Raw genomic sequence first — 57060 nt, forward strand, 5'->3', positions numbered from 1 at the left:
GGCGCAGGCACTTCCATGGAGGCCTTGTCACCTTCCACGGCGATCAGGGACTGGTCGGCTTCAACCTTGTCGCCCACGGCGACCATGATCTCAGTGACTTCGACTTCGTCGCCACCGATATCCGGTACATTGACCTCTTTGGCAGCGGCGGCAACCGGGGCCGCAGCCACGGGAGCGGCAGCCTGGGCCGGTGCAGCAGCAACGGCAGGAGCGGCGCCAGCCACTTCAAAGACCATCACCAGGGAACCGGTAGAGACCTTGGCGCCAGCGGCAACCTTGATCTCGACCACACGGCCCGCGAACGGTGCCGGCACTTCCATGGAGGCCTTGTCACCTTCCACAGCGATGATGGACTGGTCGGCTTCAACCATGTCGCCCACGGCAACCATGATCTCGGTCACGTCCACTTCGTCGTCACCGATGTCCGGCACGTGCACGTCTTTGCGAGCGGCAGCAGCAGGGGCGGCGACCGGTGCGGCTGCAACCGGGGCAGCGGCCTGAACCGGCGCAGGTGCGGCAGCACCTTCGGCTTCGAAGATCATGATCTGGGAACCGGTGGCAACCTTGTCACCCACCTTGATCAGGATCTCTTTGACGATACCGGCGGACGGGGCCGGTACTTCCATGGAGGCCTTGTCGCCTTCTACCGCGATGATGGACTGATCGAGTTCGACCTTGTCACCCACGGCCACCATGATCTCGGTGACTTCAACTTCATCGGCGCCGATATCCGGCACCATAATCTGTTTGGACATTGTGCTTTATCCTCTTGCGTGCATCCGCGTGACCGACTGCTGTCACGCGTCTCTCGCGTTAACCTTTGCAAGGTCGTGCCGGGCAGCGAGTCCCGGCACGACGCTTGATCCTCTTACGCGTACAGCGGGTTGACCTTGTCGGCATCGATGCCGTACTTGGCGATGGCGTCAGCCACAACCTGCTTGTCTACCTCGCCGCGCTTGGCCAGTTCGGTCAGGGCAGCAACCACCACGTAGAATTCGTTCACTTCGAAGTGACGACGCAGGTTGGCACGGCTGTCGGAACGGCCGTAACCGTCGGTACCCAGCACGCGGTAGTTCTCGGTCGGTACGAAGGCACGCACCTGATCGGCGAAGGACTTCATGTAGTCGGTCGCGGCGATGGTGGCTTCGCTGCCCAGTACCTGAGCGATGTACGGTACGCGAGCATCGGCGTTCGGGTGCAGCATGTTCCAGCGATCCGCGTCCTGACCGTCACGAGCCAGCTCGTTGAAGGAGGTGACGCTGAACACGTCGGAGCCGATGCCGTACTCGCTGGCCAGGATCTGGGCGGCGGTGCGCACGTGACCCAGGATGGAGCCACAACCCAGCAGTTGTACCTTGGCCTTGGTGCCGGCCACGGTTTCCAGCTTGTAGATACCCTTGCGGATGCCTTCCTCGGCGCCTTCCGGCATGGCCGGCATGGCGTAGTTCTCGTTCAGGGTGGTGATGTAGTAGAAGACGTTCTCCGGCTTCTCACCGTACATGCGACGCAGACCGTCCTGTACGATCACCGCTACTTCATAGGCGTAGGACGGGTCGTAGGAGACGCAGTTCGGGATGGTGTTGGCCAGGATGTGGCTGTGACCATCTTCGTGCTGCAGACCTTCGCCGTTCAGGGTAGTACGACCGGAGGTCGCACCCAGCAGGAAGCCACGGGCTTGCTGGTCACCGGCTGCCCACGCCATGTCGCCGATCCGCTGGAAGCCGAACATGGAGTAGTAGATGTAGAACGGGATCATCGGGCAATCGTTGGTGCTGTAAGAGGTCGCAGCAGCCAGCCAGGAGGACATGGCGCCCAGCTCGTTGATGCCGTCTTGCAGAACCTGACCCTGCTTGTCTTCCTTGTAGTAGGAGACGATGTCGCGGTCTTGCGGGGTGTACTGCTGACCGTGCGGGCTGTAGATACCGATCTGGCGGAACAGGCCTTCCATACCGAAGGTACGGGCTTCGTCAGCCAGGATCGGGACGATGCGCTTGCCGATGGACTTGTCTTTCAGCATCACGTTCAGGGAACGCACGAATGCCATGGTGGTGGAGATTTCGCGCGCCTGCTCACCCAGCAGCGGGCCGAAAGCATCCAGCGCCGGGATTTCCAGCTTGGTGGTGCTCTCGCGCAGACGGGTCGGTACATAGCCCTTCAGCGCGGCACGGCGGGCGTGCAGGTATTTGTGCTCTTCGGTACCTTCTTCGATCTTCAGGTACGGCAGGGTTTCCAGCTGCTCGTCGGTGACCGGCAGGTTGAAACGATCGCGCAGGTGACGCACGGAGCCCAGATCCATCTTCTTGACCTGGTGCGCGATGTTCTTGCCTTCGGCCGCTTCACCCATGCCGTAACCCTTGATGGTCTTGGCCAGGATCACGGTCGGCTTGCCCTTGGTCGCTGCAGCCTTGGAGAAGGCGGCGAACAGTTTGCGAGGATCGTGACCACCGCGGTTCAGGGCGAAGATCTCCTCGTCGGTCATGTCTTTGACCAGCGCGGCGGTTTCCGGGTAACGGTTGAAGAAGTGCTCACGCACGTAGCCGCCATCACGGGACTTCATGGTCTGGTAGTCACCGTCCACGGTCTCGTTCATCAGCTGGATCAGCTTGCCGGACGTGTCTTTCTTCAGCAGCTCATCCCACTTGCGACCCCAGATCACCTTGGTGACATCCCAGCCGGCGCCGGAGAACAGGCCTTCCAGCTCGTTGATGACCTTGCCGTTGCCGACAACCGGACCATCCAGACGCTGCAGGTTGCAATTGACCACGAACACCAGGTTGTCGAGCTTTTCACGCACGGCAACGGTCAAGGCGCCCTTGGCTTCCGGCTCGTCCATCTCGCCGTCACCCAGGAAGGCGTAAACGGTCTGCTCGGAGCAATCCTTGATGCCACGGTCGGTCAGGTACTTCAGGAAGCGAGCCTGATAGATGGCGGCGATGGGGCCCAGACCCATGGAAACGGTCGGGAACTGCCAGAAGTCCGGCATCAGCTTCGGGTGCGGGTAGGAAGGGATACCCTTGCCATCCACTTCCTGACGGAAGTTGTCCAGCTGCTCTTCGGTCAGACGACCTTCGGCGAAGGCACGAGCATAGATGCCCGGGGAGATGTGACCCTGGAAGTAGACCAGGTCGCCACCGTCTTTCTCGCTGCGAGCGCGGAAGAAGTGGTTGTAGCAGACTTCGTAGATGGTCGCGGAAGAAGCGAAGGAAGACATGTGACCACCCAGGTCCAGGTCTTTCTTGGAAGCGCGCAGCACGATCATCATGGCGTTCCAGCGGATGATGGCGCGAATGCGGCGCTCCATCTCCAGGTCGCCCGGGTAGTCTGGCTCTTCGCTGGACGGGATGGTGTTGATGTAATCGCGGTTTGCCTTGGCAGCCACGTCCACACCGCTTGCGCGGGCTTTCTCGGCCAACTGTTCAAGGATGAACTGAGCGCGTTGGGGACCCTCTTCACGCAGCAGGGATTCCAGAGAGGCAAGCCACTCCAGCGTTTCTATCGGGTCCACATCGTTCTTCAGGATATCAGACATGGCTGGTTCCTATTTTGTTGTGATTGCACGGCATTGCACGGCGAAGGGCGCAAGCATTCGACAATAAAGCCTTGTGGGATTAGTTTTCCTGCTGACGGATCCGACGCATGGATCGCTGGATCCGGCTGTCTTCCCTCTGCATATCCAACAAGGTGTCCTCGATAAAGGCCAGGTGCTCATGACAAGCTGCCCTGGCCCGCTCCGGAGCCCCCGACAGGATAGCCTCGATCAGATGCGCGCGATGGCGACGGATCTTGGCGACCACTCCCGGACGGCGATTCAGAATTTCGTTATTGCGTAAAATGTTCTGCTCAAGCATGGGGCCCATGGCCCGTAGCAGATGCAGCAGCACCACGTTGTGGGACGCCTCGGCCACCGCCAGATAGAACTGGGTGACGGCAGCGGATTCGCTGACCAGCGAGCCTTGCTGGCCGGCCTCCTCGATGGCGGACTGCACCTGACGGATGCGCTCGAAATCGGCGTCCGTACCCCGTAACGCAGCATAGTAGGCGCAGATGCCTTCCAGTGCGTGGCGAAACTCCAGCAGGTCATACTGGGCTTCCGGGTGGGTGCTGAGCAGCTCAAACAGGGGATCGGCGATCCCTTTGCTCAAGGCGTTTTGTACGTAAGTGCCGCCGCCCTGACGACGATACAAGAGTCCTCTTGCCTCGAGGCGCTGGATGGCTTCGCGCAGCGAGGGGCGCGAAACCTGAAACTGGATGGCCAGTTCCCGCTCGGGCGGCAACTTCTGGCCCGGCTGCAAACTGCCTTCCAGAATCATCTGTTCCAGCTCGGCGACAATGGCGTCGGCCAACTTGGGTTGAGTAATCTTGAGATAGGGCATGAGGCTGCTTTGTTAAATTGGTATTACCAATTTCATGAATGGGGCGAAAATTAGCAGAGGGCATGGGAAAAGTCCACCCAAAAGATGATCTGAATCAAGAATCAACCTTGCCACTTAAGGGGTAAAGAGAGGGATTTATGATTTAGCTCATAGAAATTGGTCAGACCAATATCTTTGACATCGCTCACAGGCAACATTTGATCAACAGCCAGCAAAAATGGCCTGCCATAAAGGCAAGTCATTGTTTTAAAAACACAAACTTATTTTTAGAATAATTACTTAAAGTTGAGTGCCTGACGGTAACGCGGCCATTCGAAACTGTCACCCGGATCCGTCTTGCGCCCCGGCGCTATGTCGCAATGGCCGACGATGCGATCCGCCGTAATGGCGGGGTAATGGCTGGACAAGGTTCGACTGAGCTCAACCAATACCTCGTATTGTGCATCGGTGTAGAGGTGCTCATCGGTCCCTTCCAGCTCGATCCCGATGGAAAAGTCGTTGCACGCCTCGCGTCCCTGCCAGCTCGATATCCCCGCATGCCAGGCTCTGGCACCAAACGGCACATATTGCACCAGCTCACCGTCGCGCCGGATCAGGCAATGTGCCGAGACCCGCAGCTGATGGATACCGACAAAATAGGGGTGAGCGTCGGGATCGAGCCGCCCAAGGAAAAGATCATCGATGAAGGGACCGCCAAACTCGCCAGGCGGCAGGCTGATGCCATGCACCACCAGCAGGGAGATATCGCTCGGGGAGGCCCGCTCGTTGTGGTGCGGTGACGGCACCTTGCGGGCTTGCTCACACCAACCGTCTGAATCAATGGAAAATACTATTTTTGGCTGAGTCATTGTCTACTCGCTCCGCAATGGAATGGCGCATCTGGCAATACTGGACGGGCAACAAGGCGATCCACCTCTCAGGCTCATCGCAGTCGCCTCATGACAGCGGGCAACTGTGGTAGGCTGGGCCATCTTCCGCTCGACTCAGGAAAGGATATGCACCCGATGGCACGCCGCTTCTGGTTGCTGGCCTGGCTCTCCCTGATGGGATTGCTGACCCTCTATTTTCATGCCCGCGAACAACCGTCGGTGACCGCCAGCGGCGACCTGCTGCTCAAGGCCGATGCCAGCGGCCACTATCGTCTGGAGGGTGCCATCAACGGTCAGCCGGTGCAACTGCTGCTCGATACAGGAGCAACGCGCATTACCGTGCCACAACAGGTCGCCGAACGGCTTGGCCTGACCGCCCGCGGCAGCAGCCAGGTCAATACGGCAGCCGGCTTTATCCGGGTCGGCAACGGCACCATCGAAACGCTGGCGATGGGACCTCTGACCTTGTACGATCTGGCCATCTTCATCAATCCGGCAGCGGCTGGCGACGAGGTGCTGGTAGGCATGAACGCCCTCGGCCGGCTGGAGCTGGTTCAAAAGGAGCGGCAGTTGCTGCTCAGACCTTTGCAGGAATAAAAGGCATGCTACAACAGGACATCTGCCGCGCCGTGCGCGCCGCACTACTCGAAGACTTGGGCGATGCCCTCACCCCGTTGGATCAACCGGATGCCAGCGCCGACATCACGGCCCAGCTGATCCCGGCGGATCGCCTCGCCAGCGCCAGGGTCATCACCCGCGAGGCTGGCGTATTTTGCGGCCAACCCTGGGTCGATGAGGTGTTTGTCCAGCTTGGTGGCGAAGTCAGAGTTGAATGGCTGGTACAAGATGGCGAAGTACTCTCCCCCAATCAGGAACTGTTTCGCCTGCATGGCCCGGCCCGCGTGTTGCTGACTGGTGAGCGCAATGCCCTCAACTTCGTGCAGACCCTCTCCGGAGTGGCCTCTCTTACCGCTCGCTACGTGGCCGAGCTGGCAGATACCGATTGTCGGCTGCTCGATACCCGCAAGACCCTGCCAGGACTGCGCAGCGCCCAGAAGTACGCAGTCACCTGCGGCGGCGGCAAGAATCACAGGATCGGCCTGTTCGACGCTTACCTCATCAAGGAGAACCACATTCTCGCCTGTGGCGGCATCGCTGAAGCAATCAACGAAGCCCGCCGTCTCAACCCGGGTAAACCGGTAGAGGTAGAAGTCGAATCCCTGGTCGAGCTGGAGCAGGCCTTGGCTGCCGGCGCCGACATAGTGATGCTGGATAACTTCGACATTCCCATGATGCGCGAGGCGGTTGCTCTCAATCAGGGCCGGGCCAAGCTGGAGGTTTCAGGCAACGTCACGCTGGATACCCTGGCTGACTATGCCGCCACCGGCGTCGATTTTATCTCGGTCGGCGCCCTGACCAAGCATGTACGCGCCCTGGATCTCTCGATGCGATTCATCTAGCCGCAGAGGCTTCATCATGCCCCCATCTTGTCGCTGACATATAACAAGATGAAGGACTTGCAAAAGGCGCCACGGGCGCCTTTTCTTTAAGGCAGGATCCCTCGGCAAAGGAGTGTGAGATGGACCCATCCCCGCCAGTAAAAAAGAGTCGATAGGGACTCTTCATCCATGATTTATATCAAAATTTTCGCAAATGATAGAAAGATTGTTAACAAAGGCCCCGGCCTCTGTTGCCAAGTCAAACAGCTCGGATAAGATACTGACGTGTGGATAGTTTTCCACCGGCACTTCCCAGGAACCAAGGACAAAAAGGATATTTGAAATGAAGAAACAATCAGGCTTTACCCTTATCGAATTGATGATCGTGGTCGCGATCGTCGCCATCCTGGCCGCCATCGCGCTGCCGGCGTATCAGACCTACACGAAAAAAGCGAAATTTACTGAGGTAGTATCTGCAGTTGCTCCATACAAAACTGCAATCGAAATATGCGCCCAAACAACAGCGGCCGCAGATGGGACTCTAACTACCTGTCTTTCAGGAACTAATGGTGTGCCTCCTGATGTCACTACCCCTAATGGTAATGTGGCATCAGTTGTAGTTAATGCCGCAGATAATTCTGTCGAAGCCACCGCAGTTGGTGCTTCTGGAGCTCCTGTAAACGGCCTTGAAGGTGAAAACTATATACTCGTACCCACTGTTGCCACCGGGAAAGTTAACTGGGCTGCCAGCTCAGCATCAACTTGTACTACCGCAGGTATCTGCTGATAAATGACCTCTAGCCCCAATAGCGGCCTGGCATTAAGCCTGGCCGCTTCTTCCCTGCTCAGTGAGTCCGACTCACAGCGCTATCTGAGTCAAGCCAAGGCCCAGCGCAAGCCCTTTGTGACCTTTCTGATCGAAAACGAAATCCTCGACAGCAAGGCACTGGCCGACTTCTGCGAGCTGGAGTATGGGGTACCTCTGCTGGATCTTGCCGCCTTCGACCTGGCCGAGATCCCGCAGAAATACCTCAATCAGAAGCTGATTGAAAAACATCACGTCCTGCCCATCTACACCCAGGGGCACACCCTCTATATCGCCATGTCGGATCCGACCAATGTGTCGGCACTGGAGGATTTTGGCTTCAGCTTCGGGTTGCATACCGAGGCGCTGTTGGTCGAGGAGAACAAACTCACCACTGCCATCGGCAAGCTGATGGAGAGCGATCAGGATGCCCTCGGCATGGAGGACATCGACGAATCCGAGATCTCCGAACTGGAGGTCTCGGACGAGGGATCGCGGCTCGACGAGAGCGTCAATACGGCTGACGATGACGCCCCCATCGTCAAATACATCAACAAGATCATGATGGATGCCATCAAGCGTGGAGCCTCCGACCTTCACTTCGAGCCCTATGAGACCAAATACCGCATCCGCTTTCGGATAGACGGGATCTTGCATGAGGTAGCAACTCCGCCAGTCAATCTGGCCAACCGCTTCTCGGCACGCCTCAAGGTGATGGCACGGCTCGATATCGCCGAGCGGCGACTGCCCCAGGATGGTCGCATCAAGCTGAAGCTGTCGCGCAACAAGTCGATGGATATGCGGGTCAATACCCTGCCCACCATGTGGGGCGAAAAGATCGTTATCCGTCTGCTCGACTCCTCCGCCGCACGCCTCAATATCGAGCAACTCGGTTTCGACGAGCGCCAGAAGGCGCAATACCTGCGTGCCCTGTCGAAGCCTCAGGGCATGATTCTGGTGACCGGCCCTACCGGTTCGGGCAAGACGGTTTCACTCTATACCGGTCTCAATATTCTCAATACCACCGAGGTCAATATCTCCACCGCCGAAGATCCGGTGGAGATCAACCTGCCCGGCGTCAATCAGGTGCAAGTCAATCCCAAGGCAGGGCTGACCTTCGCCAGCGCCCTGCGTTCTTTCTTGCGCCAAGACCCCGATGTGGTCATGGTGGGTGAAATCCGGGATCTGGAGACCGCTGAAATTGCCATCAAGGCCGCCCAGACCGGCCACCTGGTGCTATCCACCCTACACACCAACTCGGCGGCAGAAACGCTGACCCGGATGATGAACATGGGGGTGCCCGCCTTCAATATCGCCTCCTCGGTCACCCTGATCATGGCTCAGCGGCTGGCGCGCAAACTGTGCGATCACTGCAAAGCCCCCGAAGTGGTACCCGAGGCTGAGCTGCTTGAGCTGGGTTTTACCCAGCAGCAGCTGGCCGCTGGCTTGCGGCTGTTCAAACCGGTTGGCTGCAAAGAGTGCTCAGGTGGGTACAAGGGCAGGGTCGGCATCTACGAAATCATGCTAATGTCTGAAAACATCGCAAAATTGATCATGCAGGGGGCCAACTCTCTGCAAATTGCCGCCATCGCCCAGAAGGAGGGCATGCGCACCTTGCGTACCTCTGGCCTTGAGAAGGCTCGCCTGGGGGTGACCAGTCTGGCGGAGATAAACCGGGTAACAACCAACTGACAGAGTCTATCGCTCAGCCGATTCATCCAGGTGCCGCCGGCCCTGGCGATTTCCATCAGGCCGAGGCTGCTTCTCCTCATGACGAGCAACCCGAGCCCCATTGCAGGACGCAGTGATGGCAACGCTAACCCAGAAACAGAATGCCCCCAAGAAAGTCTTCGCCTTTCGCTGGAGTGGGGTGAACCGCAAGGGCCAGAAAGTCTCCGGCGAATTGCAGGCCGACAGCATCAACACGGTCAAGGCAGAGCTGCGCAAACAGGGTGTCAACGTCACCAAGGTGAGCAAGAAGAGCCAGGGGTTATTCTCCAAGGGCGGCGCCAAGATCAAGCCGATGGACATCGCCGTCGTCTCTCGCCAGATCACCACCATGCTGTCAGCCGGCGTACCTCTGGTCCAGAGCCTGCAGATCATCGCTCGCAGCCACGAGAAGGCAGCCATGCGCGAGCTCATGGGGCAGATTGCCGCCGATGTGGAGACCGGCACCCCTATGTCCGAGGCGCTGCGCCGCCATCCCCGTCATTTTGACGATCTCTACTGCGATCTGGTGGAGGCTGGCGAACAGTCCGGCGCTCTGGAGACCATCTACGATCGCATCGCCACCTATCGCGAGAAATCGGAAGCCCTCAAGTCCAAGATCAAGAAAGCCATGTTCTACCCCACCATGGTCATCCTGGTGGCCATTGTTGTTACCTCCATCCTGCTGCTGTTTGTCATTCCCCAGTTCGAGGACATCTTCAAGAGCTTCGGTGCCGAGCTGCCCATCTTCACCCAATTCGTCATCGGCATCTCCCGTTTCATGCAGAACTGGTGGTATGTGATTTTTGGCGGCATAGCGCTCGCCATCTTTCTCTACGTGCGCGCCTGGCGCGCCTCCCAGAAGGTCAAGGACAACACCGACAAGTTCATACTGACCATCCCGGTGGTTGGCATGATATTGCACAAGGCCGCTATGGCCCGTTTCGCCCGCACCCTCTCCACCACCTTCTCCGCCGGTATTCCACTAGTGGATGCCTTGGTCTCTGCGGCAGGTGCCTCCGGTAACTATGTCTACCGCACTGCCGTCATGGCCATTCGCAACGAGGTGGTGGCCGGCATGCAGATCAACGTGGCCATGCGCACCGTCGATCTGTTCCCAGACATGGTGATCCAGATGGTGATGATCGGCGAGGAGTCTGGCGCCATCGATGATATGCTCTCCAAGGTCGCCACCATCTTCGAGCAGGAGGTGGACGATCTGGTCGACGGCCTCACCAGCCTGCTGGAACCTCTCATCATGGTGGTGCTGGGGGTTCTGGTCGGCGGCATGGTGGTCGCCATGTATCTGCCCATCTTCAAACTGGGATCGGTGATCCACTGATCCCCCATCAATCCGAGACTCAATGTTGCTAATCACTGACGTTTTTCACAGCCTGCCCTGGCTCTATTTCTCGCTGGTATTCCTCTTTTCTCTGATGATCGGCAGTTTTCTCAACGTGGTCATCCACCGCCTGCCCATCATGCTGGAGCGGGAGTGGCAGGCCGAATATCTCGGCTATTTCAATCCAGAGACACAGCCGCAGCAGGAAGAGCGCTACAACCTGATGGTGCCGCGTTCTGCCTGCCCTCATTGCGGCCACGCCATCACGGCCATGGAGAACATCCCCCTGCTCAGCTGGCTCTGGCTCAAGGGGCGCTGCCGTGAATGCCAGGCCCCCATCTCGGCCCGTTATCCTCTGGTGGAATTGCTGACGGCCCTGCTCTCGCTGGTCGTCGCCGCAACATTCGCACCGGGCTGGGGCTTGCTGGCCGCCCTGTTGCTCACCTGGGTACTGGTGGCGCTCACTTTCATCGATCTGGACAAGATGCTGCTGCCGGATCAGCTGACCCTGCCACTGCTGTGGGGTGGCCTGTTGTTCAATCTGACAGGGGGATTTGCGCCGCTGGCCGATGCGGTGATCGGCGCCATGGCCGGCTATCTGGTGCTCTGGAGCCTCTACTGGGCCTTCAAGTTGCTGACCGGCAAGGAAGGGATGGGCTATGGCGACTTCAAGCTGCTGGCGGCGCTGGGTGCCTGGCTCGGCTGGCAGGCACTGCCCATCGTGTTGCTGCTCTCGTCGCTGGTTGGTGCTTTCATCGGAATTGGCCTCATTCTGCTGCGCAACCATCATCAGAATAAACCCATCCCCTTCGGCCCCTATCTGGCCATCGCCGGCTGGATCGCGCTGCTGTGGGGCGATACCATCACCCGCTGGTACCTCACGACGTTTCTCTGACCAAGGCAGCACTGACCCATGTATGTAGTCGCAATCACCGGCGGAATTGGCAGCGGCAAGACCACGGTTGCCAATCAGTTTGCAGAACTGGGCATCGAAGTAGTGGATGCGGACGTCATCGCCCGCGAGGTAGTGGAGCCAGGTACCCCGGCCCTGGCCGCCATCGCGGCCCATTTTGGCTCAGAAGTCATCACCCCCGATGGCCAGCTCAATCGCCGTCAGCTGCGGGAGCGGGTCTTCAGCGACCCGGACGCCAAGGGCTGGCTCAACGCCCTGCTCCACCCTCTCATTCGCACCGAGATGCAGCGCCAGTGTGCGGCCGCTCGCTCCCCCTATTGCTTGCTGGTAGTGCCCTTGCTGGTGGAAAACCGGCTCACTGCCCTGGCCAATCGGGTACTGGTGATCGACGTGGACGAGGCGACCCAGATTGAGCGTACCTGCCGCCGGGACGGCGTGAGCCGCGAGCAGGCCCAAGCCATTCTGGCCGCCCAGGCGGGCCGGGCCGAACGGCTGGCGGCAGCCGACGATGTACTGGACAACCAGAATGGCACGCCCGAGGCGATAAAGAGCCGAATTTTAGCGCTGCACGAGACATATCTGGCATTTGCCTCTCAACAAGCCCGCCAACTGTGAGTACACTAGGCCGGTTTATGGCTGGCCAGGATTAGGCATGATTTACGATTTTCCCCTCAATGAAAAAAGCCGGACCTATCTTCGTCTGGAGTCCCTGTTTTCCCAGATCCGCGACAATCTGGAGAGCGACCAGTCCTGGGCACATATCGCCTTTTTCAAGGGGCTGTTCGACCTGCAGGAGTTGCTGGAACGCGGCGACCTGCGCGCCGATCTGATCAAGGATCTGGAGCGCCTCGGCCAGCGCCTGAGCCACTGGGCCAGCCTGCCCGATGTCGACCTGGAGCAGATCAGCCAGATGCAGCAGGAGAGCACCCAGCTCTCCCGCAACCTGCTGAGTGCCCCGCGTCCCGGTGCCCGCCTCAAAGAGGATCGGCTGCTCGGTTCCATTCGCCAGCGCTTCTCCATTCCGGGCGGGTTGTGCGCCTTCGACGTGCCGCAACTGCACCACTGGCTGGCCACCCCGGCCATCGCCCGTCATCAGCAGATGCAGTTGTGGCTGAGCGACATCAATCTGTTGATGAACGCCATCTCCCTGCTGCTGCGGCTGTGGCGTGAGTCCGGCAACTTCAGCGAGCAGGTTGCCGTCAACGGCTTCTTCCAGGACACCGCCGAGAGCGCCGAGCTGATCCGCATCCGTCTGACTGGCACCCAGCAGTGCTACCCCACCCTGAGCGGCCACAAGAACCGGTTCGCCCTGCGTTTCCTGCCCACTACGGAGCAGCAGATCGGTGATGTCCCCTTCCAGCTTGCCTGCTGCTGAGGAGTATTCATGGTGACCAAAGTAAAGTGCCCGACCTGCCAAACCGAGCTGGAATGGGGCCCGCAAAGCCCGTTTCGCCCGTTCTGCAGCAAGCGCTGCCAGCTGATCGATCTCGGCGAGTGGGCCGACGAGGAGAAGCGGATCCCGGGGGAAATAGACCCGGAGCTGCTGCCCTACCCCGAAGAAGGGGAGCAGTGGCAGTAAGCCAGCAAGCAAAAAGGGCCGATACGGCCCTTTTTGCTTTGGTATTCACTGCGGCTCACATCAGCCCTGTGCGGCCAGTGATGCCTGCAGGCGCATCACGATCGGGCCATTGGCATCGGGGAAGTGGTACTCGTGCAGCGAGGCCAGCGGTACCCAGCGACACTCCTGCCCCTCCTTGCCGAACGGCTCGCCGCTGAAGCGGGTCACCTTCCAGATATCCAGCAGCACCTGCTTGTCCGGGTAGTCGTGATGCAGTTCCATGAAAGGGGCGCAATCCTGCACCCGGATCCCGATCTCTTCCCACAGTTCGCGATCCAGCGCAGTAAGCAGATCCTCCCCGGCTTCCACCTTGCCGCCGGGAAACTCCCAGCGATCCCCCTGATGGCGATCGGCGGAGCGTTTGGCGATGAAGATATCGCCCCGTTCGTTCTCGATGACGCCGACCGCCACCCAGATCCGTTTCTTCTGTTCCATCATTGTCCTCAACGTAAACACGGCAAACGGGCAATCCAGGACGCAAGCCGACGGGCCTGCGGCTCCCTTTGTGCCGTAAAGATATCCTGCCCCACATGCTCGCTCCCGCCAGGGGCGGGTTGCGGCCAGGGTATGGCGCCTGGCGGCGTGAAGCAGCGATCGTGCACCAGACAGCTCTGCGAGAGATAACCCCAGAGCCGGTCGCGCAAAAACCATTGGTCGATGTTCGGCGTCTCCATCACGTCGGGCTGATAGCCTTCGAGCAGGGGCGCCAACGGCGGCAATATGCCGGCCACCCCGCCCCACATCCCCGCCAGCACCAGATCGGTATGGCTCCACCAGTCGCGCATGATATGAAACCAGTGCGTCGATGCAAGCCACTCCTGTACCGCCAGCAGCTCGCGCACGCCCGGCACCGAATCCACATCCCGCACCAGAAAGCGCCCCACCTGTGGATCATTGGCCACCTGGAAACGCCAGCACAGACGCTGACGCAAAGGCTGACCGGCAGGTTGCAACAAGAGCTCTGCCCCCAGTTCGCGCAGCGCAGCGAGCAACTCGGCCGGCACGCTCTCATCCACGTAGAAACGCACCCGCCAGCCCGGATAGAGATAGGCCGCCGCCAGCACGTTGTCGATGGCTCCTCGCAGATAACGGGGAGCACTGCCCCACAGGGAAAAAGCGATGACATCTGGTTTGCGACTGCCATCGGCCAACCAGACGGCCGGTTCTGCCGCAGGCAATGCCCAGGATGGTAGCGCCTTGCCCGCCGACCGGGCCTTCAGGGTCAGTGAGCGGGTTCCCGCCTGGGCAGCCTCATCGTAGCGATCCAGCTTGGCCAACGAGGCGCAGAGGGCGTCCAGCGCATGGAAATCGTCGGGGGCGTGCTGCAGCAGGGTCTGCAAGCGCGCCACTGCCAGCTCGTACTGACCGGCCCGCGACAAGCAAGCGCAGAGGTTGCGCAGCACCTCGTCATTGCCGGGTTCGGCCTTGTGGGCCATCTCCAGCACCTGCGCTGCGGAAGCCGGGTCGTCGCACAGAAAGAGGTAATAGGCAAACTGCAGCTGCAAGGCTACCGGCTTGGCCGTGCTGCCGTTAAGCCGGGCCAGCAGTTGCTGGATAGCCACCTGGCGCTGGCCGGCCAGCCAGCTGTTGTGGGCAGTGGTATCCCATCCTGTCGGCATCTTGCTCATCGCATGGCTCTCCCTCTTTGCCTGCCGGAAATGAATGCACCGCCCGGAGGCGGTGCATCATCGTCATTGCGCTATCAGATCAACTGACCGTGGCAGTGCTTGTATTTTTTGCCTGAACCGCATGGGCAGGGGTCATTGCGTCCCACCTTCTGCTCGTCCCGCACGAAGGTAACCGGTGCCGCTTCGGCCTGTGCCTCGTCGTCAGCCAGCTGGTTGTCGGCCACGGCATGGGTGTAGGTGCGGGGAGCGGCTTCGGCCTGCTGGCGCTGCTGCTCTTCCATCGCCTCTACGTCGCGCTCCTGAACCTGTACCCGGCTCAGGATGCTGACCACGTCGCGCTTGAGAGTTTCCAGCATCTGGGTGAACAGATCGAAGGACTCGCGCTTGTACTCCTGCTTGGGGTTCTTCTGGGCGTAACCGCGCAGATGGATGCCCTGACGCAGGTGATCCATGGCCGCCAGGTGCTCTTTCCACAGGCCGTCCAGGGTTTGCAGCATCACCGCCTTCTCGAAGTTGCGCAGCACCTCCTTGCCGACCAGCTCTTCCTTGTGGGCATAGAGCTTGGTGGCTTCATCCAGGATGCGCTCGCGCAGCTTCTCTTCATAGAGCTTGTCGTCTTCCGCCAGCCACTGCTGCAACGGCAGATCCAGTGCGAAGTCGGACTTCAGGCGGGCTTCCAGACCCGGCACGTCCCACATCTCTTCCAGGGACTGCGGCGGGATGTACTCGTCGATGATGGCGCCATAGACATCGTCACGGATGACGTGGATGGTCTCGGAGATGTCGCTGGTGTCCAGCAGCTCGTTGCGCTGCTCATAAACCACCTTGCGCTGATCGTTGGCCACGTCATCAAATTCCAGCAGGCTCTTGCGGATGTCGAAGTTGCGACCTTCCACCTTGCGCTGAGCGTTCTCGATCGCCTTGGTCACCCACGGGTGCTCGATGGCCTCGCCCTCTTCCATCCCCAGCTTCTTCATCATGCCGGTGACGCGATCGGAGGCGAAGATCCGCATCAGGGTATCTTCCATGGAGAGGTAGAAACGGGAGGAGCCCGGGTCGCCCTGACGACCGGAACGGCCGCGCAGCTGGTTGTCGATACGACGGGATTCGTGGCGCTCGGTACCTATGATGTGCAGACCACCGGCGGCCAATACCGCATCATGACGCACCTGCCAGGCCTCTTTCAGCTCGGCGATTTGTGCCTCGGTCGGGTTCTCCAGCTGGGCGATTTCCGCTTGCCAGTTGCCGCCGAGCACAATGTCGGTACCACGACCGGCCATGTTGGTAGCGATGGTGACGGCGCCGGTCTGACCGGCCTGGGCGACGATCTCCGCTTCCATGGCGTGGAACTTGGCGTTCAGCACCTTGTGCGGGATGTTTTCCTTGGTCAGGATGCCGGAGAGCAGCTCGGAGTTCTCGATGGAGACGGTCCCCACCAGCACCGGCTGGCCGCGCTCGACGCAGCCGCGGATGTCTTCGATGATGGCGGCATACTTCTCTTGTGCCGTGAGATAGACCAGATCGCCCATGTCTTTGCGCACCATCGGCTTGTTGGTCGGGATAACAACGGTATCCAGGCCATAAATCTGCTGGAATTCAAAGGCTTCTGTATCAGCAGTACCCGTCATGCCCGCCAGCTTGTCGTACAGACGGAAGTAGTTCTGGAAGGTGATGGAGGCCAGGGTCTGGTTCTCGTTCTGGATCTTGACCCCTTCCTTCGCTTCAACCGCCTGATGCAGACCATCGGACCAGCGACGGCCCGGCATGGTACGGCCGGTGTGCTCGTCGACGATGACGATCTCGTCTTTCTGAACGATGTAGTCGACGTTGCGCTCAAACAGGGTATGGGCGCGCAGGCCGGCGTTGACGTGGTGCAGCAGACTGATGTTGGTGGCGGAGAACAGGGAGTCGTCCTCGGCCAGCAGCCCCTCTTTCTTGAGCAGCTCTTCCACGAAGATCTGGCCGTTTTCGGTCAACAATGCTTGACGGTTCTTCTCGTCCACCGTGTAGTGGCCGTCGCCGGTGTACTCTTCAGAGTCTTCCTTGTCCTGCTTGACCAGCAGCGGGATCAGCTTGTTGACGCGAATATAGAGCTCGGAGCTGTCTTCGGCCGGGCCGGAGATGATGAGCGGGGTACGGGCTTCATCGATGAGCACCGAGTCCACCTCATCCACCAACGCATAGTTGAGCGGACGCTGCACGCGCTGCTCGGGCGAGAACGCCATGTTGTCGCGCAGGTAGTCGAAACCGAATTCGTTGTTGGTACCGTAGGTGATGTCGGCAGCGTAGGCGTCACGCTTCTGGGACGCATCCATGCCAGGCACGTTGCAGTCGACTGTCATGCCGAGGAAGGCGAACAGCGGGCGATTCGCCTCGGCGTCACGCTTGGCCAGATAGTCGTTCACCGTGACCACGTGCACACCGCGACCGGAAAGCGCGTTCAGATAGGCAGGCAGAGTTGCGGTGAGGGTCTTGCCTTCACCGGTTTTCATTTCGGCGATGCGGTTGGAGTTCAGCACCATGCCACCGATCAGCTGGACGTCGAAGTGACGCATGCCGAACACCCGGCGAGAGGCTTCACGCACGGTGGCAAAGGCCTCCGGCAGCAACTGCTCCAGTGTCTCACCCTGCTCCAGACGCTGACGATACTCGGCCGTCTTGGCCTGCAGCTGTGCATCGGACAGAGCTTCGAACTGAGGCTCCATCGCATTGATCTGTTTTACAATTTTGCGCAGAGCCTTGAGCGTTCTGTCGTTCCGGCTGCCGATAATCTTGGTAAGCAGTGTGCTAATCATGGGTACCAACTATTTCTGGTTATATAAGTGTTCCGTCACTGGAACCTGGAGAAAAAAACCTAACCCCGTCTGGCATTGAGAAAACGCGCGGGGTCCACCTGACGACCATCTTTCAACACTTCGTAATGCAAATGGACCCCGGTCGCGCGACCGGTGCGTCCCATCAAGGCAATTTTCTGGCCCTCATCGACCAGGGTGCCCACTTCGACCAGCAACTTGGAGTTGTGGGCATAGCGGGTCACCAAACCATTGCCGTGGTTGATCTCCACCATGTTGCCAAATTCCGGATGACGGCCCGCCCAGCTCACTACGCCCGGGCCCGTCGCCAGAATGGGGGTGCCGGGCTTGCCACGGAAATCCACCCCTTTGTGCATCTTGGCGCGACCGTTGAACGGATCGACCCGGCCACCGAAGCCAGAGGAGACCCAAACCCGCTCCTGCTTGACCGGTGTTCCGGAAATAAAGCCGGCATCGGTTATATGGTGATTCATGATGAAAGATTCAAGTACCGACAGCTGCTCTTCACGACTGCTGAGCTGCTGGCTGAGATGCTTCATGGAGTCCTGCAGCTCGTTGAGGCTGACTTCCAGATCCGCATCATAGGAGGGGCCACCCATGGGGGGCAGCTCCTTGAAATTGAACTCTTCGGGATCGAGGTCGGCCTTTTCGGTCAGCCGCTCACCGAGCGCGTTGAGACGACCCAGCTGCCCCTGCATGGTGCCCACCTGGGCGGCCAGCATGGCAAGCTGTTCGCGGGCTTCGTCAGCCCCTTGCGTGGATTTTTGCTGTTCGGCCATGGCCAGCGCGACTTCCAGCGCCTCCATTTTTTGATGCCAGCTCTGCCAGAGCCAGCCACCACTCAGGGCCAATACAGTGAAGAAGATACCGCCGACCCAGGCCAGACGTTGTTTCGGTAAGTGCAACTTGCGTCGCTGCTTGCCATTGAGGATCAGGGTAATGCTCATAGAAATCAGTCTGCTCGGTCAGGTGTGGCCATTGGCCCGCACGGGAAATAAAACCGGGAGATAATCGGTATTACAGAATGGAGTAAACAAATGACGGAACGTCGGTGCGGAGAGAGGACCGACGTTCCGTTGCACAGCTATCAGGCCAGAACCAGACCGTTATCGTAGTAAGCGATGGGCGCTTTGTCGCCCTCACCCTCGAAGGTCACCAGTTCCCAGGCCTCCTGCTTGGCCAGCAAGGCACGCAGCAGCTTGTTGTTCAGGGCATGGCCGGTCTTGTAGGCACGGAATTCGCCGATGATGCTGCGGTTACACATGTAAAGGTCACCGATCGCATCCAACATCTTGTGTTTGACGAATTCATCTTCATAGCGCAGACCATCTTCGTTCAGTACCCGGTAGTCATCCAGCACCACAGCGTTTTCCAGGCTTCCGCCCAGCGCCAGGTTCTGGGAACGCAGGTACTCGATGTCACGCATGAAACCGAACGTACGAGCACGGCTGATCTCTTTCACGAAAGAGGCACCGGAGAAGTCCAGCACGCAACGCTGATTGCGTCCTTCAAATACCGGATGCTGGAAGTCGATCTCGAGATCCATCTTGAAGCCGTTGCGATAGGGGTGGAATTCCGCCCACTTGTCGCCGTCTTCAACCCGGATGCTCTGTTTGATCCGCACAAACTGCTTGGGTGCATTCTGTTCACGGATACCGACTTCTTGCAGCAGGTAGATAAAGGGGTGCGCACTGCCGTCCATCACCGGGATCTCGGGCGCATCAACCTCGACATAGAGGTTGTCAATGCCCATCCCGGCCAGCGCGGCAGAGAGGTGCTCAATGGTAGAGACTCGGACACCGGCTTCATTGACCAGAGCGGTACAAAGCACGGTATCACGCACCTGATCGGCATTGGCTGGCAGCTCAACCACAGGATTCAGATCGGTACGCAAGTAAACGATCCCTGTGTTAACAGGCGCCGGACGGAACGTCATTGTGACTTTCCGGCCCGAATGCAGGCCGACACCGGTGGCCTGGACACTCGTTTTCAAGGTTCTTTGTCTAATCATGGGCGTATCCGCTTAACAGCTCAAATTCCTGACCAGATGGTCGTTGCCGGGCCATCTTAGCACATTCCTTAAGCAACAAACAAACCAGCGTCATTGGAGGCTTAGTCAGCTTGCTTGCGCAGGAACGCAGGAATATCGAGATAATCCGGTTCGCGACGAGCTTGCGGCTCGGCGTTGACCACCTTGGCCGGGGCCTCTTCCATCACGCGAGACTGCAGGGCTTCGCTGATCAGGGGCTGACGGGCCGGACGCTCTTGTACCATGTTGTTCTTCACCAGCGTGATGTCCGGCTTGCGCTCGGCACCGATACCGGTGGCAACCACGGTCACACGCAGTTCATCGTGCATTTCCGGGTCGATTACGGTACCCACCACCACGGTGGCGTTCTCGGAGGCGAAGGCCTTGACCGCGTTACCCACGGTTTCGAACTCTTCGATGGTCATGTCCATGCCGGCGGTGATGTTGACCAGGATGCCACGGGCACCGGCCAGATCCACGTCTTCCAGCAGCGGGCTGGAGATGGCTTTCTCGGCCGCTTCTTCGGCACGGTCATCACCGGAGGCGGAACCGGTACCCATCATGGCGGTACCCATTTCACGCATCACGGTACGCACGTCCGCGAAGTCGACGTTGATCAAGCCCGGACGGGTGATCAGCTCGGCAATGCCCTGTACCGCGCCAAGCAGTACATCGTTGGCAGCCTTGAAGGCGTCCAGCAGGGAGATGCCGCGACCCAGCACCTTCAGCAACTTGTCGTTGGGGATGGTGATCAGGGAGTCGACGTTCTTGGACAGCTCTTCGATACCGTGAGCGGCGAAGCCCATCCGCTTCTTCCCTTCGAAGGAGAACGGCTTGGTTACGACAGCAACTGTCAGGATACCCATCTCGCGGGCCACTTCGGCCACGATCGGTGCAGCACCGGTACCAGTACCACCGCCCATGCCGGCGGCGATGAACACCATGTCGGAGCCAGTCAGCAGCTCGCGCAGCGCTTCCCGATCTTCCATGGCCGCATCACGACCCACTTCCGGATTGGCTCCGGCACCCAGACCCTTGGTGATGCCACCGCCGATCTGCAGGGTTGTGTTGGCGCTGGAGTTACGCAGAGCCTGGGCGTCGGTGTTGACGGTAATGAATTCAACGCCTTCGATGTTTTGACGAACCATGTGCTCGACCGCGTTGCCGCCGCCGCCACCCACACCAATCACTTTAATGACGGCTTCGTCAGTGTGGCTATCCATAAATTCAAACATGTTGTCTCTCCGCTTTATTTGCCTGACTCAGCAAAATCTTTTAGAACTCGCCACGCAACCAGTTGCTGACCCGTTTGACCAGCCCACCTACGCTTGCCTTGGCGGCATATTCCTTGCTACTGCCGGTGGATTGATGGGTGCGGCCATACTGCAGCAACCCGACCGCGGTCGAGTACACAGGCGCCTGCACATAATCACTCAATCCCCGGATATTCATGGGCTCCCCTACCCGGACCTGGCTCTGGAAGATCTGCTCTGCGCACTCCACAATGCCTTCGATCTGGGCAGCGCCGCCGGTCAAGACCACACCGGCTGCAAGCTGATGCTTGACCCCCTGCGCTTTCAATTCGCTTTGTACCCGCACCAGCTCATCATTCACCATGGAGAGCAACTCGGTGTAACGGGGCTCAATCACTTCAGCCAGTGTCTGCCGTTGCAGGCTGCGCGCCGGACGACCGCCGACACTGGGTACTTCAATATTGTCTTCCTTGCTGACCAGCCGGCCGAGGGCGCAGCCATAGCGCACCTTGATCGCCTCCGCATCCAGTGGCGGGGTGCCGAAGGCATAGGCGATGTCGCTGGTCACCGTGCTGCCGGCGTACGGGATCACCTTGGTGTGACGCAGGGCACCGCCGGTAAACAGCGACATGTCCATGGTGCCGCCACCGATGTCCACCACGCAGACACCCAGCTCCTTCTCGTCCTCGGTCAGCACGGCGTAGCTGGACGCCAGTGCGGAGAAGATCAGCTGATCCACCCGCAGCCCCACCTTCTCCACGCATTTCTCGATGTTGCGAGCCATGTCGTTGTGGCAGGTGATCAGGTGCACTTTGGCCGCCATCCGCACGCCGGAGAGGCCGACCGGGTTCTTGATCCCTTCCTGGTAGTCGATGGCGAACTCCTGGGGCAGCACGTGCAGCACCCGGAGCTCATCGGACAACCGTACCGACTTGGCGGTGTGGATGACGTTGTCCACGTCTTCCTGGGTCACCTCTTCATCGGAGATGGGCACCATGCCGGTTTCGTTGCGACAGTCGATATGCTTGCCGGACAACCCCAGATAGACGGAGCTGATCTGGCAGTCGGCCATCATTTCAGCCTCTTCCACCGCACGACGCAGGGACTTGACCACGGAATCAAGATCGTTGACCCCGCCCTTGTCCATGCCGCGAGAGGCGTGACTGCCCATGCCGATGACATTGAGCTCACCGTCTGGCAGCACTTCGCCAACCAGAACCGCCACCTTGGTTGTGCCGATATCCAGCCCGACAATCAGATTTCTATCTGCGGTTTTGGTCATTCACTTTCTCTTCGTTCTTCTTCCAGCCAACTGCCATTCCGGTGTCGTATCGAAGATCCACGTAAGCAACCCGCTCACGAGGTTCGATGACCGGAAAGGCATCGATAAACCGCTGCAGTCGAAGCGCGATATCCGAGCGCCCCAAAAACAGCTGAATGTTGCCATCCAGGGTCAGTTCCCAGGCATGGCGGGGGGTCAGATTCACCCCCAGCAGCTTGTACCCTCTGGCCGCCAGCTGCGCCTCGTATTGGCGGCTGGCCTCCAGCACCTTGACGGCCTGATCTTCTGGCCCGGACAGCTGCATCAGAGGGGTCTTCACCCTGTCCGGCGCACTGAACACCTCACCCTTGGTGTTGACGAAGCGGTTGCCATTCCAGCGGGCCGCGACCGCCTGTTCGGTGAGGTAGACCTTGATCTTGTTGGGCCACTTCTTGCGTACCGAGACCTGGGCCACCCAAGGCAAGGCGTTCAACCGCGCCTGCAATTCGTTCACATCCAACTCGAAGAAGTTGCGCAACTCGGCGCCATCCAGCACGGCGCTGCGCAGTTCATCGGTTTGCAAATACTGGTGTTGCCCCTGCAGCAACAGCTCGCTCATGGGCAACCGATTGGCATCCGTCAGCCAATCTTTAACATCCAGCGCGGTCTGGTAGAGGCCCCACATGACCAGGATGAAAAATCCCACCCCGGCGATGAAGCCCCCCTTGGTGCGCCCTTGTGCCCTTGCCTCCACCCGATCGATCCCCGTTTAACGCGCCATGCCGGCCCTTTGCAGACCGGTTCGCCATTATATAGGCCCCGGCTTGGCGGTCAAAATACTCATTGGGCCCTCAGGCGCCGGATTTCATGCTCTCGATGCTCAATTTCATCTCGCCGAGACGGCGAGCCAGTGCGCCGACGTTCCCTGCCCCCTGGGTCAGCACCAGATCGCCTTCGCCGACCAGCCCGGCCAGCACCGCCGGCACATCGTCCGGCGTCGCGACAAAGATGGGCTCCAAGCTGCCGCGGGAGCGGATGGAGCGGCACAGGGCACGGCCATCGGCGCCCGGAATCGGCTCTTCACCGGCGGCATAAACCTCCAGCATCACCAGCACGTCCACCTTCGAGAGCACGTCCGCGAAGTCTTCGTAGAGATCGCGGGTACGGGTGTAGCGGTGCGGCTGGAACACCATCACCAACCGCTTCTCGGGCCAGCCGGCGCGAGCGGCGTTGATGGTGACCTTGACCTCGCTCGGGTGGTGACCGTAGTCGTCCACCAGCATGGCCTTGCCGCGACCGGTCTCGAACTCGCCATATTGCTGGAAGCGGCGACCCACCCCTTCAAACTTGGCCAGCGCCCGGATGATGGCATCATCGCCGATCCCGTCCTCGGTGGCGACCGCAATCGCCGCGGCGGCATTGAGCGCGTTGTGGATGCCGGGCAGGTTGAGGGTCACCTCCAGCTCGCCGGCATCTTTGCGGCGCACCCGGAAGCGACTGCGGTTGCTGGTCTGCACGAAGTCCAGCACCTGCACGTCGGCATCATCACTCAGGCCGTAGGTGATGGTGGGACGGGCGATCTCCGGCAGCATGCCGCGGATCACCGGATCATCCACGCACACCACGGCCAGCCCGTAGAACGGCAGGTTGTGCAGGAAATCGATGAAGGTGGCCTTCAGCCTGGAGAAGTCGCCACCATAGGTGTCCATGTGATCCGCTTCGATGTTGGTCACGATGGAGACCATCGGCTGCAGATGCAGGAAGGAGGCGTCGCTCTCGTCCGCCTCGGCAATCAGATAGCGGCTGCTGCCCAGGCGGGCATTGGTGCCGGCGCTGTTGAGCAGGCCGCCGATGACGAAGGTCGGATCCCGGTCCGCTTCGGCATAGATGCTCGCCACCAGGCTGGTAGTGGTGGTCTTGCCGTGAGTACCGGCGATGGCGATGCCGTGACGGAAGCGCATCAGCTCGGCCAGCATCTCGGCGCGGCGCACCACGGGGATGCGCAGCTCGCGGGCGGCCAGCAGCTCGGGGTTGTCCTGCTTGATGGCGGTGGAAACCACCACCACGCTCGCCTCGTTCACGTGCTCGGCACTGTGGCCGACGAAGATGTGGGCGCCAAGGGACTCGAGTCGCTCGGTCACCGCATTGCGGGCCAGATCCGAGCCGGTTACCTGATACCCTTCGTTGGCAAGCACTTCGGCGATACCGCCCATCCCGGCACCACCGATGCCGATGAAGTGGATGCGACGCACGCGGCGCATTTCAGGGATAACGGTACGCAGTTTTGCCAGTTCAACCTTGGTCATAGTTCTCTCTCAATCTGCCCGGACGCCAGGCGTTTGCACTCGTCGGCAACCCGCTCGGCGGCATCGGTAATGGCGACGCGACGGGCGGCCTGGGCCATGTTCAATAGGGTTTCCCTGCGCCCGGCAAGCCAGGAGAGACGGGCTGCCAAGGAGGCCGTCGTCAGCTCGGATTGGGGCAGGAATTCAGCCGCACCGCCGTCGACCAGGGTCAGGGCGTTGCGGGTCTGGTGATCATCCACCGCGTGGGGCAGCGGTACAAAAATGGCGGCGACCCCGGCGGCAGCCACTTCGGAGACGGTCAGCGCCCCCGCCCGGCACACCACCAGATCGGCCCAGGCGTAGGCATCGGCCATGTCCTTGATAAATTCACTCACTTCGGCCGCAACGCCCTCTTTGGCGTAGGCTTCGGCCACGGCATCCCGATTGCCCTTGCCGCACTGGTGACGCACCTCGATGGGCACGCCGGCCGCCGCCACCGCTGGCGGCACCTGCTCGTTGAGCACCCGGGCCCCCAGGCTGCCACCGACGATCAGCAGCCGCAGTGGCTCGGCGCCGCTGCGCAGCTGAGGATCCGGCAGCGCCACCACTTCGGGGCGTACCGGGTTGCCCACCACGGCGGTACGACGGCTCGGCGCGAAGGCGCCCGGAAATGCCATCAGCACCCGCTTGGCGAGGCGAGCCAGCAACTTGTTGGTCAGGCCTGCAGCAGCATTCTGCTCGTGCAGCAACAGCGGGATGCCGGACAGCCAGGCCGCCACGCCACCCGGGCCGGAGGCAAAGCCGCCCATGCCGAGCACCACGTCGGGACGAATGGTCTTGAGCACCCGGCGCGCCTGCAGCACGGATTTGACGATGCGATAGGGCGCCACCAGCAGACGCTTGATGCCGTTGCCACGCACCCCCTGGATATCGATGAAGGAGATGGGGTAACCATGGGCGGGCACCAGCTCGGCCTCCATCCGGTCGGCGGTACCGAGCCAGTGAATGGTCCAGCCCTGGGCCTTGAGGCGATCAGCCACGGCCAAGCCGGGGAACACATGGCCCCCGGTACCGCCTGCCATCACCAACAGCGTCTTGCTCACTAAACCTCCCGCACGCGCGCCTGGGCACTGGCCTGGCGCAACTCGAAATCGATACGAATCAACATGCTCACCGCCACCATCATGATGATGAGGCTCGAACCACCATAACTGACCAGCGGCAGGGTCAGCCCCTTGGTCGGCATCATACCGCTGGCTGCCCCCACGTTGACGAAGGTCTGGAAGCTGAACCAGATGCCGATGCCGATGGCCAGATAGCCTTCATACAGTCGCTCGGCCACCAGCGCTTGGTGCCCCAGCTTGAGCGCCTTGATTGCCAGCGCAAAGATGAGAAACAGCGCCCCCAGCACGCCCACATAGCCCAGCTCTTCACCCAGGATGGCAAACACGAAGTCGGTGTGTGCCTCCGGCAGGTACTCCATCTTCTGGATGGAGTTGCCAAGCCCCTCGCCAAACCAGCTGCCGCGGCCGAAGGCCATCAGCGACTGGGTCAGCTGGTAGCCGCTGCCGAACGGATCGGCCCAGGGATCGAGGAAGGAGGTCACCCGCCGCATCCGGTACGGCTCGGCAATGATCAGGGTCACCACCGCGCTCACCCCCACCAGGATGAGACCGATGAACTGCACCAGCCGGGCTCCGGCCAGGAACAGCATGCCGAGCGAGGTGACGAACATCACCACCACCGAGCCCAGATCGGGCTGGGCCAGCAGCAGGATGGCCACCACGAACAGCACCGCCATCGGCTTCATGAAACCGATGAAACGCTCGCGTACCTCGCTCTGACGGCGCACCAGATAGCCCGCCAGATAGACGAACAGCGCCAGCTTGCCGAACTCGGCCGGCTGCAGGTTGAAGGGGCCAAGCGGCAACCAGCGAACCGAGCCGTTGACGCTGCGGCCCACCAGCAACACCAGCACCAGCATGACGATGGCCAGCAGCAGCATGGGGCCGTTGTAGTGCTGCCAGCGCGCCATCGGCACCTGCAGCACGAACCAGGAGATGCCGAGCGCCATCAGCAGAAACAGGCCGTGACGCTTCACGAACATGAAGGGATCGTTGTTGATGGCGATCCCCTCCGGGATCGAGGCGGAGGCCACGATCACCAGACCCACCGCCATCAGCGCCAGCGCCAGCACGACCAGCTGCCGGTCATAAAGACCGGCAGGGCGCGCCGGCAACAGCCAGCGCTGCAAGAAGCCTGCGACTGCGCGAAGGGCGTTCATAACTTCTGTACCAGCTCGGTGAAACGATCACCGCGCGCTTCAAAGGACTTGAACTGGTCCAGGCTGGCGCAGGCCGGCGCCAGCAACACCCAGTCGCCGGGTCTGGCATCGGCAGCCGCCTTGGCGACCGCGGCATCCAGATCCGCGACCCGTTCGGTCTGCTCACCCAGCGCCAGCAGCACCTCGGCATCCTGGCCGAAACAGTACATGTGATCGATCTGGCTGCCGAGCAGCGCCTGCACCGGGCCGAAATCCTGGCCCTTGCCCTGGCCACCGGCCAGCAACAGCAGACGGCCCTTCACCGACTCGCGCACCCCGGCCACGGCAGCCAGGGTCGCCCCCACGTTGGTGGCCTTGGAGTCGTTGATCCAGCGCACCCCGTTCACCTCTCGCACGAAGCGGGCACGGTGAGGCAGCCCCTCGAAACGGCGCAGTACTCGCAACTGCGGCTCGCGCGGGATACCGACCGCATCGCACAGGGCCATGGCGGCCAGCGCGTTGGCCTGGTTGTGGGCGCCGACGATCTTCATCTCGTCCACCGCCAGCAACGGCTCGCCGTGCAGGGTCAGCCAGTGACGGCCATCCAGCTCGCAGCGGCCATAGCCGTTGCAGTCGAGGCCAAAGCTCTGCCACACCTGGCCCACGTCGGGCAGGGTCTGAGCATCGTCGCGATTGATCAGGATGTGCTGGGAGTGCTGATGGATCTCCATCTTGGCGGCGCGGTAGTCGGCCATGCCCTGATAGCGATCCATATGATCTTCGGAGAGGTTCAGTACCACGGAGGCGGCGGCGCGCAGGCTGTGGGTGGTCTCCAGCTGGAAGCTGGAGAGCTCCAGCACGCACAGATCCATCGGCTGCTTGAGCAGCTCCAGCGCCGGCGTGCCGATGTTGCCACCCACCCCGACCTTGAGGCCGGCTTCGGCGATCATCTCACCCACCAGGGTGGTGACAGTGCTCTTGCCGTTGGAGCCGGTGATGGCAATCACCGGTACCTGGGTCTCGCGCACGAACAGCTCGATGTCGCCGACGATGCGCACCCCGAACTCGGCAGCCGCTTGCAGTTCGGGCGTTGCCAAGGCAATGCCCGGGCTCGCCACTATCATGTGCGCCTGCTTGAGCAGCTCGCCATCCAGCCCGTGGATGAGTTCCACCTCGGCAGGCAGTTGATCCCTGCCGGGCGGGTTGGCGCGGGTGTCCATCACCAGCGGCGTCACGCCACGGCCGAGGAAATAGTCGACGCAGGAGAGTCCGGTTTTGCCGAGTCCGATGATGATGACCATGGCTTACCTCACCTTCAGGGTGGCGAGGCCGAGCAGCACCAGCATGAGCGTGATGATCCAGAAGCGCACGATGACGCGCGGTTCCGGCCAGCCCTTCTTCTCATAGTGGTGATGGATCGGTGCCATGCGGAAGATGCGCACGCCGCGCAGCTTGTAGGACCCCACCTGCAGGATCACCGAGACGGTCTCCATCACAAAGACACCGCCCATGATCACCAGCAGAAACTCCTGACGCACCAGCACGGCGATGGTGCCGAGTGCGCCGCCCAGCGCCAGGGAGCCCACGTCCCCCATGAACACCTGGGCCGGATAGGTGTTGAACCAGAGGAAACCCAGACCCGCCCCGACGATGGCGGTACAGACGATCACCAGCTCGGAGGTATAGGGCACATAGGGAATATGCAGGTAGTTGGCGAAATTGACGTTGCCGGTGGCCCAGGCGATGAAGGCGAAGCCCCCCGCCACCATCACGGTCGGCATGATGGCTAGACCATCCAGGCCATCCGTGAGATTGACCGCGTTGGAGGTGCCGACGATGACGAAGTAGGTCAGTACGATGAACATCAGACCGAGTTGCGGCATCACGTCCTTGAGGAAGGGTACCACCAGCTGGGTCTGACCGTCGTGAGTGGCGGTGGCATAAAGGAACACGGCCACCCCCAGCGCAACGGCGGATTGCCAGAAGTACTTCCAGCGGGCGATCAGGCCGTCGGTGTTCTTGCGCACCACCTTGAGGTAGTCATCGGCGAAGCCGATGGCGCCATAGGCACCCAGCACAAACAGCACCAGCCAGACATAAGGGTTGTCGAGGCGACACCAGAGCAGCACCGAGATGAAGATGGCGGCGATGATCATCAGGCCGCCCATGGTCGGGGTGCCTTTCTTGCTCAGGTGCGACTCCGGACCGTCATTGCGGATCACCTGGCCGAATTTGAGGATCTGCAGGCGGCGGATGAGGCGCGGACCCATCCAGAGCGCCACCACCAGGCCGGTGATGATCGACAGGATGGCGCGAAACGTCAGGTAGGAGAAGACGTTGAAGAAGGTGAAGTGCGGGGTGAGCAGTTCCGCCAGCCAGACTAGCATGTGGCTGACTCCTGACGGTCTTTGACCATCTCGACGATATCTTCCATGCGGGAGCCGCGGGCACCCTTGACCAGGATGGCGATTTCTTGATGTGTATTTATCATTTGCGCAAGCACTTCAAACAACGACGCCTTGTTATCGAAATGTCGGCCAGCCGCGGCATCTGCGGTGTGGCGACTCTGTTCCCCTACGGTCAGCACGGCATCGAGGCCGCGCTCGCTGGCGTGGCGTCCGACCCGGGCGTGCTGCTCGGCGGACTCCTCACCCAACTCCTTCATGTCACCGAACACCAGCACCTTGTAGCCGCTCATGGCGGTCAGGGCATCGATGCCCGCCAGCACGGATTCCACGCTGGCGTTGTAGGTGTCGTCCACCAGAGTGAGACCACCCCAGCGCTGGACGCAGAAACGGCCCTTGACCGGTGCCATCTGCTCGAGCCCGGCCTTGACCGAGGCGAGCGAGGCGCCGAGCGCCAGCGTGCCGGCGGCGGCGGCCAGGGCGTTCGCCACGTTATGGCGGCCCGGAATGGCCAGGGTCAGGCTTATTTCACCCTGCGGGGTCACCATGACAAACTCGGCACAGCCCTGCTGGTTGATCACCACGTTTCTGGCGTGGAACGGCTGACGCTGATCCTCGATGGAGAAGGCGCAGTGGATCCCGCGGGCCTGCCACTTTGGCCAGAATTCGTTGTCGGCGTTGACGATGGCACAGCCACCTTCACCCAGCCCCTCGAAGATTTCGCTCTTGGCGTGAAACACCCCTTCCAGCGAGCCGAAGCCCTCCAGGTGGGCGGCCGCCACGTTGTTGATGATGGCGGCATCGGGTTTGGCCAGCGAGGTCGTCCAGGCGATCTCGCCCGGGTGGTTGGCCCCCAGCTCCATCACCGCAAACCGGTGTTGCGGCTCCAGGCGCAGCAGGGTCAGCGGCACCCCTACTTCGTTGTTGAAGTTGCCGGCGGTGGCCAGCACGTCCCCTTCCTGACGCAGGATGGCGGTCGCCATCTCCTTCACCGTGGTCTTGCCGCAGCTGCCGGTGATGGCCAGCACTTTCGGGCTGATCCGCTCGCGCACCAGCCGGCCGAGGCGACCCAGTCCCTTGAGACTGTCGGTTACCACCAGCTGGGGGACCGCCAACGGCAGTTCACGCTCGACCAGCAGGGCCGATGCCCCGGCGGCCACGGCCTGCTCGCAGAAATCGTGGGCATCGAAACGCTCGCCGCGCAGCGCAACAAACAGCGCGCCTGCGCCCAGGGTACGGGTGTCGGTGCTGACAGTCGTGATCGCTCCGTCTTCACCAATCAGACGGGCATCGAGTACCTGCGCCAGCTCGGCAAGCCTGAGGGTCATCATGCGAATGACTCCAATAATGTATGCAAGGCGACTGCGACGGTTTCCCGGTCGCTATAGTGCCGCTTGTCGGTTCCAATGATCTGATAATCCTCGTGACCCTTACCGGCCACCAGGATGATGTCCTGTTTGCTCGCCTGGCTCAGTGCCAGCTGGATTGCCTTGGTCCTATCGTGCTCGATCTGCACGGCGCCGGGATCGCGAAGACCCGCCACCATGTCGGCCATGATCCGGGCCGGCTCCTCGGTACGGGGATTGTCATCGGTCAGGATCACGCGATCCGCATGCAGCTCGGCCATGGCGGCCATCATGGGACGCTTGCCGCGATCCCTGTCGCCACCACAACCCACCAAGCACCAGAGCCGCCCTTCACAGTGCACCCGCAAGGCCTGCAAGGCCTTCTCCAGCGCATCCGGCGTGTGGGCATAATCGACCACGGCGAGCGGTGCCTTGCCGCCACCGAAGCACTCCATGCGGCCGGTTACCGGCTGCAGTTGCGGCGCGCTGGCCAGCAACTCGTCGAAGTCATAACCGAGCACCAGCATGGCGCCCATCGCGGCCAGCACGTTGCTGACGTTGAAGCGCCCGAGCAAGGGGGCGGATAATACACCATTCCCCCAGCTGGAGTTAATCTGCGTGCGAAAACCTTGCTGGTGGAAATGGGGATCCTGCGCCGTCAGCTGTCGCCCCGGGTGACCGGCCACCGGGCCGTGCACGCTGAACGCCACGGCAGCCGGATAGGCAGCCAGCCATTGGCGGCCCAACTGGTCGTCGGCATTGAGCACGGCGCAGGGTTCGTCCACCAGTTTCAGCAGCTCTTCCTTGGCGGCGCCGTAGGCCTCCATGGTGCCGTGATAGTCCAGATGATCCCGGCTCAGGTTGGTGAATACGGCGGCGGCAAACGGCAGGGCCGCGACGCGATGCTGTACCAGGCCGTGGCTGGACACCTCCATCGCCACCAGATCCGCCCCCTGCGCTTGCAGAGCGGCCAGATTGGCCTGCACCTGCACCGCGCTGCCGGTGGTGTTTTCCGCTTCCACCAGATCGCCGAACAGACCGTTGCCGATGGTGCCCATCACCCCGGCCTTGCCCCCCAGCAGGGTGCGCCAGTTGGCCACCAGCAGCGCCGTGGTACTCTTGCCGTTGGTGCCGGTGATGCCCACCAGATCCAGCTTGCTGGCCGGCTGGTCGTAGCAATAGCCAGCCAGCTCGGAGAGCCTGGCTGGCAGATCCGGGATCCCGAGACAAGGCACGCTCAGCGCCGGTGCCACGAATTCACCGTCCTCTTCAAACAGTACGGCGGTCGCTCCCTGAGCCACCGCCTGTTCGATAAACCGTCTGCCATCCACCTGATGCCCGCGAATCGCCACGAAGAGACAACCGGGCCCGACCCGCCGACTGTCCAGCTGGATGTCGGTAAGCGCGAGCGCCGGGGCAGTAATGCCAAAGGGGCGCATCAGTTGATCAAGTGCGCGGGACAACATTGGAAGCCTCCGTACGGGCAAGTTTGGTAGGCACCGCAGGCGGCACCGCGTCAGGACGAATATTGAAGAGCTGCAGCACCCCGCCCATGGCCTCGGCAAACGGCGGCGTCGCCACGGCGCCACCATAGTAGGCGTCGCCCTTGGGCTCGTTGATCACCACTACCATGACGAAACGGGGATTGCTGGCCGGGGCGAAGCCGGCGAACCAGGCCATGTAATCCTTGCCGTAGCCACCCGCGACCGCGACCTTGGCGGTACCACTCTTGCCGCCGACGCGGTAACCGGGGATCTGTGCTTTGGGAATGGCATTGCTGACCACATATTCCAGCGCCTGCAGCATGGCGGTGGCGTTGTTGTGATCGATGACCTGTTCCCCCTTGGGAGGCTCGGTCACCTTGACGATGGAGAGCGGCACCCGCTTGCCCTTGTTGGCCAAGGTGGCATAGGCGGAGGCCAGCTGCAGCGGGGTGACCCGCAGGCCATAGCCGAACGACAGGGTGGCCCGTTCGATATCGGACCAGCGCCGGCGCTGGGGCAGCATGCCGCTGCTCTCACCCATCAGGCCGCTGCCGGTGTCCATCTCGAAGCCCACCATGCTGAGGGTGTTGATCATCTCCTGCGCCGGCATCCGCAGCGCGATGCGCGACATGCCGATGTTGGAGGAGTAGCGCAGGATATCGTACAGGTTGGTCGCCTTGTGGATACTCACGTCGCGGATCTGCTTGGCCCCGATAAACAGCGGGCCACCCGGAATGGTGTCCTTCCAGCTGGTGACGCCGGCCTGCAGGGCGCTGAGCAGGATCAGCGGCTTGACGGTGGAGCCCGGTTCATAGGTATCGGTCACCACCCGGTTACGCACCCGGAAACTCTGGTACTGGCCGCGGTTGTTGGGGTTGTAGGAGGGGGTGTTGACCATGGCGAGCACTTCGCCGGTCTTGACGTCCAGCATCACCATGGAGCCGGAGGTCGCCTTGTTCTCGTCGGTGGCGCGCTTGAGCGCCCGGTAGGCCAGCGCCTGCACCCGTTGATCGATGCTCAGCTGCAGATCGTTGGCGTTCTTGCCCTCTTTCACCAGACCAAGCCGCTCGATGACCCGGCCCTGTCTGTCCTTGCGCACCCGCATCTCGCCGGGAGTCGCTGTCAGCCACTCGTTGTAGCTGCGCTCGATCCCCTCGATGCCGCTGCCGTCGATATTGGTTACCCCCACCAGGTGGGCGCTGATCTCGCCGGTCGGGTAGAAACGGCGCGCTTCGGGGCGCAGATAGATGCCACCCAGCTTGAGGCCCTTGATGTATTCCGCCACCGCCGGCGTCACCTGGCGCTGCAGGTAGACGAAGCGCTTGCTCGGGTTGGAGATACGGTGCTTGAGAGTGTTGATGTCGAGCTTGAGCACGGCGGACAAGGCCAGCCAGGCCCGCTCGTTATGGATGGCGCCGGATTCATGCACCGTCTTGGGATCGGCCCAGACAGCCTCAACAGGCACCGAAACCGCCAGCTGTTCGCCGTTGCGATCGGTGATCATGCCGCGCACCGCCTGAGTGGAAGTGGTACGCAGCGAACGCATGTCCCCTTCCTGGCGCAGCCGATCCGGGTCGATCACCTGGATCCAAGCCAGTCGCAGGATCAAGCCGGCAAACGCAATGCCGATGAAGAACACCAGCGTGCGAAAGCGCCACGGATAGAGTGACGGAGCTTTGACCTTGGGTTGGGCCTTGGCGGAAGCCTTGCGTTTCATGGTTGTGTAATTACCTTCTCGGTGGTCACCAGCGGGCGAGCCATCTGCAACTTGTCCATGGCCAGACTCGCCACCCGGGAGTGCTCGGCCAGCGTGCCCTGCTCCAGCAACAGGTGCCGCCATTCGATGTTGAGCCGATCCTCCTCCGCCATCAGGTCGTTCTGCTTGGCCGTCAGACCGCGGGTCATGTTGGTCACCAGGATCACCGCAAAGGCGGTGATCAGCACGGCGATGGCCAGCACCACCTGCAGCTTGTGCCGCCAGAGATCACCGAGGATCTCCCTGGCCAGATGAACGCGCACCTCGCTCATGGCTTACTCCGCCAACCGCTGGGCGACCCGCAGCACCGAGCTGCGGGATCGGCTGTTTTCATTGACCTCGTGCTCGGAAGGCTTGAGCGCCTTGCCGACCGACTTCAATTTGCGACCGCCGGCCAGCTGGGCCTCGGTCAACGGAATGCCGTGCGGCACTTCCGGGCCTTTCTCATGCTTGCGAATGAAATGCTTCACCAGCCGATCTTCCAGCGAGTGGAAGCTGATGACGGAGAGACGACCTTCCGGTGCCAGCACCTGCAGGGCGCCGTTGAGTGCGGTCTCGATCTCGTCCAGCTCGCTGTTGATGTAGATGCGGATGGCCTGGAAGCTGCGGGTGGCGGCGTGCTTGCCCTTCTCCTTGCTCGGATTGACGCGGGCAATCATCTCCGCCAGTTGACGAGTGCGGACATAGGGCTCGGTCACCCGATCGTGCACGATGGCACGGGCGATCTTCTTGGCGAAACGCTCCTCGCCAAAGGTCTTCAGCACCCAGGCGATGTCGTCCACGTCGGCGCGAGCCAGCCATTCGGCGGCGCTCTGACCGGAGGTGGGGTCCATCCGCATGTCGAGCGGACCGTCCTTCATGAAGCTGAAACCGCGCTCGGCATCGTCCAGCTGGGGAGAAGAGACCCCCAGATCCAGCAGGAAACCGTCTACCTTGCCCAGCAGGCCGCGTTCATCCAGATAGGAGGCAATGCCGGAGAAGGGGCCGTGCACGATTTCGAAACGGGGATCCTGGATCTTGGCCGCTTCGGCAATGGCCTGGGGATCCCGATCGATGGCGATCAGCCGGCCATGAGGGCCAAGCTGCTGGAGAATGAGACGAGAGTGACCACCCCGGCCAAACGTACCGTCGACGTAGATGCCGTCCGGCTTGATGGCCAGCCCTTCAACGGCTTCGTGCAGCAGCACTGTGATGTGTTCAGCGGCTTCGGTCATTTATAAAGAGAAATCCTGTAGTCGTGGCGAACTTGCCCAGTCGTCTTCGGGCAGGCCCTGAATGTCGTCATTGACCTGTTGTTGCCAGCGGGCTTCATCCCACAGCTCAAACTTGTTGAGCTGGCCCACCAGCATGATCTTCTTGTCCAGCCCTGCATGGCTGCGCAGTGGCTGGCTGAGCAGCAGACGGCCATTGCCGTCCAGCTCGCATTCGGTCGCATGCCCGAGCAACAGCCGCTGCAGGCGGCGCTCAAGGGGATTCATGCTGGAGAGCGTCTTGAGCTTGCGCTCGATCTCTTCCCATTCGTTCAGGGGGTAAAGCAGCAGGCAGGGATGGGCAATATCGATGGTGCAGACCAGCTGGCCCTCGCTTTCGTCGCGCAGCCAATCACGGTACTTGGTCGGAATCGCCAATCGCCCCTTGCTGTCGAGGCTGATGGCATGCGCACCACGCAACAAATTGCAGTCCCTGAAAATGAGATAAAGGGGGCAAACCGCCCGATAAAAACCACTTTGATCCACTTTTCCCCACCTTGAAGTTTAAGGACGTGCTGAGGGCTTTTCAAGCGAGGATCTCGGGCATGGGGAACATATTGACGCAGCGTTTCAGCAGCGAGGATTAAATGAGTTGATTTTCCACAAGTTATTTGTGTTAACGGCAATCCGATTAATTGCGAAGAATTAAAAGCTCAGCAGGGTGAACCAATAAGCAGCGGTATGACCCTCTCAGATTTCACAGGCACCCACATAACTCAGGCATTGTGTATAAAAAATCCATAACCTACTGATCTATATGCATAGAGTCGACTATCTCACGATCCGCCAACACATATATCTCTCGGTACAAGCTGCTATTTTTCTTGCCAATAAAAAAGAGCCTCGCGATAAATCGCAAGGCTCTTCAGGAATAGGTCGGAGTCGGCCTGTAAGCCGGGTTCTGTACCGGGTTGCCCCGGGTAGCAATCATTCCTCTAGGCCAGCAATCGCTCGCTGGCTCAAGCAACCTACCCGCCCCCAACGCGGGCCGCGCCAATAGGGGCCTATTTGGTCTTGCTTCGGGTGGAGTTTACCGTGCCACGAACTGTTGCCAGTCGCGCGGTGCGCTCTTACCGCACCCTTTCACCCTTACCTGATCCCTTGCGGGCCATCGGCGGTTTGCTCTCTGTTGCACTGGTCGTAGGCTCACGCCCCCCAGGCGTTACCTGGCACCCTGCCCTATGAAGCCCGGACTTTCCTCCCCTCCGCCCGTCTGTCCCGAGGGACACAACGACGAAGCAGCGATTGCCCAGCCAACTCCGGGCGCGGATTATAGCCTTGTCCGGCACCTCGGGTAAACCTGCAATTGAGTTTTGACCGAGTTAATCGCACTCGAGAGAACGCCAAGGCTGGCCTCCGGCCTGTATCTGCCCGCCTCAGTAATGTTCGAGGCCGTACTTGTAGAGCGCGTTCTTCTTCACCCCGTGGATCTCGGCGGTGAGCGCCGCTGCTTTCTTGAGCGGCAGTTCGGCCACCAGCAGCCCCAGGGTACGGATCGCCTCGGCCGGCAGTTCCTCTTCCGTTTTATTGGCGCCCGCGACCACCAGCACGATCTCGCCGCGGCAACGATTTTCGTCCTCGCCCAGCCAGACCAGCATCTCGGAGGCAGGCAGACCGTGGATCGACTCGAAGGTCTTGGTCAGCTCGCGGCACACCACGACTTGGCGTTCGCCGAGAATGCGGGCGATCGCTTCCACCGTGTCCTGCACCCGACGCGGGGATTCGTAGAACACCAGTGAGCGGGTGTCTTCGATCACCGCCTGCAAACGGTCGTCACGGCCCTTGGCTTTTGCCGGCAAAAAGCCTTCGAAGGCAAACCGGTCGGTGGGCAACCCGGCCGCGGACAGCGCCGTGATCGCGGCACAAGGGCCGGGCAGCGGCACTACCTTGACCCCGGCTTCGCGACAACGGGTGACCAGGTGATAACCAGGGTCGCTGATGAGTGGCGTACCGGCATCGGAGACCAGGGCCACGCTCTTGCCCTCTTTTATCCGGCCGATCAACACATCAGCCTTCTGCTGTTCGTTGTGATCGTGCAGCGCGAAGGTGGGCACCGAGATTTGATAGTGGCTGAGCAGGATGCCGGTATGACGGGTATCCTCGGCAGCCACCAGATCGACACTGCGTAAAATGTCCAATGCACGCTGGGTAATGTCAGCCAGATTGCCGATCGGAGTGGGGACTATGTACAGGGTTGGGATGTCACTCATGGGAGCTCCGAGTGTCCCGACAATTGTGTCGCCATATTGGCCCGTTTACACTATGGAGAATTTCAACACTGGTCGGGGAATGAACTTGAACCGGGTTACAAAGCAGCTAAGTGTATCACGACTCTTCGGCATCCTACTCGCGGCAGTACTGCTTGCCGCCTGTGCGTCGGAGCCCAATCAATCAACCGGACAATCCGGCATGCCGTCGGCCTTCTCGGATCTGACCAAGAATGCCCAGTGGTATCTGGCGCAGGTGGACCCGGCCAAACCGGCCGAAGCCTTCACCTGGCAGGTGATGGCGGCGCGCAGCTATCTGGCGCTCGGCCAGGCCAAACCGGCCGCGGCCCTGTTCCAGCAACTGCAGAAGCAGGGCCAGAGCGCCGAGCAAAAGGCCCAGCTGCAACTGTTGCAGGCTCACCTGCTGCTCGCCCAGGGCAACGCCAACCAGGCGCTGATCCTGCTGGAGGGCAAGCCCGAGGTGGCACTGGATGCCGATACCCAGAAGGACTGGTATCGCCAGCGGGTGGTGCTGCAACTGGACATCAACAACAAGTTCGGTGCCGCCAAGTCGCTGATCCTGCTGGAGCCCTACCTGGCACAGAATGAGCTGGCGACCAATCACCAGCAAATCTGGTCACTGCTCAAAAGCATGACCCCCTCCACCCTGCAGGCACTGGAAGAGGCGCCGGCTCCCGACGTGACTACCGGCTGGCTGCGACTGGCGGCGCTGGTGAACGAGTTCGGCGCCCAGCCCAATCAGCTGGCACGCCAGCTCGCTGGCTGGAAGCAGGCCTTCCCGAACCACCCGGCCCAGAAAGACATGCCGGCGGGTCTGGGTGATCTGGCGACCAGCAACATCAATACCCTGCAGCAGATCGCCGTGTTCCTGCCGCTCTCCGGCAATCTGGAGCCGCAGGGCGCCGCCATCCGCAACGGCATGCTGATGTCTTATAAGGAGAGTCAGGGTCAGTTCACCCTGAACTTCTACGACACCCAGACCAAGGCGATGGGCGAGCTCTACAAGCAGGCGATTCAGGAAGGTGCCAACATGATCATCGGCCCGCTGCTCAAAGACCGGGTCGAGGAGCTGCTCAAGTCCAATCCGACCGTGCCGGTGCTGGCACTCAACGAGCTGGACAAGCCGATCGTCAATGACAATACCTTCTACTTCTCCCTTTCCGCCGCCGCCGATGCAGCACAGGCCGCCCAGTACCTCTACGGTCAGGGCTATCGCAAGCCACTGCTGATCGCCGCCCAGGGCCGGATCGGCTATGGCAGCATCAAGGCGTTCGAACAGGCCTGGGCCACCGTGAGCCAGGACAAGCCGGTCGTCGCCACCTTCGGCGCTCGCAACGAAGTGCAGGGCATGGTCAAAAACGCTCTGAGCGGTCGCTCCACCGCCCGGGCCGGCGAAGTGGTGCAGCTTGCTGACACGGCGCCGCGCAGCATCGACGTGGTCTATGTGGTCGCCAACAGCCTGGAGACCCGGATGATCAAGCCGTATGTGGACATCTCGGTCAATCCGATGGGCAGCCTGCCGATCTACAGCAGCTCGCGCAGCTATGACAGCGCCACCACCGAAGTGGCTTCCGAGCTCAACGGCATGCATATCTCCGATATGCCGCTGCTGCTGGGCGGTTACGAGAAGCAGCGCGAACAGATTGCCCTGCTCTGGCCGCAAACTCAGGGTGACCTGCTGCGACTGTTCGCGCTGGGCTACGATGCCGTGGCACTGGCGGAAAACCTGCAGCAGATGCGCAAGGTCAATGCCATGCAGCAGCCGGGCATGAGCGGCCAGCTGAGCGTGGATGCCAGCGGCAACATAGTGCGGGTACTGGACTGGGCCACCTACCAGAACGGCAAGCTGGTCAGCGACAGTGCCATGCCTCAGCTCGAGGGAGCCCCCCATGAAGGGTCTATTGGCACGGATGCACCAGCAGTGGCAGAACCTGTTCCCGTCAGCACCGAGCAAGGGACAGCACTTTGAGCAGCTAGCGGAACGCTGGTTGCAGGCCCGCGGCCTGCAACCCGTGACCCGCAACTACCGCTGCCGGGGCGGCGAGATCGATCTCATCATGCGCCAGGGGGAGACCCTGGTGTTTGTTGAGGTCCGCTACCGCGCCCAGACCAGCCATGGCGGCGCCGCCGCCTCGGTCACCCGGCGCAAGCAGCACAAGATCGTGCTGGCAGCGCGCCACTATTTCAAGCAACATGCCATCAACGAGGCCAGCCAGGCCTGCCGATTCGATGTGATCGCGTTCGAGGGCGACCAGCCAGACTGGATCCAGAACGCATTTTAAGAGGACCCCATGACTGACCGCATCAAAGAGAACTACACCGAGAGCATCCAGACCAAGATAGCCGCCGCCGAGGCGCTGCCGGATGCCATCCATACCGCAGCCCAGATGCTGACCATCTGCCTGCTCAATGGCCACAAGGTGATGGCATGCGGCAACGGTCCTTCCGCAGCGCTGGCCCAGCTGTTCATCTCGGAATTGGTCAACTGCTACGAAACCGAGCGCCCTTCCCTGCCCGGCATGGCGCTGACCCCTGACATGGCCACCATCAGCGCCATCGCCACCGATCACGGTTTTGAAGAGGTGTATGCCAAGCAGATCCGGGCGCTCGGTCAGCCCGGCGACATCTTGGTGGTCATCACCACCACCGGCAACAGCCGCAGCCTGATCAAGGCTGCCGAGGCCGCCCTCTCCCGCGACATGACCATAGTGGTGCTGGGTGGTGGTGACGGTGGCGAGATCGCCGGCCTGCTCGGTCCCAACGACGTGGAGATCCGGGTGCCGTCGGCTCGTCGACCCCGCATTCTGGAAGTGAACCTGTTGACCCTGCACTGCCTGTGTGATCTCATCGACCAGACTCTTTTCCCGCAACAGGAAGATTGAAACCATGAACAAGCAAATGCTCCTGCTCGGCCTGCTGGCCGGCACCCTGCTGCTGCAAGGTTGCGCGGCCGTAGTGGTAGGCGGTGCCGCCGGCACCGCCAAAGCCTCCGGCGATCGTCGCACCCTGGGCGCCCAGTGGGACGATCAGGCCATCGAGCTGAAAGCGGCCAACCTGCTGGCTGACAACAAGCCGCTGAGCGCGGCCAGCAAGATCAGCGTCTACAGCAATAACGGCCGCGTGCTGCTGGTCGGCCAGACACCTTCTGACGCTTACAAGCTCGAAGCTGGCAAGATAGTGGCCCGCATCGAGGGGGTGCGCCATGTCTACAATGAATTGCGCCTCGGCCAGCCGGTCAGCATAGGGGTTCGCAGCAATGACTCCTGGATCACCTCCAAGGTACGGGCAGACATGCTGGGCGCCAAGAATTTTGACAGTGCCAAGGTCAAGGTGGTCACCGAGAATGGCGAGGTATTCCTGATTGGCCTGGTGACCCGCCAGGAAGGGGATCACGCCGTCGAGATCGCCCGCCACGTCAGCGGCGTGAAGCGCGTGATCAAGGCCTTCGAGTTCGCCCAGAACTAGCACTGACCACCGACTCTCGGCATAAAAAAACGCAGCCAACTGGCTGCGTTTTTTATTTGATGACCTTCAGGGTCGGACGACCGCTCGGACGCGGCGGTTCCGGCTCAGGTTCCACCGGCGCCTCGGCTTGCTCCAGCCAAAGATCATAACCCGGCTCGGGCGGGAACAGGGTACCCACGCCGTTTTCCCGGGCATGGATGGCCAATACGGCCGCCATCGGGATGTAAACCTGCTGGGAGACCCCACCAAAACGGGCGCTGAAGCTGATGGCCTCATTGTCCATGTGGAACTGCCCTACCGCACGGGGGGCGATGTTCAGCACTATCTGTCCATCCTGGACAAACTGCATCGGCACCATCACATGAGGGATGTTGACGTTGACCACCAGATGCGGGGTCAGGTCATTGTCCAGCAACCAGTCGAAGAACGCCCGCAGCAGGTACGGGCGACTGGGTGTCATTGTCGGTTCCATGCTCATACGCCGGCACGGATCTCGCGCTCGGCTTCAGTCAGGGAAGCCTGGAAAGACTCGCGCTCGAACAGACGAACCATGTAGGCCTTCAGCTCTTTGGCGCCACGACCGGTGAAGTCGATGCCGAGGCTCGGCAGACGCCACAGCAGCGGGGCCATGTAGCAGTCGACCAGGCCAAACTCTTCGCTCATGAAATAGGGCATTTCACCGAAGATCGGCGCGATGGCCAGCAGGTTGTCCCGCAGTTCGGCACGTGCCGCATCCACGTCGGTACCCGCCATGATCTTGTCGGCCAGAGAATACCAGTCCAGCTCGATACGATGCATCATCAGACGGCTGTTGCCGCGGGCCACAGGGTAGACCGGCATCAGGGGCGGGTGCGGGAAGCGCTCGTCCAGATATTCCATGATGATGCGTGAGGTGTACAACGCCAGCTCGCGATCGACCAGAGTCGGTACGGTGTTGTAGGGGTTCAGCTCGGCCAGCTCATCCGGCAGGTTGCTTGGGTCAACCTGGCAGATATCTACGCTAACACCCTTCTCCGCCAGGACAATGCGCACCTGATGGCTGAACATATCGTTGGCACCGGAAAACAGCGTCATTACCGAACGCTTATTGGCAGCTACAGCCATTGAACCCTCCCGTCATTAAAAAGCAGAAACGGCAATGAAGCCTCTTGGTCTTCATTGCCGTGCATTATATTACCCGGATCTGGTCGCTTAGTGAACGTCGCGCCAGAATTCCTTCTTCAACAGCACAGTGAAGATGAAGAAGATCACGATGAAGCCAAGTACCCAGAAGCCCATGCGTTCGCGCTCCTGTTGTACCGGTTCAGCCGAGTAGACCAAGAAGTTTACCAGATCCAGTACCGTCTGATCATACTCTTCGTTATTCATTTCACCGTTGCCGTCAGATTTGACACTGACAACCTGCTGAACTTCCACTCCGTCGACGGTGTGGGTCGCGAACTCGGCGCGGGGCGTGCCTTGCAGCGGCTCTAGTACATGGGGCATGCCCACGGACGGGAATACCACGTTGTTCACGCCAAACGGACGGGTCTCATCCACGTAGAAGGAGCGCAGGTAGGTGTAAATCCAGTCGGCACCACGCACCCGGGCAACCAGCGTCAGGTCGGGGGGCGGGGCGCCAAACCATTTGGCCGCATCCTTGTCCGGCACCGAGTTTTCCATCAGATCGCCGATCTTGGCACCATTGACGATCAGGTTGGCCGCCATCAGATCTTCCGGAATACCGATGTCTGCCGCCACCCGGTTGTAACGCTGGTACTGGGTGCTGTGACAGCCAAAGCAGTAGTTCATGAAGGTGGCCGCACCACGCTGCAACGACGCCTTGTCGTTCAGGTCGTAGTTCGCCTTGTCCAGGTGCACAGCCCCGGTGTTGGCAAACACCAGCGACGGCAGCAGGGTCAGCACTGCAAAAATTATTCTTTTCATTTAAATGTCACCCTCTCCGGCAGCGGCTTGGTGCTTTCATTCTTGCTGTAGAAGAACAACAGGACGAAGAACCCGAAATAACCCAGGGTACAGATCTGGGCGATCAGCGTCAGGGTCGGAGTCGATGGCAAGACGCCGAGCACCCCGAGAATGATGAAGCAGACCACGAACTGGGCGATGTTCAGTTTGTGCAGGGTACTGCGATAACGCACCGAACGTACCTTGCAGCGATCCAGCCAGGGCAGCAGGAAGAGCACCACGATGGAGAGCCCCATCATGATGACGCCCAGCAGCTTGTCAGGCACCGCCCGCAAGATGGCGTAGAAGGGGGTGAAATACCAGACTGGGGCAATGTGTGCCGGGGTCTTCAGACCATTGGCCACTTCAAAGTTCGGCTTCTCGAGGAAATAACCCCACATGTCCGGCTTGAAGAAGATGATGGCGCAGAACAGGAACAGGAAGCCTGCGACCCCGATCATGTCCTTGACGGTGAAGTAGGGGTGGAATGCCACCGCATCCAGCGGCCAGCCGTTCTCGTCCTTGTGCTTCTTGATGTCGATGCCGTCCGGGTTGTTGGAACCCACTTCGTGCAGCGCCAGGATGTGCATGGCAACCAGCATCACCAGTACCAGCGGCAGGGCGATGACGTGCAGTGCGAAGAAGCGGTTCAGGGTAGCGCCGGAGATGACGTAGTCACCGCGGATCCACAGGGTCAGATCGTCACCGATGACCGGAATGGCACCAAACAGCGAGATGATGACCTGGGCCCCCCAGAATGACATCTGGCCCCACGGCAGCAGATAGCCCATGAAGGCTTCCGCCATCAGGCAGAGGAAGATCAACATGCCGAAGATCCACAGCAGCTCGCGCGGCTTCTGGTAGGAGCCGTAGATCATGCCGCGGAACATGTGCAGATAGACCACGATGAAGAACGCAGACGCGCCGGTGGAGTGCATGTAGCGCAGCAACCAGCCGTAGTCCACATCCCGCATGATGTACTCGACGGAGGCGAAGGCACCTTCGGCGGAGGGGTTGTAGTTCATGGTCAGCCAGATACCCGTGATGATCTGGTTGACCAGCACCAGCATGGCGAGCGAGCCAAAGAAGTACCAGAAGTTCAGGTTCTTGGGCGCCGGGTACTTGGCCATGTGATCGTTGTACATGGCAGTGAGCGGAAAGCGGTAGTCAATCCAGCCCATCAGTTTGGCAAACATGGTCAGGCCTCCTTGCCATCGGCACCGACCAGGATGGTGGTGTCGCTAAGATATTTGTACGGCGGAATGACCAGGTTCAAGGGTGCTGGCACCCCCTGGAACACTCGACCAGCCATGTCGAACTTGGAGCCATGACAGGGGCAGAAGAAGCCTGAGGTCACACCCTGCACCTGCTCGCCAAAGCTGTCCGGCAGATAGGAGGGGGAGCAGCCCAGATGAGTGCAGATACCGACGGCCACGAAGATCTCCGGCTTGATGGATCTGTAACCGTTGTGGGCATAGTCGGGTTGCTGGGGCTCGTCGGAAGCCGGATCGCGCAACTTGTCGTCGTGCGCGGCCAGGGCATCCAGCGTCTGCTTGGTGCGTTTCACCACCCAGACCGGCTTGCCTCGCCACTCAACACGGATGAGCTGGCCTGGTTCCAACTTACTGATATCCACTTCGACCGGAGCACCCGCCGCTTTGGCTTTGGCACTCGGGTTCCATGACTTAATAAACGGCACTGCGGTAAAAGCAGCTCCTACCCCACCAACGGCGACCGTTGACCAGGTAAGAAATCTGCGGCGACCGGTATCAACTGGCGCATTGCTCATCCAAAAACTCTCCCATGTGGACTCCGCACATTCTTATTGTGTCCCTGTTCCCCTTTCTTCCGTGACAACAGCGGCGGAAGCGGAGTTACAATTGTCACAGAAAAACCGAGGGAATTTTAAAGAAAAGATAACAACTTGACAAGAAAGAGAAGCGAAGGTCAAAAACAATAAATACACAATTTTTTGTCTTTTGTGACGTGGTGTTAGCAATACCGTTGGTAATATTACCAATAAAAAAAGCCTGGCACATGGCCAGGCTTTTTTGACACTCGTGAGAGTGCGTACCAAAAGCGAATTAACGCTTGGAGTACTGCGGACGCTTACGAGCTTTGTGCAGACCGACTTTCTTACGCTCAACCTTACGGGCATCGCGAGTAACAAAGCCTGCTTTACGCAGTTCGGAACGCAGGGTTTCATCGTACTGCATCAGAGCACGAGTGATACCGTGGCGGATCGCACCAGCTTGACCGGAGATGCCACCACCGTTAACGGTGATGTACAGGTCCAGTTTCTCGGTCATCTCAACCAGTTCCAGCGGTTGACGAACTACCATGCGGGCAGTCGGACGGCCGAAGTACTGCTCCAGGGAGCGCTGGTTGATTACGATTTTACCGCTACCCGCTTTGATAAATACGCGAGCAGTGGAGCTTTTGCGACGGCCGGTACCGTAGTATTGATTTTCTGCCATTGTTGCCAGTTCCCGTTAGATATCCAGTACTTGAGGTTGCTGAGCAGCATGAGCGTGCTCGGCGCCTGCGTAAACTTTCAGCTTACGGAACATGGCACGGCCCAGCGGACCCTTCGGCAGCATGCCTTTGACGGCAGCTTCGATTACCATTTCCGGTTTACGCTGAATCAGCTTGTCGAAGCTGATGGACTTGATACCACCCGGGAAACCGGAGTGAGCATGGTACATTTTGTCGGTAAATTTCTTACCGGTTACGTGTACCTTCTCAGCGTTTACAACGATGATGTAATCACCGGTGTCAACGTGCGGAGTGTACTCAGCTTTGTGCTTACCACGCAGACGAGCAGCGATCTCGGTTGCGATACGACCCAGAGTTTTACCTTCTGCGTCCACAATGTACCAGTCACGTTTTACGGTTTCTGGCTTGGCAACGAAAGTTTTCATTAAGTTAAACCCAATTACCTGTTACAGACCCAATTGCTTATGGGGGCTCTCCCACAAACAACAAACGATGGCCTACCTGTACCCCTTCGAATACAAGTAAAGCTTAAAGTGTTGCTGTCTTATCGACAGCTGTAACGTGGGCCGGGCGATTATAAGTGAAGTTGCCTTAAATATCACCTGCTAATTTCACTGCCATGAAGCTAGCAAATGTCGCCCGGCCCTACCTGCCGCAGATGCCCATCCGACTGGCAGGCGCGGTATTGTGACTAAGGAAGGTGCACTCTGGCAAGGTATTCGTGCGATTGCATTTCCTGAAGCCGTGAAAGACAACGTTTGAACTCGAAATTCAGCAGCCCGTTGCCATAGAGTTCCTGCATCGGCACCGCCGCCGATATGATCAGCTTGACGTGCCGCTCATAGAACTCGTCCACCATGGCGATGAAGCGGCGCGCCGCGTCATCCGTGCCCGCCCCCATTGGCTGCACATTGGCCAGCAAGACGGTATGGAACAGCCTGGCCAGCTCGATATAGTCGTTCTGGGAGCGGGGAGTACAGCAAAGTTGCTCGAATTCCATATAGAGCACACCTTCTCCCATCCCCAGCGACGTCAGCTGACGGTGATTGATCTCGACACTGCCCGCCCGGGCCTCTTCCAGCCCGGTTAACTGTCCAAAATAACGATCCAGATTGGATTTTGCCTGCTGATCCAGCGGGAAGTGATAAATCTCCGCCTGCTCCAGCGTGCGCAGGCGATAGTCGGTGCCGCCGTCCACGTTAAGTATCTCGCAATGGCGCTCGATGAGTGCAATCGCCGGTAGAAAACGGGCGCGCTGCAACCCATTTCGATACAAATCCTGCGGCGGTATGTTCGAAGTCGCCACCAGCACCACTCCATGGCCGAACAACTCCTGAAACAGCGTTCCCAATAACATGGCGTCGGTGATGTCGGAGACAAAAAACTCGTCGAAGCAGATGACGTCGGTTTCGCCGGCCAGCTTGCTGGCGATCAGCTTGAGCGGATCAGCCTGACCGGTCAGCCCCTTGAGCTCATCGTGCACCCGGTGCATGAAACGGTGGAAGTGAATGCGCAGCTTGCGCTCTCCCGACAGGCTGTCGAAAAAAGTATCCATCAGCCAGGTCTTGCCTCTGCCCACTCCGCCCCACATATATAGACCCAGGATGGGCGCGCGGGGTTTCGGCTTTTGCAGCCAGCCCAGCAGGCCACGGGATCTGGTCGGAGTCGGGGTTTGGCACAAATCCTGATAGAGTCGCTCCAGACGGGCCACTGCCATCGCCTGAGCGGAGTCGGCCACGAAGCCGGGGCGCTGCAAATCCTGCTGATACTTTTGCTGCGGGGTCATCCTGTCGATTGCCTTCAAGTCCCTGAATGAAGGACAAAATGGTATCACGCTCTCGGGGTGCACGGTATAGTGCCATCAAGGCGTAGCGGCCGCTTTGGCCGCATCAACCCACATTGATTTAGCTGTAACAAGGAGCATCTATGAGTCTGTTAAACGGGATCCTGCTGGCTGTCGCCGCCTTGATTATCGGTGTCATCATCGGCCGCTTCACAGTGCGCAGCCGGGATGCTGGCCGTCTGGAACAAGAACTGAAGAAGGCTCACAAAGAACTGGAAAGCTACCAGGGCCAGATCAATACCCACTTCGCCGACAGCGCCGCCCTGATGGAGCAGTTGGCCGAGCAGTACCAGACCCTTTATCGCCATATGGCGGAGCAGAGCAAATTCCTGGCCAAGGCTCAGGAGCCGCTGTTCCGTGAAACCCTGCTCGACGAGAGCAGCGATGTCCCGGCCAATGAAGAACCGGGCGTACCACCCCGTGACTATGCAGGGGCCTCCGGCCTACTCAAACAGTCCAGTTAGTTCCCTGCGGAACTAATTGTGCGGTAGCGTGGTCAGACCTTGACGATTGCATTGCAACTTTTTCTGGGAGCTGTTTTTCATATGCGTAAACCTCTTTCTGTGCTCAGTGTGTTAGCCCTCAGTGTCGGTATCGCCATGTCTGCGGCCCCTGTACAGGCTGCACTGCCCTCTCTGCTGGCGAACAATCAGGAGATGCCAAGCCTGGCGCCGGTGCTCGAGCAGGTCACTCCTGCCGTGGTCAACATTTCAGTCTCCGGCAAGAAGATCACCCGCCAGCGTCTGCCGGAACAGTTCCGTTTCTTCTTCGGTCCCAACATGCCCGACGAGCAGGTGAGCGAGCAGCCCTTCCAGGCGCTCGGCTCCGGCGTCATCATCGATGCCAAGAAGGGCTACGTGATCACCAACGCCCACGTGGTGCACGAGGCGGACGAGATCAAGGTCAACCTGAAGGATGGCCGTGAATACGCTGCCAAGAAGATCGGCGAGGACAAGCAGTCCGACATCGCACTGCTGCAAATCAAGGCTGAGGATCTGGTGCAGATCAAGTTTGCCGACTCCGACGAACTGCGGGTCGGTGACTATGCGCTGGCCATCGGCAACCCGTTCGGCCTCGGCCAGACCGTCACCTCCGGCATCGTCAGTGCGCTCGGCCGCAGCGGCCTCAACATCGAAAATCTGGAAAACTTCATTCAGACCGATGCGGCCATCAACTCCGGCAACTCAGGTGGTGCCCTGCTCAACCTGCGCGGCGAGCTGATCGGCATCAACACCGCCATCCTGGGACCGAACGGCGGCAACATCGGCATCGGCTTCGCCATTCCGTCCAACATGGTGCGCGACCTGTCCGAGCAGATCGTGAAATACGGTGAAGTGCGCCGCGGCCAGCTGGGCATCACCGGCACCGAGCTCACCTCCGAAATCGCCAAGACCTTCGGCTACAACAAGAAGGATGGCGCCTTCGTCAACCAAGTGATGCCTGACTCCGCCGCCGCCAAGGCGGGCATCAAGGCCGGCGACATCATCATCAGCATCGATGGCAAGGCCATCCGCTCGTTTGGTGAACTGCGCGCCAAGATCGCCACCATGGGGGCTGACAAGCAGGTTGCTCTGGGCCTCATCCGCGATGGCAAGGAGCAGACCGTCAAGGTCACGCTGAAGAAGGCGGATGACAGCGAGATCCTGGCCAGCGCCCTGCACCCGGCACTGGAAGGGGCCAAGCTGAGCACCACCGCCGAGCCGGTGACCGGCGTGGCCGTGGCCGACATCGATCCGCGCTCGCCTGCCGCCGCTTCCGGCCTGCAGAAGGGTGACATCATCATCGGGGTCAACCGCCTGCGCATCAACTCGCTGGAAGAGCTGAGCAAGGCGTTGAAGAACAAGCCGGATGTGCTGGCGCTGAACATCCAGCGCGGGGAATCCTCCCTCTATCTGGTGATCCGTTAACTCCCTCTCACCCGCGGCCCTCGCCGCGGGTGATTTTTATCCACCGATAGTGTTATTCTCTGCGCGCTGTATGTACGGATGAGAATGACATGAAAATCCCCCCTCTAGTCAGTTACTTGGGCAAGTCTGTCGGCTTCGGTCTCACCGTGGCGGCTCTTCTGTTGCTGCTGTTTCCCAATTTCCGTGGCGGGGCCCAGCTGCCCGGCCTCATCACCAATGCCCGTGAACTGAGTTTCTCCTACGCCGCCCACCGCGCCGGGCCGGCAGTCGTCAACATCTATACCCGCAGCTTCGCCCGCAACCAGGGCAATCAGGCCGAACTCAGGCCGCAGGGGCTCGGCTCCGGCGTCATCATGAGCCAGCGTGGCCACGTGCTGACCAACTATCACGTCATCGCCGACGCGGACCAGATCATCGTTGCGCTGCAGGATGGGCGGGTATTCAGCGCCGAGCTGGTTGGCTCCGATCAGCTGACCGATCTGGCGGTGCTCTACATCGAGTCGGACAATCTGCCGGTGATCCCGCAGGATCCGGAGCGCCTGCCCGACGTGGGTGACGTGGTGCTCGCCATCGGCAACCCCTACAACGTCGGCCAGACCATCACCCAGGGCATCATCAGCGCCACCGGCCGCATCGGCCTCTCCAGCATGGGCCCGGACAGTAACGGCCGGCAGGATCTGCTGCAGACCGACGCCGCCATCAACGAGGGCAACTCGGGGGGCGCCCTGGTCAACGCCCGCGGCGATCTGGTGGGCATCAACACCGCCGCCTACCACCTCAACGGCAACCAGGAAAGCTACGGCATCAGCTTCGCCATCCCCTACAAGCTGGCCAAACGCATCATGGATGAGCTGATCGCCAACGGCCGGGTGATCCGCGGCTACCTCGGCATCTCCAGCGTCGAGATCAACCCCATCGTCGCCCGCATGATGAACCTGGGCGACCTGCGCGGCCTGGTGGTGGAGAGCCTGGATCCCAACGGTCCGGCCACCAGAGGCGGGTTGAAGCGAGGCGATGTGCTGCTCAAGATCAACGGCGAAGCCATCAGCGGCGTACGTACCGCCATGGACAAGATCGTCGAGAGCCGGCCGGGCACCAAGCTCACCATCTCGGTGATCCGTGACGGCAAGCCGCTGGAGGTGGAGGTCACCATCGAAGAGGATCTGCGCTACCAGAACCGGGCCAGCGCGAGCGCCGCCACCGCCAGCTGATATCCCGCCAATACTCTTTAACAGGGGCGGTAAACCGCCCCTGCTTGCTTCCCCCGTACTCCCCCCATCCGTGAGGCGACTCACAGTTTCCAGCAAGCCTGCTCGGCCCGGCTCGACGGGCCAAGTGCGCCCTCGATCACACAAAGTCGGCCCCGATAGCAGCCCTTTGCCCCTCCACCCCACAAAAATCACCGTTTTCAGCCCAAGCGTGCGGGAATTTCCGCTTCGAATCGGAAAAACAGTGCCTCCTCTCTCCTCTACTGCCGGCTTAGGGTAACGCTATCCCTTCTGCCAGCCTTGGAGAGCAGACCTTGCACACAGAGACCCATGACCAGAACCTGACCCCGGACAGCCCACCGTTGCTGCGCCAGACCGACCACACGCTGGCGCGCATCCACACCCTGCTCGGCGAGCAGGGCATCCGTCCCAACGAGGTACAGCGGCAAATGCTGGCCTCCCACGTCAAAGCCATGGTGTGGCGCTCCTACAGCGGTGAGTCGCTGCCGGAGGTCGATCTCAGCCTGTTCGAGGAGATCTCCCCCCTCTCCCTGCGCCTGGCGGAACAGGTCGTCGCCTGGCTGGACAAGCTGGCCTATGAAGAGGCCCATCTGCTGTCCGTCCATTTCGAAGTTGCCAAAGAAAACGAACTCAGCTCAGTGAAAGGAGAAAGCTAAATGACAGCCATCAAACTCGTGATCGGTGATCGACTCGGCAAGGGTCAGAAAGTGGGAGCAGGCGCGGAAACCGCCGGTGCCAGCGTGACCATCATCCCCGGCATGGCCGCCGACATGAAGCTCGGTGACGTGATGAACAAGGAGCAGGCGGATCTCGGCATCTCCTTCTGCGGCAGCGGCGGTGCCGGTGCCATCACGGCGCAGACCAAGTACGGCTACAAGTGCCGCTACGGCATGCGCTCCATCGAAGAGGGCGTCACCGCCATCAACGAAGGCTGCGTGGTGCTGGGCTTCGGCTTCATGGACAAGGAAGAGCTGGGTCAGAAGCTGATCGAAGCCTTCGCCAAGAAACACGGACGCGCCTGATGAAAGAGGACTTCACCACCCAGGTCATGGTCAACGGCAAGGGGCCGACTCGCCAGCAGGCGTTCGCCGCCGCCCTCAGCCAGGTGCAGCCAACGCTGCTCAAGGACAACCCGCGGGTGATGCTGCGCATCGAGCCGCTCGAGGTGCAGGTGCTCAAGGCCGAAGAGTCGGTCCGGGTGGAGAAGTTCCTGTTCTTCTTCCTGCCGCGCCAGCGCCGCGAATTCCGGGTCCAGCTGGCGATCACGGTCAAGGTCACCAGCCTGGATGCCGAGCAAGTGACGTTCACCCTGGTGTGACGCAGCCCGCGGGTACTACCCCACAAGAAGGATACGTTGGATGTTTCTAATCATATTTATCAAGTCACTCATCATCGGCGGCCTGGTAGGCGTCGGGGTGGGGGCCGGCGCGGCACGGATGTTCCATGCGCCGACCGTACAGGGCATGGGCGCCTTCCGTACCCTGGGTGAGCTCAACTCCTGCGAAGGGGACCCCGCCTCCCACTTCTCGTTTGGTCTCGGCTTCTTCTTCAACGCCTGGGCTTCCACCGTGGCAGCCGGCGCCTTCACCCAGGATGTGGATCACCGCATCATTCCGCACTGGGCCACGGCGGCACTGCTGTTCAAGAACCGGGATCTCGCCACCACCCTGCACGACCCGAAGAAGATGGCCATTGCCGGCGGCATCATAGGTGCCATCGTGGTCGCCTTCCTCAACAGCACGGCCGCCGCCGTACCGGCCGCATTGCAGGTCACCGCGGTCAAGGTGCTGGTACCGGCTGCCAACCTGCTGGTCAACACCGTCATGCCGGTGATCTTCTGGCTGGCCGCCATCGAGGCGGGCAAGAAGTCCGGTTTCTGGGCCACCATCTTCGGCGGTCTGGCCCAGCTCATCATGGGCAACGCGGTACCGGGCCTGGTGCTCGGCATCCTGATCGGCAAGGGCGTGGAAGAGAGCGGCTGGAACCATGTCACCAAGGTGATGATGGCAGCCATCGTCCTGCTGTTCGTGCTGAGCGGTTTCTTCCGCGGCTTCGACATGAAACTCATCGAGTCCTTCCATCTGGGGGTTCCCCTGTGGCTGGAAAACGTCCATAACCTGCTGAGCGGCAAATAAGGGGTCACACCGTGGATGAGAAACTGAAAAACAACTTCTGGTACGCCGACTGGTCCTTCCCCATCTTTGTCGGCCTGCTGTCGGCCGGGGTCTTCGCCGGTACCCACATGTTCTACCTGTACGGGGTCGGCGCCTTCAACGAGGTGGCCTTCGTCGCCATGCTCAAGGCCGGCATGGACACCGGTGCCTATGGTGCGGTGGCGGCTTTCGGCGCCAGCTTCCTGTTTGCCCGCATCATCGAGGGCTCCCTGGTGGGGATCCTGGATATCGGCGGCGCCATCCAGACCGGGGTCGGCCTCGGCGTGCCCGCCCTGCTGCTGGGGGCCGGCATCGTCTATCCGGTGGAGAACTTCGGTGCCTCGCTGGCAACCGGCATGGGGATTGGTCTGGCCATCGGCTACGTGATCATCCTGGCGCGCAAGTTCACCATCAATCAGAGCAACTCCACCTACGGCGCAGACGTCATGATGGGGGCTGGCAACAGCTCGGGCCGCTTCCTCGGCCCCTTAATCATCCTCTCCGCCATGGGCGCCTCGATTCCGATCGGCATCGGCTCTCTGCTGGGTGCGCTGCTGTTCTACGTGTGGGGCAAGCCCATCACCGGCGGTGCCATCCTGGGGGCCATGCTGCTCGGTACCTTCTTCCCGGTTGCGCTTGCATAACCATCCGCCGCCCTGCGGGGCGGCGCTCGAGAGGCCATCTAGCATGTACGACATCATCATCAGAGCGGGGCGCCAGGGAGATGGCCAGCTCGTCGATATCGCCATCCAGCAGGGCAAGATAGCCGCCCTCGGCTCCCTGCCGGAGACGGCAGCGGCGCGGCAGATCCTGGAGCTCGGCGGCCGGGTGCATGTGAGCGCCGGCTGGATCGACGGCCACACCCACTGCTACCCCGCCTCCCCCATCTATCACGATGAGCCGGACAAGGTGGGCGTGGAGTCAGGCGTCACCACCGTCATCGACGCCGGCAGCACCGGGGCCGACGACGTGGATGACTTCCAACGTCTCGCCGCCGGCTGCAAGACCCGGGTGCATGCCCTGCTCAACATCTCCCGCATCGGCCTGCTGCGCCAGAACGAGCTGGCCGACAGCCGGGACCTCGACATGGATCTCGCCTCGGCGGCCATTGCCCGCCACCCCGGCTTCATCGTCGGCATCAAGGCGCGGATGAGCGGCAGCGTGGTGGGTGAGAACGGCCTGCAACCACTGCGCATGGCCAAGGCGCTACAACAGGTCCACGGCCAGCTGCCGCTGATGGTACACGTGGGCAACACGCCGCCGGATCTGGACGAGATCGTCGCCCTGCTGGGCGATGGCGATCTGCTGACCCACTGCTTCAACGGCAAGCCCAACCGCATCCTGACCCCGGCCGGCGAACTGCGCCAGGCGGTGCGTGAGGCAATGCAACGGGGCCTCTTGCTCGACATCGGTCACGGCGGCGCCAGCTTCAGCTTCGAGGTGGCGGAGCTGGCCATTGCCCAGGGGATCCTGCCCCGCACCATCAGCTCCGACATCTACTGCAAGAACCGCATCAAAGGGCCTGTCTACAGCCTGGCCCACGTGATGTCGAAATTTCTCGCCATCGGCATGACGCTGGAGCAGGTGATCGCCTGCGTCACCCACCATGCCGCCGATGCCCTGCGTCTGCCCGGCAAGGGGCGACTCGAGGTGGGCGCCGCTGCCGATCTGACCCTGTTCGAGGTGAGCAGCGGCCCCACCCTCTTTACCGATACCGAAGCCGGCGCCCGCAATGGCGATCGGCAGTTGCTGCCCCTCGCCGCCCTGGTCGGTGGCGAACTGGTTCTGACTCACTATGGGAAATCACACCATGCCTTCTGTGTATGAGAAATATCAGCTCAAACCGGTGATCAACGCCTCCGGGCGCATGACCATTCTCGGCGTCTCCACCCCCGAACAGGAGGTGGTCGACGCGGTCAACTTCGGCCTCGGTCACTACTTCGAGGTGAAGGATCTGGTCAACAAGACCGGCGCCTACCTGGCCGGCTTGCTGGACGTGGAAGATGCGGTGGTGGTCTCCTGCGCCAGCGCCGGCATCGCCCAGTCGGTGGCCGCAGTGATCGTGCGCGGCGACCCCTACCGCCTCGAGCAGTTGCACGCCCATGCCCACGATGTGCCGAGCGAAATCGTGCTGCCCAAGGGGCACAACGTCAACTTCGGCGCCCCGGTCGGCACCATGGTCAACCTGGGTGGCGGCAAGGTGGTGGAGGCCGGCTACGCCAACGAGTGCTCTGCCGCCCAGCTGGCCGCCGCCATCAATGCCAGTACCGCCGCCATCCTCTACATCAAGTCCCACCATTGCGTGCAGAAGAGCATTCTGTCGGTGGCCGAGGCAGCCGAGGTGGCCAAAGCCCACGGGCTCCCGCTCATCGTCGATGCGGCGGCCGAGGAAGATCTGCGTCTCTACTACAACCTGGGCGCGGATCTGGTCATCTACAGCGGCGCCAAGGCCATTGAAGGGCCCACCAGCGGGCTGGTGCTCGGCAAGCGCCAGTACGTGGAGTGGGTCAAGCAGCAGGCCAACGGCATCGGCCGTGCCATGAAGGTGGGCAAGGAGGGGATCCTCGGCCTCACCCACGCCATCGAGCGTTATCTGGCCAAAGAGAAGGAGAGCGGCGCCGCCATGGTCGCCAAGATGACCCCCTTCATCGAGCGCCTCAATCAGCTGCCCGGCGTCAGCGCCAAGGTAGTGTGGGACAGCGCGGGGCGCGACATCGCCCGCACCGACATCGCCTTCGACCACCAGCAGATCGGCATGACCACAGTGCAGGTCGTCAGCCGTCTCCAGCAGGGCACACCTGCCATCTACTGCCGCGGCTACAAGGCCAACGAGGGGCACATCGAGATAGACGTGCGCAGCGTCACCGTGCCCCAGCTCGACCAGATCCACTCCGCCATTGCCCACCTCGTTCAGGAGAACAACTGATGTCTCTTACTCCCAATTACTACCGCGATCGGGTCTGCCTCAACGTGCTGGCCGGCTCCCGACAGAATGCCGTCGACATTTATGAGGCCGCCGAGGGCCATGTGCTGGTCGGCGTGCTCTCCAAAAACTACCCGGATGTGCCCTCCGCCGTCGCTGACATGCAGGCCTACGCCAAGCTTATCGACAACGCCCTCTCCATCGGGCTGGGGGCCGGCGATCCGCGCCAGTCCGCCATGGTGGCCGAGCTGGCTCGCCAGCTGCAGCCCCAGCACGTCAACCAGGTGTTCACCGGGGTCGGCGCCAGCCGGGCACTGCTCGGCCAGTCTGACACCCTCGTTAATGGCCTTGTCTCCCCCACCGGCACGCCGGGGATGGTGAAGATCTCCACTGGTCCCCTGAGTAGCCAGCAGCCTGACGGCATCGTCCCCATCGACACCGCCATCGCCCTGCTCAAGGACATGGGCGGCAGCTCGGTCAAGTTCTTCCCCATGGGCGGGCTGACCTGCCGCGCCGAGTATCAGGCGGTGGCCGAGGCCTGTGCCCGCCACGGCTTCTGGCTGGAGCCCACCGGCGGCATCGATCTCGACAACTTTGAGGAGATAGTGCGGATTGCGCTGGATGCCGGGGTCGAGAAGGTGATCCCCCACATCTACAGCTCCATCATCGACAGCGCGAGCGGTCAGACCCGTCCCGAGGACGTGCGTACCCTGCTGGCCACGGTGAAGCGGTTGCTGGCCTGACAGCCCTTCAGGCACCGGTCCGATCACTGACCGGTGCCTGGCTTGTTAATGACTCACTTGTTAACATCGATTTTTCATTCCGCAACAGGAGTCCGTTTCCCCCTCATGATCAAGCTGCCCCACCCCAGACTCCATCAACTGCTCACCCTGCTCCACGCCCAGCCGCTGCCGCAGGAGGAGCTGGCCCGCCGCCTCAATGTCTCCACCCGCACCGTGCGCACCGACGTGGCGACCCTGAACGAGATCATCGCCACCCGGGGCGCCCACCTGATCCACCAGCGCGGCAGCGGCTATCAGCTCAAGATCTACAATCAGGAGCTGTTCGCGGCGCTGCTGGCGGCCCAGGAGCAGGAGAGCGGTCTGCCCCGCACCAGCCGTGAGCGGGTGCTGCACCTGCAGATTCTGCTGTTGACGGCGGAGCAGGGCATCAAGCTCGACGAGCTGGCGGACACCTGGTATCTGAGCCGGGCCGCACTGCAGGGGGACATGGCGGAAGTGCGGGAGCGGCTCGCCCACTTCGGACTCGCCATCGACAGCAAACCCAGGCAGGGGATGCGGATCCAGGGGGGCGAGACGGCCATCCGCGCCTGCCTCACCCAGTTGCTCTACCAGGAGCTGCTGCACAGCAACCCGCTGCAAAGCCTGCTGCCCAACCTCTGTCCCAGCAAGACGCTGGAGGTAGTGGGCAATCACATCCACGAGCAGCTCGGCCGTCATCAGCTGCGCCTGGCCGATGAGAGCCTGCAGCAGCTCGCCATCTACTGCGCCGTCGCCCTGCTGCGCCAGGCGGCCGGCCACGAGCTGCGCCAATTCACCAGCGAGGATCTCACGGCGCCTCTGCTGGCGGTCGCCCGCGACATCTATGGCGAGCTGCCGACCCTGACTCCGCCGGGGGAGGAGGAGATAGCCTGTCTCGCCATCCAGATCCAGGCCCGCCTCACCGCCGATGCCCCCCAGCTCAGCCCGGCCATGGCGGCCGAGAGCGAACAGCTGGTGGAGCATCTGCTGGCCTACATCCACCAGCACTATCCCTATGACCTGCGCGGCGATCTGCAACTGCGGGCCGACCTGCAGACCCACATCAGCGCCATGCTGCTGCGGGTCAAATACCAGATCGGCAGCCACAATCCGCTGGCGGACCACATCAAGCAGTACTACCCCCTCGCCTACGACATCACGCTGGCGGCCATCTCGGAGTGGATCAGGCAGACTCCCTATCGGCTCACCCACCACGAGATAGGCTATCTGGTGATCCACATCGGGGTCGGACTGGAGCGTCACTACGACATC

At 61.0% G+C, this 57060-nt stretch carries 57 protein-coding genes and 1 other RNA gene (2 of these 58 only partly in view); 25 read left to right on the forward strand and 33 right to left on the reverse strand.

Annotation, left to right across the window (positions count from 1 at the left end; all coding sequences use genetic code 11):
• From aceF to ampD, 4 genes are all read right to left on the reverse strand, one after another.
• Positions 1-755, reverse strand: partial view of a pyruvate dehydrogenase complex dihydrolipoyllysine-residue acetyltransferase gene (aceF, locus tag OKC29_RS15280; protein ID WP_073351941.1) — the start only. 1147 nt of this gene lie to the left of the window's left edge; the window shows 755 of its 1902 coding nt (coding positions 1-755); the start codon lies at positions 753-755; the stop codon falls past the left edge of the window.
• A gap of 113 nt (positions 756-868) precedes the next feature.
• Positions 869-3529 (reverse strand): pyruvate dehydrogenase (acetyl-transferring), homodimeric type, encoded by a 2661-nt coding sequence (gene aceE, locus OKC29_RS15285; RefSeq protein WP_011707563.1) that lies wholly within the window; start codon positions 3527-3529, stop codon positions 869-871.
• Between the two features lie 79 nt (positions 3530-3608).
• The gene (pdhR, locus tag OKC29_RS15290) at positions 3609-4373 is read right to left on the reverse strand and encodes a pyruvate dehydrogenase complex transcriptional repressor PdhR (protein WP_011707564.1); all 765 of its coding nucleotides are present in this window, start codon (positions 4371-4373) and stop codon (positions 3609-3611) included.
• Between the two features lie 275 nt (positions 4374-4648).
• Entirely contained in the window at positions 4649-5221 is a 573-nt protein-coding gene (ampD, locus tag OKC29_RS15295; RefSeq protein WP_073351944.1) for a 1,6-anhydro-N-acetylmuramyl-L-alanine amidase AmpD, read from the reverse strand.
• A 147-nt stretch (positions 5222-5368) separates the two neighbouring features.
• On the opposite strand from ampD, the gene OKC29_RS15300 reads away from it, so the two are divergent.
• The 9 genes from OKC29_RS15300 (at position 5369) to yacG (ending at position 13027) form a co-directional block, all read left to right on the forward strand.
• A complete protein-coding gene (locus OKC29_RS15300; RefSeq protein ID WP_024944772.1) occupies positions 5369-5839 on the forward strand; it encodes a retropepsin-like aspartic protease family protein in 471 nt (156 codons plus the stop codon).
• Between the two features lie 5 nt (positions 5840-5844).
• On the forward strand, positions 5845-6702 hold the full coding sequence (nadC, locus tag OKC29_RS15305; RefSeq protein WP_073351948.1) for a carboxylating nicotinate-nucleotide diphosphorylase: 858 nt from the start codon (positions 5845-5847) through the stop codon (positions 6700-6702).
• Positions 6703-7024: 322 nt separating this feature from the next.
• Complete coding sequence (tapA, locus tag OKC29_RS15310; RefSeq protein WP_073352603.1) at positions 7025-7468, forward strand: type IVa pilus major pilin TapA; 444 nt, start codon at positions 7025-7027, stop codon at positions 7466-7468.
• 3 nt (positions 7469-7471) lie between these two features.
• Positions 7472-9178, forward strand: a complete 1707-nt coding sequence (gene tapB, locus OKC29_RS15315) for a PilB family type IVa pilus assembly ATPase TapB (RefSeq protein ID WP_073351950.1) — start codon at positions 7472-7474, stop codon at positions 9176-9178.
• A 115-nt stretch (positions 9179-9293) separates the two neighbouring features.
• On the forward strand, positions 9294-10535 hold the full coding sequence (locus tag OKC29_RS15320) for a type II secretion system F family protein (protein WP_011707570.1): 1242 nt from the start codon (positions 9294-9296) through the stop codon (positions 10533-10535).
• A 22-nt stretch (positions 10536-10557) separates the two neighbouring features.
• The gene (locus OKC29_RS15325) at positions 10558-11430 is read left to right on the forward strand and encodes a prepilin peptidase (RefSeq protein WP_065475375.1); all 873 of its coding nucleotides are present in this window, start codon (positions 10558-10560) and stop codon (positions 11428-11430) included.
• Positions 11431-11448: 18 nt separating this feature from the next.
• The gene (coaE, locus tag OKC29_RS15330) at positions 11449-12063 is read left to right on the forward strand and encodes a dephospho-CoA kinase (RefSeq protein ID WP_073351951.1); all 615 of its coding nucleotides are present in this window, start codon (positions 11449-11451) and stop codon (positions 12061-12063) included.
• Positions 12064-12100: 37 nt separating this feature from the next.
• Positions 12101-12823: a cell division protein ZapD gene (gene zapD / locus OKC29_RS15335; protein ID WP_043160635.1), complete on the forward strand. Its 723-nt coding sequence runs from the start codon at positions 12101-12103 to the stop codon at positions 12821-12823.
• Between the two features lie 9 nt (positions 12824-12832).
• Positions 12833-13027, forward strand: a complete 195-nt coding sequence (gene yacG / locus OKC29_RS15340; RefSeq protein ID WP_005305661.1) for a DNA gyrase inhibitor YacG — start codon at positions 12833-12835, stop codon at positions 13025-13027.
• Between the two features lie 60 nt (positions 13028-13087).
• On the opposite strand, the gene mutT is transcribed toward yacG, so the two are convergent.
• From mutT to rsmI, 21 genes are all read right to left on the reverse strand, one after another.
• Positions 13088-13501, reverse strand: coding sequence for an 8-oxo-dGTP diphosphatase MutT (mutT, locus tag OKC29_RS15345; RefSeq protein ID WP_174892455.1), 414 nt, complete (start codon positions 13499-13501; stop codon positions 13088-13090).
• A gap of 8 nt (positions 13502-13509) precedes the next feature.
• On the reverse strand, positions 13510-14694 hold the full coding sequence (locus tag OKC29_RS15350) for a tetratricopeptide repeat protein (RefSeq protein ID WP_073351955.1): 1185 nt from the start codon (positions 14692-14694) through the stop codon (positions 13510-13512).
• A 74-nt stretch (positions 14695-14768) separates the two neighbouring features.
• Complete coding sequence (secA, locus tag OKC29_RS15355; RefSeq protein WP_073351957.1) at positions 14769-17489, reverse strand: preprotein translocase subunit SecA; 2721 nt, start codon at positions 17487-17489, stop codon at positions 14769-14771.
• Between the two features lie 59 nt (positions 17490-17548).
• Positions 17549-18454, reverse strand: a complete 906-nt coding sequence (locus OKC29_RS15360; protein WP_016352175.1) for a M23 family metallopeptidase — start codon at positions 18452-18454, stop codon at positions 17549-17551.
• A 140-nt stretch (positions 18455-18594) separates the two neighbouring features.
• On the reverse strand, positions 18595-19518 hold the full coding sequence (gene lpxC, locus OKC29_RS15365) for a UDP-3-O-acyl-N-acetylglucosamine deacetylase (RefSeq protein WP_011707578.1): 924 nt from the start codon (positions 19516-19518) through the stop codon (positions 18595-18597).
• 101 nt (positions 19519-19619) lie between these two features.
• Positions 19620-20771, reverse strand: a complete 1152-nt coding sequence (gene ftsZ / locus OKC29_RS15370) for a cell division protein FtsZ (RefSeq protein WP_005305686.1) — start codon at positions 20769-20771, stop codon at positions 19620-19622.
• 40 nt (positions 20772-20811) lie between these two features.
• The gene (gene ftsA / locus OKC29_RS15375; RefSeq protein WP_005305690.1) at positions 20812-22071 is read right to left on the reverse strand and encodes a cell division protein FtsA; all 1260 of its coding nucleotides are present in this window, start codon (positions 22069-22071) and stop codon (positions 20812-20814) included.
• A complete protein-coding gene (locus OKC29_RS15380; protein ID WP_017409434.1) occupies positions 22052-22804 on the reverse strand; it encodes a cell division protein FtsQ/DivIB in 753 nt (250 codons plus the stop codon). The genes ftsA and OKC29_RS15380 overlap by 20 nt, the downstream gene beginning before the upstream one ends.
• Positions 22805-22901: 97 nt before the next feature.
• Positions 22902-24356 carry a UDP-N-acetylmuramate--L-alanine ligase gene (murC, locus tag OKC29_RS15385; RefSeq protein WP_016352177.1) on the reverse strand — a complete coding sequence of 485 codons (1455 nt, stop codon included), beginning with the start codon at positions 24354-24356 and terminating at the stop codon, positions 22902-22904.
• On the reverse strand, positions 24353-25438 hold the full coding sequence (gene murG / locus OKC29_RS15390) for an undecaprenyldiphospho-muramoylpentapeptide beta-N-acetylglucosaminyltransferase (protein ID WP_073351959.1): 1086 nt from the start codon (positions 25436-25438) through the stop codon (positions 24353-24355). The genes murC and murG overlap by 4 nt, the downstream gene beginning before the upstream one ends.
• Positions 25438-26619, reverse strand: a complete 1182-nt coding sequence (ftsW, locus tag OKC29_RS15395) for a cell division protein FtsW (RefSeq protein WP_016352178.1) — start codon at positions 26617-26619, stop codon at positions 25438-25440. The genes murG and ftsW overlap by 1 nt, the downstream gene beginning before the upstream one ends.
• Complete coding sequence (gene murD / locus OKC29_RS15400; protein WP_017409430.1) at positions 26616-27899, reverse strand: UDP-N-acetylmuramoyl-L-alanine--D-glutamate ligase; 1284 nt, start codon at positions 27897-27899, stop codon at positions 26616-26618. Before murD ends, ftsW begins: the two co-directional genes overlap by 4 nt.
• Before the next feature lie 3 nt (positions 27900-27902).
• Positions 27903-28985 (reverse strand): phospho-N-acetylmuramoyl-pentapeptide-transferase, encoded by a 1083-nt coding sequence (gene mraY / locus OKC29_RS15405; protein ID WP_011707583.1) that lies wholly within the window; start codon positions 28983-28985, stop codon positions 27903-27905.
• Positions 28979-30334: a UDP-N-acetylmuramoyl-tripeptide--D-alanyl-D-alanine ligase gene (gene murF / locus OKC29_RS15410; protein WP_073351961.1), complete on the reverse strand. Its 1356-nt coding sequence runs from the start codon at positions 30332-30334 to the stop codon at positions 28979-28981. Before murF ends, mraY begins: the two co-directional genes overlap by 7 nt.
• Complete coding sequence (gene murE, locus OKC29_RS15415) at positions 30331-31815, reverse strand: UDP-N-acetylmuramoyl-L-alanyl-D-glutamate--2,6-diaminopimelate ligase (RefSeq protein WP_073351963.1); 1485 nt, start codon at positions 31813-31815, stop codon at positions 30331-30333. The genes murF and murE overlap by 4 nt, the downstream gene beginning before the upstream one ends.
• Complete coding sequence (locus OKC29_RS15420) at positions 31796-33550, reverse strand: penicillin-binding transpeptidase domain-containing protein (RefSeq protein WP_270669351.1); 1755 nt, start codon at positions 33548-33550, stop codon at positions 31796-31798. The genes murE and OKC29_RS15420 overlap by 20 nt, the downstream gene beginning before the upstream one ends.
• Complete coding sequence (ftsL, locus tag OKC29_RS15425; RefSeq protein WP_005305726.1) at positions 33547-33861, reverse strand: cell division protein FtsL; 315 nt, start codon at positions 33859-33861, stop codon at positions 33547-33549. The genes OKC29_RS15420 and ftsL overlap by 4 nt, the downstream gene beginning before the upstream one ends.
• A 3-nt stretch (positions 33862-33864) precedes the next feature.
• Positions 33865-34803 carry a 16S rRNA (cytosine(1402)-N(4))-methyltransferase RsmH gene (rsmH, locus tag OKC29_RS15430; protein WP_073351964.1) on the reverse strand — a complete coding sequence of 313 codons (939 nt, stop codon included), beginning with the start codon at positions 34801-34803 and terminating at the stop codon, positions 33865-33867.
• Positions 34804-35262 carry a division/cell wall cluster transcriptional repressor MraZ gene (gene mraZ / locus OKC29_RS15435; protein WP_005305730.1) on the reverse strand — a complete coding sequence of 153 codons (459 nt, stop codon included), beginning with the start codon at positions 35260-35262 and terminating at the stop codon, positions 34804-34806. It abuts the gene before it with no gap.
• Between the two features lie 451 nt (positions 35263-35713).
• An RNA gene (rnpB, locus tag OKC29_RS15440) (RNase P RNA component class A) lies at positions 35714-36100 on the reverse strand.
• Between the two features lie 115 nt (positions 36101-36215).
• A complete protein-coding gene (gene rsmI, locus OKC29_RS15445; protein ID WP_016352184.1) occupies positions 36216-37049 on the reverse strand; it encodes a 16S rRNA (cytidine(1402)-2'-O)-methyltransferase in 834 nt (277 codons plus the stop codon).
• Positions 37050-37248: 199 nt separating this feature from the next.
• On the opposite strand from rsmI, the gene OKC29_RS15450 reads away from it, so the two are divergent.
• The 4 genes from OKC29_RS15450 to dolP are packed head-to-tail and all read left to right on the forward strand — an operon-like array spanning position 37249 to position 40532.
• Positions 37249-39036 carry a penicillin-binding protein activator gene (locus OKC29_RS15450; RefSeq protein WP_224481189.1) on the forward strand — a complete coding sequence of 596 codons (1788 nt, stop codon included), beginning with the start codon at positions 37249-37251 and terminating at the stop codon, positions 39034-39036.
• Positions 38957-39349, forward strand: a complete 393-nt coding sequence (locus OKC29_RS15455; protein WP_073351968.1) for a YraN family protein — start codon at positions 38957-38959, stop codon at positions 39347-39349. Before OKC29_RS15450 ends, OKC29_RS15455 begins: the two co-directional genes overlap by 80 nt.
• 9 nt (positions 39350-39358) lie before the next feature.
• The gene (locus OKC29_RS15460) at positions 39359-39949 is read left to right on the forward strand and encodes a D-sedoheptulose-7-phosphate isomerase (protein ID WP_005305871.1); all 591 of its coding nucleotides are present in this window, start codon (positions 39359-39361) and stop codon (positions 39947-39949) included.
• Between the two features lie 4 nt (positions 39950-39953).
• The gene (dolP, locus tag OKC29_RS15465) at positions 39954-40532 is read left to right on the forward strand and encodes a division/outer membrane stress-associated lipid-binding lipoprotein (RefSeq protein ID WP_024945441.1); all 579 of its coding nucleotides are present in this window, start codon (positions 39954-39956) and stop codon (positions 40530-40532) included.
• 52 nt (positions 40533-40584) lie between these two features.
• On the opposite strand, the gene OKC29_RS15470 is transcribed toward dolP, so the two are convergent.
• From OKC29_RS15470 to zapE, 8 genes are all read right to left on the reverse strand, one after another.
• Complete coding sequence (locus OKC29_RS15470) at positions 40585-41010, reverse strand: ClpXP protease specificity-enhancing factor (protein WP_017409380.1); 426 nt, start codon at positions 41008-41010, stop codon at positions 40585-40587.
• Positions 41007-41636, reverse strand: coding sequence for a stringent starvation protein SspA (sspA, locus tag OKC29_RS15475; RefSeq protein WP_011707594.1), 630 nt, complete (start codon positions 41634-41636; stop codon positions 41007-41009). Before sspA ends, OKC29_RS15470 begins: the two co-directional genes overlap by 4 nt.
• Before the next feature lie 87 nt (positions 41637-41723).
• Positions 41724-42458 (reverse strand): cytochrome c1, encoded by a 735-nt coding sequence (locus OKC29_RS15480; protein ID WP_011707595.1) that lies wholly within the window; start codon positions 42456-42458, stop codon positions 41724-41726.
• Entirely contained in the window at positions 42455-43672 is a 1218-nt protein-coding gene (locus OKC29_RS15485; RefSeq protein ID WP_011707596.1) for a cytochrome b, read from the reverse strand. Before OKC29_RS15485 ends, OKC29_RS15480 begins: the two co-directional genes overlap by 4 nt.
• A gap of 2 nt (positions 43673-43674) precedes the next feature.
• Positions 43675-44265: a ubiquinol-cytochrome c reductase iron-sulfur subunit gene (petA, locus tag OKC29_RS15490; protein ID WP_011707597.1), complete on the reverse strand. Its 591-nt coding sequence runs from the start codon at positions 44263-44265 to the stop codon at positions 43675-43677.
• Between the two features lie 295 nt (positions 44266-44560).
• Positions 44561-44953 (reverse strand): 30S ribosomal protein S9, encoded by a 393-nt coding sequence (gene rpsI / locus OKC29_RS15495; protein WP_005336286.1) that lies wholly within the window; start codon positions 44951-44953, stop codon positions 44561-44563.
• Positions 44954-44968: 15 nt separating this feature from the next.
• Positions 44969-45397 (reverse strand): 50S ribosomal protein L13, encoded by a 429-nt coding sequence (gene rplM / locus OKC29_RS15500; RefSeq protein ID WP_005336289.1) that lies wholly within the window; start codon positions 45395-45397, stop codon positions 44969-44971.
• Between the two features lie 266 nt (positions 45398-45663).
• Positions 45664-46758, reverse strand: a complete 1095-nt coding sequence (gene zapE / locus OKC29_RS15505) for a cell division protein ZapE (RefSeq protein ID WP_073351972.1) — start codon at positions 46756-46758, stop codon at positions 45664-45666.
• A gap of 140 nt (positions 46759-46898) precedes the next feature.
• Here zapE and OKC29_RS15510 point away from each other — a divergent pair, with 140 nt between their 5' ends.
• The 12 genes from OKC29_RS15510 to OKC29_RS15565 all read left to right on the forward strand — a co-directional run.
• Entirely contained in the window at positions 46899-47279 is a 381-nt protein-coding gene (locus tag OKC29_RS15510; protein WP_011707599.1) for a YhcB family protein, read from the forward strand.
• Positions 47280-47360: 81 nt separating this feature from the next.
• Complete coding sequence (locus OKC29_RS15515) at positions 47361-48722, forward strand: Do family serine endopeptidase (protein ID WP_011707600.1); 1362 nt, start codon at positions 47361-47363, stop codon at positions 48720-48722.
• 89 nt (positions 48723-48811) lie between these two features.
• Positions 48812-49933 (forward strand): outer membrane-stress sensor serine endopeptidase DegS, encoded by a 1122-nt coding sequence (degS, locus tag OKC29_RS15520; RefSeq protein ID WP_011707601.1) that lies wholly within the window; start codon positions 48812-48814, stop codon positions 49931-49933.
• 311 nt (positions 49934-50244) lie between these two features.
• Entirely contained in the window at positions 50245-50607 is a 363-nt protein-coding gene (locus OKC29_RS15525) for a transcriptional regulator (RefSeq protein ID WP_073351974.1), read from the forward strand.
• The gene (locus tag OKC29_RS15530) at positions 50608-50973 is read left to right on the forward strand and encodes a glycine-rich SFCGS family protein (protein ID WP_011707603.1); all 366 of its coding nucleotides are present in this window, start codon (positions 50608-50610) and stop codon (positions 50971-50973) included. It abuts the gene before it with no gap.
• Positions 50973-51269 carry a DUF4312 family protein gene (locus OKC29_RS15535; RefSeq protein WP_029304679.1) on the forward strand — a complete coding sequence of 99 codons (297 nt, stop codon included), beginning with the start codon at positions 50973-50975 and terminating at the stop codon, positions 51267-51269. Before OKC29_RS15530 ends, OKC29_RS15535 begins: the two co-directional genes overlap by 1 nt.
• Before the next feature lie 40 nt (positions 51270-51309).
• Entirely contained in the window at positions 51310-52086 is a 777-nt protein-coding gene (locus OKC29_RS15540) for a DUF4311 domain-containing protein (protein ID WP_016352193.1), read from the forward strand.
• Between the two features lie 11 nt (positions 52087-52097).
• Positions 52098-52748: a DUF4310 family protein gene (locus tag OKC29_RS15545; RefSeq protein ID WP_011707606.1), complete on the forward strand. Its 651-nt coding sequence runs from the start codon at positions 52098-52100 to the stop codon at positions 52746-52748.
• Between the two features lie 43 nt (positions 52749-52791).
• Complete coding sequence (locus OKC29_RS15550; RefSeq protein WP_073351975.1) at positions 52792-53931, forward strand: amidohydrolase/deacetylase family metallohydrolase; 1140 nt, start codon at positions 52792-52794, stop codon at positions 53929-53931.
• Positions 53915-55030 (forward strand): DgaE family pyridoxal phosphate-dependent ammonia lyase, encoded by a 1116-nt coding sequence (locus OKC29_RS15555; protein ID WP_073351976.1) that lies wholly within the window; start codon positions 53915-53917, stop codon positions 55028-55030. The genes OKC29_RS15550 and OKC29_RS15555 overlap by 17 nt, the downstream gene beginning before the upstream one ends.
• Positions 55030-55770, forward strand: coding sequence for a 2-dehydro-3-deoxy-phosphogluconate aldolase (dagF, locus tag OKC29_RS15560; protein ID WP_029302022.1), 741 nt, complete (start codon positions 55030-55032; stop codon positions 55768-55770). Before OKC29_RS15555 ends, dagF begins: the two co-directional genes overlap by 1 nt.
• Before the next feature lie 105 nt (positions 55771-55875).
• Positions 55876-57060: the 5' portion of a BglG family transcription antiterminator gene (locus OKC29_RS15565; protein WP_073351978.1), read on the forward strand. 720 nt of this gene lie beyond the right edge of the window; only the first 1185 of its 1905 coding nucleotides appear in the window; its start codon is at positions 55876-55878; its stop codon lies off the right edge, out of view.

Origin of the sequence: Aeromonas sp. QDB34 (assembly GCF_027705405.1) — a bacterium.
Classification (GTDB): Bacteria; Pseudomonadota; Gammaproteobacteria; order Enterobacterales; family Aeromonadaceae; genus Aeromonas; species Aeromonas hydrophila.

Excerpts from the sequence above, each read along its gene's own strand:
- dolP (WP_024945441.1), top strand. The coding sequence starts at position 39,954 with ATGAACAAGCAAATGCTCCTGCTCGGCCTGCTGGCCGGCACCCTGCTG.
- aceE (WP_011707563.1), bottom strand. The coding sequence starts at position 3,529 with ATGTCTGATATCCTGAAGAACGATGTGGACCCGATAGAAACGCTGGAG.
- OKC29_RS15550 (WP_073351975.1), top strand. The coding sequence starts at position 52,792 with ATGTACGACATCATCATCAGAGCGGGGCGCCAGGGAGATGGCCAGCTC.
- yacG (WP_005305661.1), top strand. The coding sequence starts at position 12,833 with ATGGTGACCAAAGTAAAGTGCCCGACCTGCCAAACCGAGCTGGAATGG.
- coaE (WP_073351951.1), top strand. The coding sequence starts at position 11,449 with ATGTATGTAGTCGCAATCACCGGCGGAATTGGCAGCGGCAAGACCACG.
- rsmI (WP_016352184.1), bottom strand. The coding sequence starts at position 37,049 with ATGAGTGACATCCCAACCCTGTACATAGTCCCCACTCCGATCGGCAAT.
- OKC29_RS15300 (WP_024944772.1), top strand. The coding sequence starts at position 5,369 with ATGCACCCGATGGCACGCCGCTTCTGGTTGCTGGCCTGGCTCTCCCTG.
- tapA (WP_073352603.1), top strand. The coding sequence starts at position 7,025 with ATGAAGAAACAATCAGGCTTTACCCTTATCGAATTGATGATCGTGGTC.
- rplM (WP_005336289.1), bottom strand. The coding sequence starts at position 45,397 with ATGAAAACTTTCGTTGCCAAGCCAGAAACCGTAAAACGTGACTGGTAC.
- OKC29_RS15455 (WP_073351968.1), top strand. The coding sequence starts at position 38,957 with ATGAAGGGTCTATTGGCACGGATGCACCAGCAGTGGCAGAACCTGTTC.
- OKC29_RS15360 (WP_016352175.1), bottom strand. The coding sequence starts at position 18,454 with ATGAGCATTACCCTGATCCTCAATGGCAAGCAGCGACGCAAGTTGCAC.
- ampD (WP_073351944.1), bottom strand. The coding sequence starts at position 5,221 with ATGACTCAGCCAAAAATAGTATTTTCCATTGATTCAGACGGTTGGTGT.
- OKC29_RS15555 (WP_073351976.1), top strand. The coding sequence starts at position 53,915 with ATGCCTTCTGTGTATGAGAAATATCAGCTCAAACCGGTGATCAACGCC.
- OKC29_RS15420 (WP_270669351.1), bottom strand. The coding sequence starts at position 33,550 with ATGAAACGCAAGGCTTCCGCCAAGGCCCAACCCAAGGTCAAAGCTCCG.
- dagF (WP_029302022.1), top strand. The coding sequence starts at position 55,030 with ATGTCTCTTACTCCCAATTACTACCGCGATCGGGTCTGCCTCAACGTG.
- OKC29_RS15510 (WP_011707599.1), top strand. The coding sequence starts at position 46,899 with ATGAGTCTGTTAAACGGGATCCTGCTGGCTGTCGCCGCCTTGATTATC.
- lpxC (WP_011707578.1), bottom strand. The coding sequence starts at position 19,518 with ATGATTAGACAAAGAACCTTGAAAACGAGTGTCCAGGCCACCGGTGTC.
- OKC29_RS15480 (WP_011707595.1), bottom strand. The coding sequence starts at position 42,458 with ATGAAAAGAATAATTTTTGCAGTGCTGACCCTGCTGCCGTCGCTGGTG.
- OKC29_RS15325 (WP_065475375.1), top strand. The coding sequence starts at position 10,558 with ATGTTGCTAATCACTGACGTTTTTCACAGCCTGCCCTGGCTCTATTTC.
- petA (WP_011707597.1), bottom strand. The coding sequence starts at position 44,265 with ATGAGCAATGCGCCAGTTGATACCGGTCGCCGCAGATTTCTTACCTGG.
- pdhR (WP_011707564.1), bottom strand. The coding sequence starts at position 4,373 with ATGCCCTATCTCAAGATTACTCAACCCAAGTTGGCCGACGCCATTGTC.
- OKC29_RS15450 (WP_224481189.1), top strand. The coding sequence starts at position 37,249 with ATGCCGTCGGCCTTCTCGGATCTGACCAAGAATGCCCAGTGGTATCTG.
- rsmH (WP_073351964.1), bottom strand. The coding sequence starts at position 34,803 with ATGACCGAAGCCGCTGAACACATCACAGTGCTGCTGCACGAAGCCGTT.
- ftsZ (WP_005305686.1), bottom strand. The coding sequence starts at position 20,771 with ATGTTTGAATTTATGGATAGCCACACTGACGAAGCCGTCATTAAAGTG.
- OKC29_RS15530 (WP_011707603.1), top strand. The coding sequence starts at position 50,608 with ATGACAGCCATCAAACTCGTGATCGGTGATCGACTCGGCAAGGGTCAG.
- murE (WP_073351963.1), bottom strand. The coding sequence starts at position 31,815 with ATGTTGTCCCGCGCACTTGATCAACTGATGCGCCCCTTTGGCATTACT.
- ftsL (WP_005305726.1), bottom strand. The coding sequence starts at position 33,861 with ATGAGCGAGGTGCGCGTTCATCTGGCCAGGGAGATCCTCGGTGATCTC.
- nadC (WP_073351948.1), top strand. The coding sequence starts at position 5,845 with ATGCTACAACAGGACATCTGCCGCGCCGTGCGCGCCGCACTACTCGAA.
- degS (WP_011707601.1), top strand. The coding sequence starts at position 48,812 with ATGAAAATCCCCCCTCTAGTCAGTTACTTGGGCAAGTCTGTCGGCTTC.
- OKC29_RS15515 (WP_011707600.1), top strand. The coding sequence starts at position 47,361 with ATGCGTAAACCTCTTTCTGTGCTCAGTGTGTTAGCCCTCAGTGTCGGT.
- mutT (WP_174892455.1), bottom strand. The coding sequence starts at position 13,501 with ATGGAACAGAAGAAACGGATCTGGGTGGCGGTCGGCGTCATCGAGAAC.
- OKC29_RS15350 (WP_073351955.1), bottom strand. The coding sequence starts at position 14,694 with ATGAGCAAGATGCCGACAGGATGGGATACCACTGCCCACAACAGCTGG.
- zapE (WP_073351972.1), bottom strand. The coding sequence starts at position 46,758 with ATGACCCCGCAGCAAAAGTATCAGCAGGATTTGCAGCGCCCCGGCTTC.
- sspA (WP_011707594.1), bottom strand. The coding sequence starts at position 41,636 with ATGGCTGTAGCTGCCAATAAGCGTTCGGTAATGACGCTGTTTTCCGGT.
- OKC29_RS15535 (WP_029304679.1), top strand. The coding sequence starts at position 50,973 with ATGAAAGAGGACTTCACCACCCAGGTCATGGTCAACGGCAAGGGGCCG.
- OKC29_RS15540 (WP_016352193.1), top strand. The coding sequence starts at position 51,310 with ATGTTTCTAATCATATTTATCAAGTCACTCATCATCGGCGGCCTGGTA.
- OKC29_RS15470 (WP_017409380.1), bottom strand. The coding sequence starts at position 41,010 with ATGAGCATGGAACCGACAATGACACCCAGTCGCCCGTACCTGCTGCGG.
- zapD (WP_043160635.1), top strand. The coding sequence starts at position 12,101 with ATGATTTACGATTTTCCCCTCAATGAAAAAAGCCGGACCTATCTTCGT.
- ftsW (WP_016352178.1), bottom strand. The coding sequence starts at position 26,619 with ATGAACGCCCTTCGCGCAGTCGCAGGCTTCTTGCAGCGCTGGCTGTTG.
- mraY (WP_011707583.1), bottom strand. The coding sequence starts at position 28,985 with ATGCTAGTCTGGCTGGCGGAACTGCTCACCCCGCACTTCACCTTCTTC.
- ftsA (WP_005305690.1), bottom strand. The coding sequence starts at position 22,071 with ATGACCAAAACCGCAGATAGAAATCTGATTGTCGGGCTGGATATCGGC.
- tapB (WP_073351950.1), top strand. The coding sequence starts at position 7,472 with ATGACCTCTAGCCCCAATAGCGGCCTGGCATTAAGCCTGGCCGCTTCT.
- OKC29_RS15460 (WP_005305871.1), top strand. The coding sequence starts at position 39,359 with ATGACTGACCGCATCAAAGAGAACTACACCGAGAGCATCCAGACCAAG.
- murD (WP_017409430.1), bottom strand. The coding sequence starts at position 27,899 with ATGGTCATCATCATCGGACTCGGCAAAACCGGACTCTCCTGCGTCGAC.
- murC (WP_016352177.1), bottom strand. The coding sequence starts at position 24,356 with ATGACCAAGGTTGAACTGGCAAAACTGCGTACCGTTATCCCTGAAATG.
- secA (WP_073351957.1), bottom strand. The coding sequence starts at position 17,489 with ATGATTAGCACACTGCTTACCAAGATTATCGGCAGCCGGAACGACAGA.
- OKC29_RS15320 (WP_011707570.1), top strand. The coding sequence starts at position 9,294 with ATGGCAACGCTAACCCAGAAACAGAATGCCCCCAAGAAAGTCTTCGCC.
- murF (WP_073351961.1), bottom strand. The coding sequence starts at position 30,334 with ATGATGACCCTCAGGCTTGCCGAGCTGGCGCAGGTACTCGATGCCCGT.
- rpsI (WP_005336286.1), bottom strand. The coding sequence starts at position 44,953 with ATGGCAGAAAATCAATACTACGGTACCGGCCGTCGCAAAAGCTCCACT.
- OKC29_RS15485 (WP_011707596.1), bottom strand. The coding sequence starts at position 43,672 with ATGTTTGCCAAACTGATGGGCTGGATTGACTACCGCTTTCCGCTCACT.